The sequence below is a fragment of the Vibrio sp. Hep-1b-8 genome (assembly GCF_006124995.1).
Taxonomy (GTDB): domain Bacteria; phylum Pseudomonadota; class Gammaproteobacteria; order Enterobacterales; family Vibrionaceae; genus Vibrio.
Map to the genome: position 1 here is coordinate 1 of NZ_QEWN01000143.1, position 57,671 is coordinate 57,671.

Sequence of the window (57,671 nt, forward strand, 5' to 3'; positions counted from 1 at the left end):
CAAAAAAGCGAGCTCTAATGCTCGCTTTTTTGTTTTCGCTAATAGTAACGTTCACATCCATGATGAAGCTGAGGCTCATCAATCAAATCCTCAACATCAACTTCAAACTTTTGATGTGAGCTTCGATCTTCGATCACGACCGCATGCGTACTTTCATCCGTCTCGACCACGACTCCAACTCCCTGACGGCATTCAACTAGCATGCCCTTTTCTAGCTCCCTAATATCCATCTTTTTTCTCCTCTGCTACTCAGTAAGTACAGCAGGAAAAACAAAAGGATCAAAAAAGCCGACTCGAAAGTCGGCTTTATCATTATTCAAATTGGATTACTTGTTTACAAAGTCAACACCCGTTTGGATGTCGCCGTTAAGTGTTTCAAGCATGCCATCTAGTGCAGATTTCTCGAAGTCACTCAACTCACCGTAGCTTAGTACTTCTTCTACACCGTCTTTGCCTAGTTTCACTGGCTGTGCGAAGAATGGTGCGTGCTCGCCATCACCTTCAACGTATGCGTACTCAACAACTTCTTCACCTTGAAGTGCTTTAACAAGAGCAAGACCAAAACGACATGCCGCTTGACCCATAGATAGAGTCGCACTACCGCCACCCGCTTTAGCTTCAACAACTTCAGTACCCGCGTTTTGGATACGCTTAGTCAGAGCTTCAACTTCTTCAGCCGTAAACTCAACACCCTCAACTTGAGACAGTAGAGGAAGAATCGTAACACCTGAGTGACCACCGATAACGGGTACACGTACTTGGCCTGGATCTTTGTCTTTCAGCTCAGCAACAAACGTTTCTGAACGAATTACGTCAAGCGTAGTTACACCGAAAAGACGACGCTTGTCGTAAACACCAGCTTGCTTAAGAACTTCAGCTGCAATTGGCACAGTGGTATTTACAGGGTTAGTAATGATACCAACCATTGCTTTTGGACATACATCTGCGATGCGTTGAGCAAGAGACTTCACGATGCCCGCGTTTACGTTAAATAGATCCGCACGGTCCATACCAGGCTTACGTGCCACACCCGCAGAGATCAGTACAACGTCGGCACCTTCGAGTGCAGGCGTTGGATCTTCACCAGCATAACCTTTGATTGATACTGGTGTTGGGATGTGGCTTAGATCTGCTGCAACACCCGGAGTCACAGGCGCAATATCATACAGAGCGAGATCTGTACCAGCAGGAAGGCGGTTTTTAAGTAGAAGGGCTAGGGCTTGACCGATGCCACCAGCGGCACCAATAACAGCTACTTTCATCGTAGTTCTCCTTGAGAAGATTCTCTTATATATGTTTTGTAGGGCGATTTAAAATCAGCTGCGTTCAAGCTAAACCAATCACAACCTGATTACAATCAATTAACGTCAGCTTTGCGACCTTGCGCAATGCGACTAAAGCGTGCTACACACATTGCGGCTATTATGATCTGCTTTACCTTTGATGACAAAGATTTAAGAGGCATTGCTACGGAAAATAACCTTGAAGTTTACAGTGATATGCTAGACAGAAATTGGGCTTGAAGTTGGCACTATGTGCATAGCTATGCGAGAATATTCACTTGCTTTTTATATTCACCAACATAGAAAGAGAACCATGCGCCATTCAGAAAAACAAGATAACCTCGTTCGCGCTTTCAAAGCCCTGCTAAAAGAAGAACGTTTTGGCTCCCAAGGCGACATTGTGGAAGCTCTTAAAAACGAAGGGTTTGAGAATATCAACCAGTCAAAAGTATCACGCATGCTGACTAAGTTCGGTGCTGTACGTACTCGCAATGCAAAAATGGAAATGGTTTACTGCCTTCCAGCCGAGCTTGGTGTGCCTACAGTTTCAAGCTCTTTGCGTGAGCTGGTTTTAGATATCGACCACAACAATGCACTCGTTGTGATTCACACAGGCCCGGGGGCCGCTCAGTTAATTGCTCGCTTACTCGATTCACTGGGCAAATCAGAAGGCATTTTAGGTGTTGTCGCTGGGGACGATACCATCTTCATTACGCCAACGTTATCAATTAGTACAGAGCAACTCTTTGCCTCTGTGTGCGATCTGTTTGAATACACAGGCTAGTTTCATATAAAACAGCAAAATATAAATCGCGCCGCCAATTTAGCGGCGTGATTTAGATCACATCTTAAATAAATCATACTTTGGTTTAGGCCGGAGTATAACTCGATGATTTTAAAAGATTTTAATCTCGAAATATTCACTAAACACTGTTAGAACAACTAGACATATTGTCTATATTCTTTAACAATCGTGTAATTATGTGCCAATTTTTTGATATTATTCAGCCGCTTTTTCAACATACGGATTGGAAAAGGTGCCGTTTCCGTTTATAGGAAACTCCCACAGCAACTACAATTGCTTAGGGTTAATAATGAATAAAGGAAGGGAAATTCATGGCATTGAACAAACTTATTAAAGTTGGTGCGATTGCAGCTGCTGTTATGGGCGCTGGCGCAGTTAACGCTCAAGAGTTCATCACTATTGGTACTGGCTCTGTAACGGGTGTTTACTACCCAACTGGTGGTGCTATCTGTAAGCTAGTCAACAAAGGCCGTAAAGAACACAACATCCGTTGTTCTGTAGAATCAACTGGTGGTTCTATTTACAACGTAAACACTATGCGTGCTGGTGAACTAGACTTCGGTATCGTTCAGTCTGACTGGCAGTACCATGGCTACAACGGTACAAGTAAGTTTGCTGAGCAAGGCCCGTACAAAGAGCTACGTGCTGTATTCTCTCTACACACAGAACCATTCAACATCATCGCTCGTAGCGATGCTGGTATTGAAAATGTTACTGACCTTAAAGGTAAGCGTGTAAACATTGGTAACCCAGGCTCTGGTGACCGCGCAACTATGGGCGTGGTTATGGAAGCAATGGATTGGACTAACGAAGACTTCAAACTGGCTTCTGAACTTAAAGGTTCTGAGCGTTCCCAAGCTCTTTGTGACAACAAGATCGACGCGTTCGTATACGTAGTTGGTCACCCAAATGGATCTATCAAAGAAGCAACAACTTCATGTGATGCGAAACTCATTTCAGCAACTGGTGCGAAGATCGATGAAATCGTTGCAAACAACCCTTACTATGCATACAGCACAGTTCCTGCTGGCATGTACCGTGGTACAGACAAAGACGTAAACAGCTTTGGTGTTGCAGCAACTATGGTTACTTCAACAGCAGTTTCAGATGAAGTGGCTTACAACGTTGCAAAATCTGTATTCGAAAACTTCGACACGTTCAAACGTCTACACCCTGCGTTTGCTAACCTGAAGAAAGAAGACATGGTTCAAGCTGGTCTTTCTATCCCTCTACACCCAGGTGCAGAGAAGTACTACAAAGAGATCGGCCTACTTAAGTAAGCACTCTTTGATGGCCAAGGGGGCCCATGCCTCCTTGGTTAATACTCGAACTAGTCTCAGCACTAGACTCTATCTTTGAGTTTCACCATCTTGAAACTCTGCCCCGTTTTATACCTAAGAAACCAAACTACTGAGCAATATTTCATCTTTTCACTACAATGAAAGATGCTAAATAAAGGTTCTCATAATCATAAATATACGGACCATTTATAATAAGGATTAAGTACATGTCGAAGACAACAACTCCGTCTCAAGATGTGCAAGAAATGGTAGCTCAATCCGATACTGGTGCGCGTGCTCCTGCTGGACTGTCAGGTCGCATCCTATGGTTTGTGCCGCTATGTTGGTCACTGTTCCAACTTTGGTACGCATCCCCTCTGCCGTTCATTTTCGATTTTGGCGTACTCAACGATACTGAAGCACGATCTATCCATTTGATGTTCGCTGTTTTCCTTGCGTTTACAGCCTACCCAGCAATGAAGAATTCGCCGCGTGACCGCATTCCTGTCGTCGACTGGTTACTCGCGTTGGCTGGTAGTTTCTCAGCTGCCTACATCTATATTTTCTATACTGAGCTCGCTAACCGCTCAGGTGCGCCAACGACATTTGATATTGTCATCGCAGTGTCTGGTATGCTGCTACTGCTAGAAGCAACCCGTCGCGCGCTTGGTCCACCACTGATGGTAGTAGCAGCCGTATTCCTGCTCTACACCTTTGGCGGCCCTCACATGCCGGACGTTATTGCTCACAAAGGTGCTAGCCTTAACAAAGCAATGTCACACCTATGGTTAACGACGGAAGGTGTATTCGGTGTCGCACTGGGTGTTTCAACCTCATTCGTATTCCTGTTTGTACTGTTTGGCGCGATGCTAGAACGTGCAGGTGCCGGTGCATACTTTATTAAAGTGGCCTTCTCTCTGCTTGGTCATATGAAAGGCGGTCCGGCTAAAGCAGCAGTCGTCGCTTCAGGTCTGTCTGGTCTGGTATCTGGTTCATCCATTGCCAACGTAGTAACAACTGGTACTTTCACTATTCCTTTGATGAAGCGCGTGGGCTTCCCAGGCACTAAAGCAGGCGCTGTTGAAGTAGCGGCTTCAACCAACGGTCAGCTGACACCACCGATCATGGGTGCGGCTGCGTTTCTAATGGTTGAGTATGTGGGCATTTCGTATGTTGAAGTGATTAAAGCAGCCATTCTTCCTGCTCTGATCTCATACATTGCTCTAATTTACATTGTTCACCTTGAAGCTTGTAAAGCGGGCATGACTGGTCTGCCTCGTCGTCATACGACTAAATTTATTAATAGCCTACTTTCTTTTACTGGCACCATCTTAGGTCTTTGTGTGATCAGTGGGGCTGTCTATTACGGTGTTGGCTGGACTAAAGATGTATTTGGTGATGCCGCAACACCAATTGTCACTGTTGCACTTCTGATTGCTTATGTGGCTTTAGTGAAGATATCTGCAAGTTATGCGAAAGAAGGGGCGATCGAGATTGATGCTGAACTAACGGAAGTTCCAGATCCAGGGCCTACCATCAAATCAGGTTTGCACTACCTACTTCCTATCGTTGTATTAGTTTGGTGTTTAACCGTTGAGCGTTTCTCTCCGGGTCTATCGGCGTTTTGGGCGACGGTATTTATGATCTTTATCTTGATCACTCAACGTCCGCTAATCGCCGTATTATCGAAAGAGGGCGACGTGGCTGAGCAGACTAAAGTCGGTTTTATTGATCTTGCCGAAAGTCTGGTCTCAGGTGCACGTAACATGATCGGTATCGGTGTCGCGACAGCGGCAGCGGGTACCGTTGTTGGCGTCGTAACACTGACGGGGATCGGTCTGGTAATGACTGACTTTGTCGAGTTTATCTCTGGCGGCAATATCATCATGATGCTGGTGTTCACCGCAGTGATCAGCTTGATCTTAGGTATGGGTCTACCAACAACAGCAAACTACATTGTTGTTTCAACTCTGATGGCTCCCGTGATCGTGACGTTAGGCGCTCAAAGTGGCTTCATCATTCCACTGATTGCTGTCCATCTATTTGTGTTCTACTTCGGTATTCTGGCAGATGATACTCCACCAGTGGGCTTAGCGGCTTTCGCTGCTGCTGCAATAGCAAAGTCAGACCCGATTCGAACCGGTATCCAAGGTTTCACCTACGATATTCGTACAGCAATCTTACCATTTATGTTCATCTTCAATACCCAGCTATTATTGATGGGAATTGATAGTTGGTGGCATTTATTGCTTACGATCATATCGTCTGTGATAGCAATGCTGATATTCTCAGCGGCAACACAAGGCTGGTGGTTTACCAAGAACAAATGGTGGGAGACTGTGCTGCTGCTTTTCCTAACCTTTACTTTCTTCCGTCCGGGTTATTGGTGGGATCAGATTTACCCAGCTAAAGAACTTTACCCAGGTACTGAAATTTCTCAAATTACCGAGCAGTTGAATGTTGGCGAAAGTATTGAACTGATCGTATCGGGTGAAAACCTTGAGGGTGATTTCATTTCGAAAACGGTACGTCTTCCATTTGAAGATAATGCCACCACCGCCGATGAGAGAATCAGTTCGATGGGCTTGATGCTCAACAACACCGACAGCCGCATGGTTGTTGATATGGTTGAGTTTGGTAGCCCTGCTGAAGCGGCTGGGATCGATTTCGACTGGGAGATAACTTCGGTTGTCGTGGCCGCTGATCGACCAATGAAAGAGTGGGTGTTCGTACCTGCACTGATCCTCTTAATTGGTCTTGCATTAAACCAAAAACGACGAGCTCGAAAGGAACAGCTGAGCGCGTAACAATGAAGAGAATCAATAATGTATAAGCAAATTCTTGTTCCTGTCGATCTGAACGACAAAGGCTTTTCCGATAAAGCTGTCGAGCTTGCTATTTGGCACGCAAAACACTCAAATGCGGTGGTTCACCTTTTGAATGTATTGCCTGGTATTCACATGTCAATGGTGGCTAGCTACTTCCCTAAAGATGCTGCACTAAAAATGAAAGCCGACGTTGAAAATCAGCTCAAAAAGTTCGCGGTAGAGCACATCTCTGAAGATATCGTCTACAAAGTCCATGTTGCGGAAGGTAAGCCTTACTCAACCATTCTTGATTTCGCAGAGAAACTTGGTGCCGATCTTATCGTCATGCCAAGCCACAAACGCTCGAAGATCGACAAAGTCGTACTTGGCTCTGTCGCAAGTAAAGTGGTTCAAAACTCCCCGATCAATGTATTGGTAGTAAAACCACAAGGCTAACAACCTTGGCTATGTGTTTCAAAAGGGTGCCGTATTGGCACCCTTTTTTAATAGGTTTTTCCTATTAAATATATCGGAACAAGTCAATTTAATTAATGAGAATAGTTATCAATAATAGCTCCATCGACAACAACATCGAGCTATCAAGATGAAAAAGACACTAACATTCGCATCTCTTCACTTTACGATTGCATTTACAGTGGCATACCTGCTGACAGGTGATCTGATCATCGGTAGCCTGATCGCGATGATCGAGCCTTCAGTAAACACTGTCGCTTTCTATTTTCACGAGCAGATCTGGACAAAAAGCCAGTTACTGAAATCTTTTGCGCGCTCAGCAAAAATCAAGACAACCAGTTTTGCAGTTGTGCATTTTAGTGCCGCATTTGGTGTGGTGTATGTAATGACTGGGGATGCATTTGTTGGAGGTATCATGGCCTCAATAGAGCCAACCATTAATACCTTCGCTTACTACTTCCATGAGAAGGTGTGGCAGCGCAAACAGGAAGCTACCCTTAACTGGCATTGCAGTCACGCCTAAAGCGGATAGTGGGATACACACATCTCTTTACTCAGCCCAACGTGAAAGCGTTGGGTTTGGCCGTCTAGCGTCACCTCGAGCAAATAAAGATCCTCAAGTTTTGGAGCAACGCTATCGGCATAAATAGGGGCTTCAATTTGAAACAGTGCGCTCGCATGGTTATCACGCACGTCAATGGGCAGGTTATACGTCATGCCGTTAAACTTCACCGATGCGGATACTAAGCCAGGCAAATAGGTTTTGTAGTGCAGATCAACCAAAAACTCACAACCTCCTCCGTGATGCCAAATCTGTTCAGTGGTCACATGTTCCAAACGGACATTGCGAATGAACTGCAAATACGGTTCCTTCCAGATGCCAATGCGTTCATCAAATTTGTGTGTGTCAATGACCCCTAAATGGCAAAGATCATTGCTGCCTTCTTCATCGAGTAACCAATCGTCTTCGTCTTGAAGAAACAGAATTTCAAAACGGTTACGACCCATTTGCAGATAAGGACGAATATCTTTTTTGTAGACTGGCTGAGATTTATCACAATCGAAGACTGCAACACCATTGAGGCGCACTTCAGCGTGATAATCAACACCTGCTATGATCAAGTCTACCGATGGGAAGTTCAGCATTGTTTCATCAACTTCAATATCGTGCATCAAGTGCCATTCCTGCTCCGCAATGTCTTCTTCCGATAAGGTGTTAGGTAAAACCTGACTTAAAGGGGCTGGAAACGTGATGTCATCTTGTGGAATAGATAAATCAGTCAGTGGGGAAACTTGCCAAAGGCCTGCAAGGGAGAGTTTCATCGGTGCAAATATTGTCCTAGATCAAAGTTGCCTGATTATAATGCGAATCAACAGGCAAAAGATACTCAGCCTTTGAGACAAAACAAAAATACCAGCCTAGTGGCTGGTATTTAAATTCGGTGCGATGTCAGAGATTACTCTTCGTCGTCGTCATCTTCATCAGGGTAAAGTGCGTCTTCACCTTCATAGTAAGTCCCCCAACCATCGTAGATGATGTCGTACTTCTCAGCGAGATGAACCAGTTTTTCAACTTGCGCGTCTATAGCTTCAGCATTTAACGCTGATTCCATTGTCGCATCGCAGCATAGTAGCTTGTTGCCATCTTCGTCTTCTGTTTCTTCTGCTTCAAGCACTTCAAAACCCATTTTGAACGCTTCAACAACAGCTTTTTCTAGGGTGTTGAAGTCTTCAGCAAATAGGTGGTGCTCAATTTCATACAGAGCATCTGGATCACTGCCATCTTCTAGCAGGGCTTGGATGATTCCGCGAGTCTCTTCCTTTTGAATCTCAATTAATTCTTCGACAGATAGATATTCATCTTCGTGAGACATATTTCGTGCTCCAGATAGTGACAAAGTTGATCGTAATTAACAGCGACGAAATATCGCATGGATCCGAAAAAATTACTACCCGGAATATGGCAGGATCCAGATCTTTCTGCTGTCAGCACATCGGGTTCAAGTAAGATCGACCTCACAAGATTGCAAATTAACAATTTTTTATCACTTAGTTGATTCAGAATTATCTATCTGTCGACGACTAAACTCAGCATTAAGTCCTTTATGCGTTTTTATGACCCCTTGCTGCATATCCACACTCCTATCCAGTTTGCATAAAAACATAGCCAATCAGATCCCATTTACGGAAATGTGAATAGCTATGCTTTGCAGGTCAAATAATCCGCATTTATACCAACTGAGGATAACGCATAGCAACGCACTCTTTCTGCCTCCTACTCCAACCCTAACAACAAATTAAAACGCCAAAATTAAATGCAAACACAATATAAAAACCTAACAAATAAGTTTTACCAGGCATTTTAGACCAATTTCATAACTTGCATGTTTATAACAAACTTGTCATAAATACGCTCTGAAATTAAATGTAAGGATACAAAATGAGTAAGTTGTACGTAGGCTCAGAAGTTGGTCAATTAAGACGAGTACTGTTAAACCGTCCGGAACGAGCACTCACACACCTCACCCCATCAAACTGTCATGAACTACTATTTGATGACGTTCTCGCTGTAGAAGCAGCAGGGGAAGAGCATGATAAATTTGCCCAAACGCTAACCTCTCAGGGAGTAGAAGTTCTACTACTACACGACTTACTTGTAGAAACCCTAGCTGTAGAAGAAGCTAAGATCTGGTTACTTAACACTCAAATTTCTGATTTCCGTTACGGTCCGACTTTTGCCAAGGACTTACGCAACTATCTTTCAGATATGGACAACGATCACTTAGCAACAGTACTGCTAGGTGGCTTAGCTTATTCAGAGCTTCCTATCCAGTCAGCCTCTATGCTGCCGCGTATGCATCGTCCGCTGGACTTTGTGATCGAACCTCTGCCAAACCACCTATTTACTCGTGATACCTCATGCTGGGTTTACGGTGGCGTTTCTCTTAACCCAATGATGAAACCAGCACGCCAACGTGAAACTAACCATTTGCGCGCGATTTATCGCTGGCACCCTGTGTTCGCAGGTCAGGACTTCATTAAATACTTTGGCGATGAAGATCTTCACTACGACAACGCGAACATTGAAGGTGGTGACGTTCTGGTTATTGGTAAAGGTGCGGTTCTGATTGGTATGTCTGAGCGAACGACTGCACAGGGCGTTGAAAACCTCGCAGCGAACCTGTTTAAGCATGGTCAGGCAAAAGAAGTGATCGCGATTGAACTGCCTAAGCACCGCTCTTGTATGCACCTTGATACAGTCATGACGCATATGGATATCGATACCTTCTCAGTCTACCCAGAGATCATGCGTAAGGATCTCAATACTTGGCGCCTGACACCAAAAGATCACGGTGATATGAAGGTCGAAAAAGTGCCAAGCTTTATCCACGCTATTGAACAAGCTCTTGGGCTCGATTACCTGAAAATCATCACTACTGGTGGTGACAGTTACGAAGCGGAGCGTGAGCAGTGGAATGATGCCAACAACGTACTGACGGTCAAACCAGGGGTTGTGATCGGCTACGAACGCAATGTTTACACCAATGAGAAGTACGACAAAGCAGGCATCGAAGTTCTGACTATTCCGGGCAACGAGCTTGGTCGCGGACGTGGTGGTGCGCGTTGTATGAGTTGCCCTATCGAGCGTGACGGGATCTAGTTCCGAGTTCCGAGTTCCGAGTTCCGAGTTCCGAGTTCCGAGTTCCGAGTTCCGAGTTCCGAGTTCCGAGTTCCGAGTTCCGAAAATTTAAAGGGTTGACACAAAGTGTCAACCCTTTACTTTTACATTCAGGCAATTAACTCCTAAAAAAATATCACTGCCTTCAATTTTTGTCTCACTTACCACCGCTACCTCTAGAAGGACGAAGTCCGCTCTAGGTACTCGAAGCAATGCGTACTCGATTTCTACTCCGTACCACCCACTGTAATTGAATCCAATTTCAATGTTGGCTGGCCAACACCGACAGGTACGCTTTGACCAGCTTTACCACAGATACCTACACCTCGGTCGATACTTAGGTCATTACCGACCATAGAGACTTGTTGCATCGCTTCGATACCTGAGCCGATAAGTGTCGCGCCTTTTACTGGACGAGTAATCTTACCGTCTTCAATCAAGTAGGCTTCTGAAGCAGAGAAAACAAACTTACCAGACGTGATATCGACCTGACCACCGCCAAAGTTCGGTGCGTAAAGACCTTTCTTAACCGTTGAGATAATCTCTTCCGGAGTATGCTGACCCGGCAGCATGTAAGTGTTGGTCATACGCGGCATTGGTAGGTGAGCGTACGATTCACGACGGCCATTACCGGTAGGATTCACCCCCATCAGACGCGCGTTAAGCTTGTCCTGCATATAGCCTTTTAGTACGCCATTTTCAATCAGTGTGTTGTATTGACCATTCACGCCTTCATCATCAACATTCAAAGAGCCACGTAAGTCTTTTAATGTGCCATCATCAACGATCGTACAAAGGTTTGATGTCACCTTTTCACCAATCTTGCCACTAAAGACCGAAGATTCTTTACGGTTGAAGTCACCTTCTAAACCATGCCCTACCGCTTCATGGAGCAACACACCCGGCCAACCAGAGCCGAGCACAACTGGCATTGTTCCTGCTGGAGCTGCATCGGCTTCTAGATTAACGAGAGCCATGCGAATCGCTTCATCAGCATACTGATAAGCGACTTTTGCACCGTCAGTTTCAGTGAGGAAGAAGTCGTAGCCAAAACGACCACCACCGCCAGAGCTACCACGCTCGCGACGGTCACCTTTTTGGGCCAGAACGCTAATAGATAAACGTACAAGCGGACGAATATCCCCTGCATAAGTGCCATCGGTTGCCGCCACCAGCATCTGCTCATGAACACCGCTGAGGCTCACAGAAACCTCTTTGATTAACGGTTCCTTAGTTCGAATATAAGCATCCAGCTCTTTCAACAACTGCGTTTTCTGCTCTTTTTCCCAACTTTCCAGTGGGTTTACAGCCGCATAATAATCTTGATTATCACTGCACGTAAATGCTTGTACACGGCCGCTCTGTCCTTGCTGAGCAATTCCGCGAGCAGCGATTGCACTCTGCTTAAGACCTTCCAAGTGAATTTGGTCAGAGTACGCAAAACCTGTCTTTTCTCCAGTTACTGCACGAACGCCGACACCACGGTCAATATTGAACGAGCCATCTTTAATAATGCTATCTTCAAGAACAAGCGATTCATGCCAACTCGATTGAAAATAGATATCGGCATAATCAATTTGGCGAGTTGCTATGCTCGACAATGTATCAGCAATATCTTGTTCGCTGAGCCCGGCGGTCTTTAACAACGCGTCTTCTACGTGATTTATGGTCATACTTTGCTCTTAATGTTGTAACTGATTGCTGAATCGAGCATGCTGAGCTACTGGCATCGCTGCTCTTAATTCTTCTACTTGAGTTAGGTCGATATCGACCAATAAATTATCGGCTTGATCAGAAAGGCTACTCATAACCTCTCCCCAAGGTGAAATAACCATCGAGTGGCCCCAAGTTTCACGTCCACACGGGTGTGTTCCGACTTGATTTACTGCGACTAGCCAAGATTGGGTTTCAATAGCACGTGCTCGTAGCAATATTTCCCAGTGTGCTTTCCCTGTTACTGCAGTAAAAGCCGCAGGAACAAAAATAAGGTTAGCTCCAGATCTAGCCAGTTCGCTGTATAAGGTTGGAAAACGAACATCATAGCAGATAGTCAACCCTAGGTGGGCAAACGGTGCTTGATAGGAGACAATTCGTTCTCCCGGCGTGAAGGTTTCTGACTCGCGGTAACGCTTGTGTCCATCGGCGACATCTACATCAAACATGTGTAGTTTGTCATAATCAGCAACTCGTATTCCGTTTGGATCAAACAGTAATGAGGTTGTTGTAACCCCCACATCACGCTTGATTGGCATGCTTCCAATCAACAGCCAAACGTTATTGTCACGCGCTAACTGAGCAAGGAAGTGCTGGATAGTTCCTTCCCCTAATGGCTCCGCATGTTGGTGGTAGTCACTACGGCTACCAAACACCAGAGCGTTTTCCGGAGTGACTATCAATTTAGCCCCTGCACGCGCCAACTCACCCACCTGTTGTTGAATATAGGCCATATTCTGCTGTGGGTTAGGCCCTGATGTCATTTGAATGAGTCCGACTCGTTCCATGAGCAAAAATCCTTACTTGATCGCTTCTCTTAGCGTTTCAGGGAGTTTAAATTCCCCTTTACTACGTGACAATTCTTTAACTATAGGGGCGTCTAACGGGCCTTTTACCTCATAGTTAACCTGAGTAAATACTTCGACCACAGGAGAGATAACTGTCGTAATCGCCAAGACATAAAGTGCTGTTTGCGGTGTGACCGCGAAGGCAGTTAACACCGGAATACCGGAGGTAATGTCAGGAGTGAAATTCACCTCAGCATCCACGGTTCTAGTATTGAGGTTAGCGAGGCCTTTAATCGTCATCTCACCCGCTACCGCATCCATCTTGATATCGTTTGTTAAGAACACACCGTTACGGATAGAACCACTGCCCGTGATGGAGTTAAATGCCATACCTTTGTCAAAAACATCACTAAAGTCGAGCTGCATTTTACGAATGATCGAATCAAGACTGAACAAGCCCAATAAACGCGCGGCACCACTGACATCGGAAATCGTGCCTTTACCCAGTTTGGTGTTAACTTCACCTTTGAGGGTATCAATTTTACCTGACCAAGGAGAACCATCCCACTCGACCTTAGCATTGAGCTCAAACGGTGCCTTTTGGATGCCTGAAGAGATACCAAATCGCTCCATAACATCACTGTTGTTTTCACCAGACATCGACACATCGAAACGAGTATGGCTTAGGGTATCGTTCAACTGCCACCATCCTTTCATGTCGACCTTATTGCTGCCGCTTTCGAAAGTCAGCTTCTTCCACTCCAACTTCTCGCCCTGTCGCTGCAAATCGAGGTGAGTCTTACCGACTTTATACCCTTGGAGCCAAAAATCATTGATGGCGAGAGTGATATTCGGTACTTGCTGGTGGAAGGTTCGATCAAAATGGCTGATCAACGGCGCTTGCTGAGCGTCACTGTCAAACATGGTTTTATCTTTGTACTCGGCAGAATCCAATTTAGGAACGTAAACATGCAGACGCTGGAGTGAAACCGATAAGTCATACGGCTCAAGATAAGATGCTTCACCTTTTGCCTCCTGACTATCTAAACTCATGTACCAACCAAGCCCTTTTCTCTTCGCCGAGAAATCGACATCGTTCCACTCAATACCCGCTAAAGTCAGCTCCTTGGCATCAATATCAATTCTAGCGGGTAGGGGAATTTGGGGCGTATTCATCTGTGCCAACACGGCTTCTGAAGGCCCTTGCTCACTCGCCAGTCGATCAATCCATTGGTCGAGATCTAGCTTGTTAAGCCTGATCTGAGCCTGATGTCCAGCAACCGGACTAATTTTGAAGCTACCTTTGCCTAAAACAAGATTCGTATCGGTCAACACAGGCGTGTCTGGTCGAATATCAATTTCGGCTTGATATTTAAAGTTTGGCAATTGTACACGAGCCGTAATGCTTTCTTGGTTACCCGACGCTTGTAGTCGTCCTTTGCCTGCCATTCCGCTTGCTTTCGCTAAAGGCGCGGGAAAATGACTGGTAATCGATTTTAGATCGGCTTCAGTATCTATCTGATAAGTGAAACCAATGTCATTAAGCTGAATGTCGATATCCATCTGCCAAGGCGCATGACCTTCCAGAGGATCAAGCCAGCGGTTGCCAAGATAAGGAGTCAGAGGTTCTACATCCCAGTCACCAACCACATTAATCGCTACACCATACCCTTGAGCAATGTTCTCCCCACGAAAATCAATTGAAACGGGCTGAGTGAGTATATCGGCGGATAAACCAGCAGCACTGACAACATCGTTGTCAAATTCTACCCTTCCCGAAACCGCTTCTAATGTCATCGGTGGTGATTCAATGGTGACGTAATTTTCGGCAAGCTCGGCGTATCCCCAAGCTCTTGCTTCCTTATCGGCACTAAACGGGATATTAAGCTGGAAACTGGATTCCACTTTGCCATCAACCTGAATCGCTGTTAACGCTGCGCCAACTGAATCCACTAGCGGAGATGCCGTCATATAATCTCTGACCGCATTCCCTTGTGCGATAGCCTGTGCTTCGATCTCTATATGCCCACCTTCGGCTAATTCTGGAATACGACCAGTAATGCGTTTGGCCGTCACATCCATCAGGGTTGCACTTCGTGAATCTAGGTACATTGCGTCGTTTTGAAACAACAGATCAAGCTGAAGATCGGTAATTGGTGGCCACGCCGTATCAAAACTGAATTTTGCTTGTTTGAGTCCTACCCAAGCCTGAAACATACCGTCATTATTTTTATACGGGAAGTCAGCAAGCTCCCCATACCATAGCAACTTCGCCGCATTGACTTTACCACCTTGGATGGCGGTGCTGAGATAGTCTGTAAGTTCATATCCCAATGCTAATGTAGGCAAATAACGCCAGGTTTCACCCGCATTGAAAAGATTGGCCTCAGCATAGAAGGAAAGAAACGGGCTTTTGTTATCTGGAAAATCAAGACGAAACGCGCCAAGAACTTGTAAATCAGGCGTCGCCGCAGTGACTTTATCTGCCCATAGACGCCACCCCGTGTCGTCTTTTTGCCATACAATATCAACCTGTCCTTGCTTGATATTTAACGGGGCTTGAAACACTTCACCATAAGGTAAAACATCGTCGATTAAGTTAACGCTCGCCTTAGCTTGAGTTGGGGTACCAGAAATCGATGCCGACAGATGGTGAATACCCGGCAGCAACTCCCATTGTGACATGGTGCCTTGAGATAGCTGTGCCGAATACTTCAGCGAATCTATTGATTCCCCCATAGACACTCGCACATCTTCAATTAAACCACCCAAAGATAACTTCTGAAGTAACTCTGTGGTGGTTTTAGAGTCCGGCGCGAGTTTAACTAATGGGGTAATAGCCGAAATATCCAGTTGAGATACGTTCAATCGCCACTGATCAGGTTGCCAGTCAAAGGCTGCATCAAGCACAGGCCACTGCTTGTCATCTGTACTCAGATTGAGTGAGTGAGCATTAACTTGCCAACCATCTGACTTAGGTTCTAACTCAAGAACTCCAGATTCAATCCACAGCTCATGCCGTTGCCCTTCCTTCCAACTTAATTCAGAAGATTCCAGTTCAACATAGGCATTGAGTGGTTGGCTTCGTTCCAACGTTAACCAGCTACTAAAACTCAGTTGGCCTTTTTCAATACCCGTTTCAGTCTTAAGATACTTTGTTAACCAAGGCGTCACTAAGACGTTTTGAGCAGATACATAGAACTCACCACTCACATCAATCAGCGAGCCAAAATCAACAAAATCGGCTCTAACTTGCGCAGAATTGAGTTCACTATTAGCCAAACTGATTTCGCCATCCGCTAAGTGCTGACGGCCACTGTTTTGCCATTTCAGTTTAGCGATCGCTAGCGTGCGAGGCGTTCCATCAATACCGAGAAAATCAATTTTCGATTGAGTTAGAGAGAAACTGTCGAGCTGGCGTAGAAGGAGTTTGTCTAGCTGCTCCAATACCCCTTTCTGCTCGCCTTGAGGCTTCAATTCCGGCGATTGCTCAGTATTCGCCCACTCAACCGATGTGATATCAAGATTAAGTTGATAGATTTTGAGCTCAGCAACGACTGGCTCTCTCTGAATCAGTGACTGGAATAGATCCAGTTCAACTTCAACAGTATCTGCTGAAAAATGAATACCACTGCTCTCAGGCGTATTGGCCTTGACCCCTTTCAGGGATATCGAAGGGTGCGAGTTTCGCCAAAAACCATGTAAATCAGACACTTCGAAATCAAGTCCTGAGCCCTGATTGATCCAAGCCTGAATTTGCGGTTGGAAATGGTTGAGTTGAGGTAAGGTTATACGCAGCACTGTAACGGTAATCGCTAAAAACACTAATACCGTTACAGTGAACCAAAGCAATATTCTAAGCAGGCGAGTGGTAGTTGAGCTCACAAACAACCTTTACATCATTACGACATCGAATTGTTCTTGAATGTACAAAGGTTCTGCCTGAATTTTTACTTCTTTACCAATAAAGACTTCAAGCTCTGCCAATGCGTGAGACTCATCACCATGTAAGGTATCTGCAACGGCTGGGGATGCGTAGACAACAAACTTATCCGCATCGTAAGCACGATTGACGCGAGTAATTTCACGTAGGATCTCATAACATACAGACTCAACAGTTTTAACGCTGCCACGACCTTCACACGTAGGGCACGAAGAACACAAGATGTGCTCAATGCTTTCGCGAGTACGCTTACGGGTCATTTCAACCAATCCAAGCTGAGTAAAACCATTGATATTGGTTTTGACACGATCTTTGTTTAGCGCGGCTTCCAAAGATGTAAGAACACGGTTGCGATGCTCATCTGACGCCATATCGATGAAATCGATAATAATAATCCCGCCAAGATTACGTAATCTAAGTTGACGCGCAATCGCCTGAGTCGCTTCGATATTGGTGTTGAAAATCGTCTCTTCGAGATTGCGTCGCCCAACGAACGCACCCGTGTTGATATCCACCGTTGTCATGGCTTCAGTTTGATCAATGATCAGATAACCACCTGATTTTAAATCCACTTTACGCTCAAGAGAGCGTTGAATTTCATTCTCGGTGTCATACATATCAAAGATGGGTTTGTCGCCTTCGTACAGCTCTAGCTTTTCGGTTAATTCAGGGACATATTCCGAAGTGAACTCTTTGAGATTCTCGAATTCTATACGGGAGTCGACCAAGATTTTGTTAAGCTCAGTGCCGACAAAATCACGTAAGATACGTTGAGAAAGACCAAGTTCGCCATAGAGCGTCGAACGTGTTTTGTACTTACTGCGACGTTCCATGACTTTTGACCATAGACGCTTCAGGAAAGCTGCATCTTGGGAGAGCTCTTTTTCATCCGCACCTTCAGCCGCCGTACGAATGATAAAACCGCCGTTTTCATCACAGTAGTGACCGACCACTTTTTTCAGTCGATTGCGTTCTTCTTCACTCTCAATTCGCTGCGATACTCCAACATGGCTCGCCCCAGGCATAAAGACTAGGTAACGCGACGGCAGAGTAATGTCGGTCGTTAGGCGAGCACCTTTTGTCCCGAGAGGATCTTTTACCACTTGAACGACAATGTCCTGACCTTGGCGTACCAATTCAGAAATATCACGAACCTGAAACTGCTGCTTCTCATTTTCAGCAACGCACTCAGTATGTGGTACGATATCCGAAGCATGAAGAAAGGCCGCTTTCTCTAAGCCGATATCAACAAATGCAGCCTGCATGCCCGGTAGGACTCGGCTCACTTTGCCTTTATAGATGTTTCCGACAATTCCGCGTTTTGCTTCACGTTCAACATGGATTTCTTGTAGGGTTCCCCCTTCAATCATGGCCACTCGAGTTTCACTCGGGGTCACGTTGATAAGCAACTCTGCACTCATGAGCGCACCTCAAAATAAATTATAAAAATTTTTGCAAGAGCTGGTCGGTTTCATAAAGAGGCAGGCCCACCACCGCGTAGTAACTTCCTTCTATACGCGTTACAAATCGCCCACCAATTCCTTGAATACCATAACTACCAGCTTTATCGCACGGTTCACCCGTTTGCCAATATTGTTCTATTTCTTGTTCTGACAGGGTTTTAAACCATACGTCTGTAGAGACCACTACAGTTTCTTGAATCTCTTGTGTTGCGACAGTCACCGCTGTCATCACCTGATGCGCTCGTCCAGAAAGCATCAATAACATTTGTTTAGCATGCGCCAAGTCATGCGGCTTTTCCAATACCATATCGTCACAAACAACGATGGTATCAGAGCCAATCACCACTGATTCTGGTTCAAGCTTAGCCGCAGCCATAGCCTTATCTTTAGACAGCCGCGCGACGTATTGCTGTGCACTTTCTCCTGTCTTAAGACACTCTTCTACGTCGGTAACAACAACAGAAAATGAGTAGCCTAACTGTGCAAGCAGCTCTTTGCGTCTCGGCGAGCCTGAGGCCAAAATCAGTGATGTATTCATTTATTATCGTATATGCCAATGGCGTCTAACGCGACGCATTAAGAGGAACATCCATGGCCAGAGTATGCAGTTAATCAAACCACTCCAAAGAGAAACGGGATTAAACGTTACATCCTGAATCAAATACTCACCACAGAAGATCAGTACATCTAAGACCATCGACATAATGCCAATTAAAATGGCTTGCTGCCAAAGAGCCATGTTGCGAATCACAAGGAAGTTCAACGCCACCAGATAGACCACGATAGAGATCATCATACCGCGAATTCCTAGCGTTGAGCCGAGCAACAAGTCCCATAGAAGACCCAAAATCAGAGCACTGCCGACATTCACTCTATGAGGCAGAGCCAAAACCCAATAGCAAGCTACTAACAGCAACCAAGATGGGCGTAGTAGGTCAAGCATACCAGGCCAAGGAATGGTCTGGAGCGTCAATGCGATTAAGAAAGAGCAAGCAATGACAAGCTTACCTTTTAGAACACTATTCGCCATTGGTATTACTCCTCCAAATTCTCAGGCAGTACTTGTTGGATCTTCTCCTGACGAGAATCATTCGGCCATATCAATAGCAAGTAACGTAAGCGTTCAAAGTCGACCACAGGCTCCGCTTCAATCACAGCAAATTCACGAGCAGTATCTCGCTCAACCTCGGCAACATGTGCCACAGGGAAGCCTTCTGGATAAATGCCACCTAAACCCGATGTCACTAATAGATCACCCTCTTCAATATCTAAACTGATTGGGATGTGATCGAGATTGATACGATCTGACTTACCATTGCCCGAGGCGATAACTCGAATATCATTGCGAATCACTTGCACAGGAATGGCGCTAAGGCTATCAGTCAACAGCAACACTCGGCTGTTGTGAGCCGACACGAAGGTGACTTGACCTACGATGCCTTTTTCATTAGCGACTGGTTGTCCGACATAAACACCGTCAATCTGACCTTTATCTATCACCACTTGATGACGATATGGCGAGGTATCAACCGCCATGACTTCGGTCACCACTTTGCGTTCATCTCGAATAAATGATGAACCCAGTAGCTTTCGTAATCGCTGGTTTTCTTCACGATACTGATCAAGCAGCAGTAGATCGTTTTTAAGGCGTAACACCTCGCGCTTAAGCGTACGAGTGCTTTCCATATAATCTTGACGGATGTTAAAACGCTCATAAGCGCCATCAAACATTACGCGAGGAACATCCGCTAAATATTGGATTGGGGCTACTACACTATTGAGCAGATAACGTACGTGGGCAAATGCGCCTAAACGACTATCAGCCAGCATTAGGCTGGCTGATAGAATGACGGCAAAAAACAGACGTAGCTGAAGTGAAGGTCCCCGGCCAAAAATAGGCTTCATAGAATATGAGATCCTTATCTTGCCAATCTTGGCGTAACGCCAAGATCAATCAATTATTCTTCGCTAAACAGATCGCCGCCGTGCATATCGATCATTTCAAGAGCTTTACCACCACCACGCGCAACACACGTTAGTGGATCTTCTGCGATAACAACAGGGATACCTGTTTCTTCAGTCAGAAGACGATCAAGATCTTTAAGTAACGCACCACCGCCCGTTAGTACCATACCGTTTTCTGAGATATCAGAAGCAAGCTCTGGTGGACATTGCTCAAGTGCAACCATTACTGCAGAAACAATACCTGTTAGTGGCTCTTGAAGTGCTTCAAGAATCTCATTGGAGTTTAGGCTAAAGCTACGCGGCACACCCTCTGCTAGGTTACGACCACGAACTTCGATCTCTTCAACCTCATCACCTGGATAAGCAGAACCGATTTCATGTTTGATCTTCTCTGCGGTTGCTTCACCAATCAAGCTACCGTAGTTACGACGCACATAGTTGATGATCGCTTCATCGAAACGGTCACCACCAATACGCACTGACGAAGAGTAAACCACGCCATTTAGTGAGATAACCGCAACTTCCGTCGTACCACCACCGATATCGACCACCATTGAACCCGTTGGCTCAGAAACGCGTAGACCTGCACCAATCGCTGCTGCCATAGGTTCGTCAATTAGATAAACTTCTCGAGCACCTGCACCTAGCGCAGATTCACGGATTGCACGACGCTCTACTTGAGTTGAGCCACAAGGGACACAAACAAGTACACGTGGGCTTGGTTTTAGTACGCTATTGTCATGCACTTGTTTAATAAAGTGCTGAAGCATTTTTTCTGTCACGTAGAAATCAGCGATAACGCCATCTTTCATTGGACGGATTGCAGAGATGTTACCTGGAGTACGGCCTAGCATCTGCTTTGCGGCGTGTCCGACAGCAGCGACACTTTTGCCCGCACGGTTGCGGTCTTGACGAATTGCAACGACAGAAGGCTCGTCTAGGACGATGCCCTGTCCTTTAACGTAGATAAGAGTGTTGGCAGTACCTAAATCGATAGATAGGTCATTTGAAAATATGCCACGAAGTTTTTTGAACATATTCTTCGCTCGTCCTGAAAGAATTATAAGATAGAAAATTGCACTAAATGTACCAATGCCTTGCCGCTACAGCAAGGCATTGAAGTGTAAACATGGGCTGAAACACGCAATTTCTAACAGATTCCTAACGATGGGCAAAAAAAACACAGAAATTACTGCCCAGTTAAGCCCGGTTCACCTCTGAAGATCACCCGATCATTTCCTCGATAAATTCCGAACGTCACTACCGAAGAAGGATCCTCCTCACCATTTATTTCTGCCCGATTGGCATCTTGCCAACGAAAACGCAACCAAGGTAGCTGATTGCTGGCATTGTCCAGCTCTAACCATACCTGCGTCTGCTGGCGAACATCTGAGGCATGAGTGGCAGTTATGGTTCGAGATTGGCCACCGGCTATTTGACCACCATCACCTAAGGTAACCTCAAAAGCGGTTTGATTAGGCTCAACCCAGATATTGCGATTCTCGTCTGCATCGTTACTGCCATCCACCTCTGTGGAGCTATCTTCGGTGTTGGTAATAAAGCGACTGCCATCCCAGAACTCCACGCGCAGTGGAATTGGCAGTTCAGAGCTAACCGTTCCACCAACACTATCCAGCTCTATTCGTCCAAAACGAATATCCGGTTGCAGTGTCAGCACGCGAGGATCATCTTCACCTTCTGCTGGTGTTGGATAATCGACAGGATCTCTATTTGATACTCCGGTGTCAGTTATCGAGATATTTGATGCAGTGCCAGTTGCACCATTAAATGGACCATCTTGGTAGCCATCTGCCGCTGGCGCCTTTTCCCAGCACAGTTCACTTTCGCAATCAGTCGAAGGTGCAGCATCGTCCAATGTGAAAGTACCAATACTACGTTGTGATGTGAGTGCCCACTGTTTGCTCGGTGTGGGCGAGTTAAATCGCTCGGTAAAATCTGGCTCGAACAGAACAAAGCCCGCCGTTAAATCAGAATCAAAGCTAGCATAGTTTTGCACTGCCTGTTCCTGAGCGTTTAACGCTTCGACATCAAAGGACACACCGTTAAACGGCTGATTCATATAGGCGAAAGACTGGTTGCCTGGGTAATCCCAACTAGGGGTATTGACGACATTGAAGAACTTAGGATAAAAACGACCGATTTCCAGCTGATCAGCATCAAGATCCATCGTTAGGTAAGTTGCCCCTGTCGTAAACTGGACAGTACCAACCTCATTCCAATTGTGAGTCAGTTGTCTCGTTAGGTTACTACTATCGAAAGCGGGAATTGTACTGGGTGTGACTATACCGCTGACTGCCGATGCCGTCGGGTAGATGGCACGATAAGTCACATTAAGTGGACCATTATCCAAGCCATAATTGCCTGTCTGAGGGTAGTCGCATTGCTCAGACGCACTGCCTCTAGCGTCAACATGCACAATGGGAACATAGCTCACAGTAAAATCATCACCAGACGCCATAAAACCGGGACTGCCTGTTGTGGTTGCTGGGTTGAGGTTTGAGCTATTATTCACCTCAGCCACATTACACATTGCGATTTTCCATGGTCGCGAGTAGACATCAAACTGGCCTTGTAATGCACCGCCTTCTACGGGGCAACGGCCATCATCACAGACAAAGCTGTTATCGGTCATCGTCACTCGAATATGACCAGACTCTTTAAAGGTAAAATCAGCGTTACGATTCGAGTCTGTTAGTTGGGCACTAAAAGTGAAATCATTCGTATCAACCGAGGCGGAAGAGGGTCTTTGGTAGGAAAAACTCGCCGTAGGGCTTCCGGTATAACCTAATGTGATCAACTGGCCACTATTACTACACGCTTTTACATCGACACTCGCCTGATTGTTCTGACCCGCAATCACATACTGATCTGCGACCTCAAATTTATACGGCACATACTTGATCTGATCCGTATCTTCAAACGTCTGCCCCTCTGTCGTGAGGCTCGCTTTCAGATCATAGTCTCCGACAGTGGAGGTTGGTAAGGTGGTTACTCGATATTGAGCAATACCATTTGCTTCAGCAATAAAATTAATGCTCAGGTTATTGCCATTTTCCTGAATTAAAGACGGTTGATAACCTGAAAGATAATTGCCATCGCTATCCAAAACATGGACCTCAACAATCTGGTCATCCCCAATCTCGCAGGTTAGATGATAGTTGTAGGGTTTGATGACGATTTGTGAGACCTCCACTGCAGGTTCACTGCAGCTCATTGGATAAATTTTGTTATTGGCTCCACTGATAGCAATACTATGCGCTGTTATGCCCCCTCGAATCTCGTTATTGCTACCATTGATAATAAAACCACTAGAGTCGATTGTTGCATCTGGATCGATATAGAAAAAAGCGTTCAGCTGATAATTGCCATTTTCACCAAATGACGGAATTTTTACCGCTGAATCTTTACCATGACCAATTAGGAGCAGATTGTAACTATCTCCACCCTGATTAATTTTAACGCCCGGCTTTTCAAAATAGATTTTTTTGTAATGAACTACGCTCTCAGCAATTACTTCAAGCTGCGCATCTTCTTCTGCAAACTTAAGCTCATTAAACCAGTACTCGCCTCCGCTCAAAACAAGCTTAGCGTTTTCTTTAATAATAATATCTTTGTAATAACCACTCGATAATGAACACTCATCGTTAGTTTCACAGGTAAGGTCATTATTGCCTGCTGAATAGTCCCCCGTAGGGACGGGTAGGGTCTTATATGTTTTGGATGAATCATACGTACAAACCGCAACTGATCCATTTGGATATTCACATAAATCATTAAGCTGGGTAACCGATAAGAAAGAGAATTGTGGATCATTACTGGTTGGGTAGATCCGAGTTCCAACAAATGGAGTAACCAGTAGTGAACCACTCGGAGCGGGAGTCGACGAATAGAAATTACTTTGTAAGCCTTCCGGTACGTAATCACATATATCAATTTCTACTGGTGGAGGGTTCACTCCTTCAGCACACTCAACATCACTCACACCATCAGAAGGAACCGGGGTGTGGCTACCATTCTCAAGGGTTTCTTTTTTGGTTTCGATAAACCGCCAGCCATTACCGTCATTACGATAATAAGTGAGTTCGCTTTGCTTATCTGAACTGTCATAATCACTAACAATCCTTATCTGATAAGTTTCACCAGTAACAAGATCTTGCTCATTGAATATGTACCTGTTGGAGGCCTCTTCGTCCTGCGTGTACCATATTGTGTAGCCATGGCTTCCTTGCTTAAGGAAAAAGCTCTGTTTATCATTAGAAGCAACCACAGTAGAAGATACTGTAAAGTCTTTATTTCCCTGATATTTACATGCAGCGTAAGAGATACCAGAAAACAACATCAGCATAATACTTGCAAGTAACAGTTGAACTACTCTCATCATCACTCCCTAACCCATACCTGCTGGCTACGCTGCATTTGATTTATCCCTGTTCCACAATTTGCTACTGAGGTCACCACATACATTTGAGTTCCATCCGCAAGTTGTCCACCTCTTGCCTGACAACTTACCTCAACACTCTGGCAACTGACCGTGGTTTGAAGATTTATCGCCGTCCCATCTATCGCTGCACATTGATTGGCCACTGAATCTGCGCCTGCAATATCATAAATCTCTTTTAGCGCCCACTCGTTGCCAGAGTGCGCTAACAGCGCTGCCTGCATCCCTATCACATCCTTCGAGTGACTATCACTATTTGACCAGCTAATACGGCTAAGGCTTGTTGCCAGAAACCCCATCACAACAAGCACAAAAATAATCACTATATATAAACTGCCTTGCTGTTTTTTACGGAACATTTAGCACCTGTATCTGCTGCTGAAAGTTACTCGCTTCGTCTCCCTGCGCATTGTTAAACGTGATATCAACATCAACAATGCCATTGGTCTGAACGGTTGCAGGAATGTAATCGAGCGTTCCATCTACGTCGGTGTCTGATAAGGGTAAATCATTATTACCATTCACCGCTCTGCGCAGTTGACCACCAGCCAAACAGTAATCGACGCGACCATTAGGATTATAGATGTAATGACGATTCGACACTGAATTGCCAACTAAAGAAGACGCGGCATCTGGAATTAAAAAGGTATCGTTGCTGCTAGTGACATTGTTCAGTGGAAACACATTGTTCGTCGGATTTGCTTCGGTAGGATTAATGACTAGAGTCAGTTGGCCCAGATCGTCCGCAGTGACGCCTTGCTGACCGATAACAAACTGAATATCGTCCCCTGAAACCGCATAATAACCCGAGTCCAGAATCGGAAAAAAAGAGATACAACTAGTGGACTGTGCGATTACGCTGTTGCTACTAAGCATATTAGGCACCGCATGGCGAATCTCGCGCGACATTTTCTCCAATATAAATTTCGCCTGAGTTTGCAATCGCTGACGTTCGACCGTATCCGAATAGCCTCTCGCACCCAGCTCAACAAAGCCAGCAATACCCAGCACCAGAATCGCGCCAACAATTAGGGTGATCACCATTTCAATTAACGTGAAACCTTTGGCTTTCATCAATAGTTACCTCGATAAGCATCCAAGGTCACTGGAGTCTGGTCGGCGGCAGAAATCACTAGATTAATTCTCTTTAAACTGGTTCCATCTGCATAAGTCACCTCAATATCCAAACGGAAATTACGGTAGCTGGAATCTCCTAGTAACAAATCTAAATCACGACATCCGTTGGCAGGTTGTTTCTGCCAACAACCAATAAAGTCATCGACATCGTTATATAACTGTGGACGAATGGCGTCAGCATCAACGCCCGCATCTTCCTCTGCACCAAAGTCGTCCTCTGCGGTACAACTGACAACCGGCTGGCCAACAATGACTTCATCACAGCGAGCAAAGCCACCGCTCAAATCGCTGTTTTCATCGAAACCACGCGCCAAAATTGAGGACATAACACTTTGTCCCAACGCCGCCGCTCTAGTTTGGTAGTAAGGGGCTGCTGAACGCGTTATTTGTGGCACGAGAAAACTGGTGATAGTCACCATAGCCAGCCCCATCACCACAATCACAATGATGCTCTCGATTAAGGTAAAGCCAAGTTTACGCTTCATTAGCACCCCCGTGGCGAAACGTAACCAATGGCATTTATTTCCACCCCTGCACAAGTGCCATCTGTAGAACGCATTTCAATCAGGACAGGAGCAACAACATCACTCGGGCTCCCCAACAGATCAAAATTGACTAGATCGCCAACATTAGAGCTAAAAGTAACGTCTTCAATCACCACCCAATCACTGCGACTTTGATTTTGAGCTGCACAGGCAGCTTGAGAGCCAATACAGTCGTTCAATAAGCGTAAGGAAAAGTTGCTATTGCCAACCACAGCATCAATATCGATATTCGATTGCATGCGGTTAACCTGAACCTGACGAATAACCGAAATTACCTGCTCTTGAGCAACAAAGGGAGAGAAGCCAGAGGTACCGGAGTAGCGGCTAACGGCATATAGGGAGACAATCGCAATCAACAGGATAACGACAATTAACTCGACTAATGTAAAACCAGCGAACTTCGACTTAACCATGCCTAGTACCGTGAAAGTGTCAGTTATTTTGAGTATATCAGTTGGCGTGATACTAAAAGCAGCAAATGGCCGATAAGAAAGAGAGTGTAAAGGAAAGGCCAGCGGAGCTGGCCTTTCAAATTAATTAGTTAGCTGCCACTCCACAGAATCCGGCACCTCCTACTAAAGCTACCGTCGCTGGAGTATCAGCATTGGTAGCTGCTACATAACGAACACATTGCTCAGTAAACCCTGTTAAGCCAAGTTCAATCCAGTCATTAGCTTGATTTGTTACGTCATCCTGAGCTGAATCTAAAACAACAAACTCAGCTGACAAGTCCAAGGTTTGCACAATGCCGCCTAGGTTGGCAGCCGCATTGTTAACCGCCGTTGGATAGCCAAAATCATGTGCTATTCCACCAATCACCGTACCAGGATTCGCATCATCAACCCATGGCGAGTATTGGTTACGTTCAATACCATTGATCGCGGCACGACCGTATGAGATGCCCATAGAACCCGCGATTGCTCCTCGCAGACCTTCTAGTGATGCTTGTCGTGCATCGCCTTGTAAGTTCAAAAAACGTGGTGCCGCAGTGACGGCAAGAATACCCAAAATAACAATGACTACCACAAGTTCAATAAGGGTGAAACCGCCTTGTCTTTTCATCGTTCTATCTCTCTATTTTATAGCGCATTACTGCAGAGTTACGGTCACACGACCCGTTTCAATTTCATAAACAAACTGATTTTCGCTATTACCCTCTTGCTGAATATAGGTGCAAGTTGAAGCCCCGTCATCAGCCTGAGCTGAATACTTAATATTTGAATCGGCCTCAGCTTGAGCAGTTGTGCCCACTCTTGGCGGATTCTGAAGTAGGTTAGACATGAGTTCGATACAAATATCATTGGTCAGTCCGGCAGGAAAACTATTGTCACCGTTGTTGATGGCATACGGATAGCCATCTCTAAAATCCCCACCAGATTGGTCAGAACTTGTAAGCCAAAAATCAACACCGTCATAGTTCACTGTATTACGTGTTGTACCATCAATGGTCACCGAGGGTCTCGCCTCTGCTTCCCACTGAGCTCTAGCCGATAACACGCCCGTCGCATATCCGCCAGCAACACCTTCAACACTGGCTTTTTTTGCTTCATCAGTCACGTCTAAAAAGCGCGGTAACGCCGCCACGGCAAGTAAACCTACCACGACAATGACCACGACCAACTCAACCAATGAAAAACCAGACTGTTTGTTAGCCATAAATTAATAACCTACTATTTAGTACACCGTATTATACGGAATTTTCTTACTTCTGCTAGAAGCCAAACTTCAATTATGAGACTCAGCTAAGAATCCAACTTTAGCAGAAAACTTGTTACCGATCAGATTGATAGTGAACACTCTACCTTGCTGATAAAAATAGCTACAACTGTAGCTGGTGCCTATTGAATCATCGACTATCTTCCATGGCTCTTTACCTAGGATTTCTTTCTCTGGGTATAGAACCTCAAACCAAAAAATACAGCTATTCTGTCGGTCACTATCAAGCGGTTCAATCCACCCACTATTAGTGTAGTTCAACACCCTACCATCAACCTCTAACGGCGTATTTCTCTTTGCCAATAACCACTGCTGCTTAAAGTAACTCGCTCGTTCAATCACTCTTTGCGTCGCCAGCAAAAAAGCAGAATCGTTGGCCTTAACTTCTACATTCTGCCACGCGAGTAGTAAGCTGAGAGTCAGAACCATCACCACCAGCAACCAAGTGATTAATCTTGAGCGCTGAAGGAACAGTGCCGCATTAACCCTTAATAGCATCAAGCATGCCCCACATCGGCAGGAAGATACCCAGCGCAAGCACTAACACCATACTGGCGACAATCACCAACAATATCGGCTCGATGCGTGCTGTTAGTGTTTTTAGGTCATAGTCCACTTCTCTGTCATAGAAGTCAGCTACTTCTAGTAGTAGTTCGTCTATTCGCCCCGTCTCCTCGCCGACAGAAATCATCTGAATAACCAATGGTGTAAAGATGCCGCTATTAATTGCTGTCGATGATATAGGGCTGCCCGCTTCAATGGAGGATTTCATCTCAAGAAGTCGGTTTTCTAGAAATCGATTTCCTAACGCTTCCGCAGATAAAGCCAATGATTGATTAAGCGGTACCCCCGCCTTAAGCATCAAGGCAAAGGTTCTTGAAAATCGTGACAGTTGAGCTCGATTGATCAACTCTCCGACCACAGGCATTCTCAAGCGAAACTTATCCCACTGCTCACGACCATTGGCAGTCCCGATCCAAGCTTTCAGGGCAAATAAGGCACCTATCATGATAGCGACCAGAACCAACCAATAGTTAACAAAGAATTCTGACGTTGAAATGAGGATTCGTGTTGGCAGTGGCAGATCGACACCGAAGCGAGCGAACATACTGGTAAACTGAGGGATCACTTTAACGTTGAGAATAAACATCGCGACCACAATAAAACTGATCACAAACGTCGGGTAACGCATCGCTGTTTTAATACGCTTACGTGTTTCAACTTCCTGCTCATAGTAGTTCGCCAGTTGCAACAAGGCCTGATCAAGACGACCTGTGTTCTCCCCGACATGGACCATAGAGACAAACAGTGAGCTAAACACTTTAGGATACATCTGCATTGAATTCGACAAGCTGTGACCGTTGGTTAGCTCTTGAGTGACCGCTTCAAGCGCTTGCTGAAGTTGCTTGTTGGCGCTATTTTGACTCAACCCTTTCATCGAGCGCAGCAAGGGAACTCCGGCTTTAGTTAAGCTGTATAGCTGACGACAGAAAATGACCAGCACTTCCAAAGGGATCGTTGGAGTGAGTAACGATTTGACATCAATATTGAACGCAGCCTGACCACCGCCAGCCTGAATACGGGTCGGAATGATTCCCTTATTCAACAACTGTTCGGCAACCGCATCCTGAGTCGGTGCTTCTATCGTTCCAGACGTCGCTGAACCATCTGAGTGTCTGCCTTGATATCGAAAATGTGGCATAGTGATTCCTAGATGTAGATCGCCTGTGCAGAACCTGAAGAGTCACCTTCTCCCAAGGTCTTCACTTCACTCAAACTGACAATGCCTTGCAAAGCTAACTCCATGGCAGAAGCAAGCAACGGTTTGTAGTTGGGTGCGTTACGCGCCACGCGTGAAAAGCCTACGGCATCATTTGCGCGCAGCATATCCATCATATCTTGCTCAAGCTCAAGCATTTCAAATACACCAATACGCCCTCTGTAACCCGTTAGGTTACAGTTTTGGCAACCACGGCCTTTAACAAAATGACTTTCAACCTGATTAGGGAAGCGTTGAGCGATCCATTGCTTGTCTGCCGCATCAAGCTCATCTTCCGTTTTACAATCAGGGCATACTTTTCGCACCAATCGCTGAGCGACGACCGCACGAACAGCACTCGCAACAAGATAGCCTGGCGCCCCCATGTCCATCATTCGTAGCGCACTATCGACCGCATCATTGGTATGCAATGTACTTAGCACTAAATGCCCAGTAAGTGCTGCACGAAGGCCAATTTCGACCGTTTCCTGATCACGCATCTCACCGACCAAGATGATATCAGGGTCTTGACGTAGAAATGTTCTCAACACAGTAGAGAAATCGAGGTCTATCTTAGGATTAACCTGAACCTGATTGACTCGCGGTAATCTGTATTCAACGGGATCTTCAGCAGTAATGATTTTTTTGCCTGGCTCATTGAGTTCATTGAGTGCACCATACAGAGTCGTTGTTTTTCCCGAACCAGTTGGGCCAGTCACTAATATCATGCCGTGAGGTCGACGCAATTGACGCCTTAACCTGACGAGTAGATCATCGGGCAAACCTGACTCTTCTAGTTTTCTCACGCCAGAAGACTGATTGAGGAGACGCATAACCACCGACTCACCGTATTGCACTGGCATAGTAGACATACGAATGTCCACCGATTGCCCTTTGGCTCGGATATTAAAGCGTCCATCCTGCGGCAAACGCTTTTCAGAAATATCTAAGTTAGCCATTAGTTTTAGACGCAGCACTAACGCCGAGGCAATGTTGACCTCATTGAGCAATGTTTCATGCAAGACACCATCGATACGCTGGCGTAGACGCAGAACATTCGAATCTGGTTCAATGTGGATGTCCGATGCTCCCACTTGGATGGCATCTTCAAACAGTGAATTGATCAACTTAACCACTGTCACTTCGTCACTGTCTTCACCTTCAATATTAAAATCGAAGGCTTCGGTTACCTGATGCTCCGCCTGTAACTGCTCTGCAAACGAAGCAATTTCTTTAGTTCGGCGATAGTAGCGGTCAAACCCGTCCACCAGTTGTTTTTCTGGTGCGATAACAAACTCGATCGCGTATTGCGATAATTGACCGAGTAGCGCCTCCTGAGCAAACAGGTCGGCAGGATCGCTCATTGCGACTCGCAAGGTATCCATTTGACGACCAATGACCAATGCCCGTAAACGGCGAGCGTGCACTTCAGGCAGAAGTTGGACCGCATCGATATCGACATTGGCTCGACTGAGATCGATCAAGGGAATATCAAGTTGCTGAGACAAAAATGTCAGCATCTGATGCTCACTTAAGAATCCTAACTCGATTAATGTCGCACCTAACTTTCGACCCGTTGATTGCTGTGCATTTAGCGCCTGCTCAACTTGTTGTTCAGTGATAATGCCCTCTTCGACTAGCAAATCACCCAAGCGCTTTCTTAATTTAATTTTCACTGCTGGATTCCTCTAAACTGCTAATCAGAGTTAGTCGGTCTCGGATAAATTGCTGCGACTGGCTAGAGAGTCCAAGCTTAGTCAACGCTTGATGGTAGGCGCTTTTTGCCGATGCTAAATCAAAAGCTCGCTCTTGTTGAATAGCCAGTCCTAACCACCAGCGAGCACTATCAGGCTCGATGGCAACTAACTGCTGGTAACTTTGCAGAGCCATCTCATCTTGCTTTTCTTTTTGCGCTAAAGCAGCACGTAAAGCTAAGTACTCCACTGAGACAGATTTTGGTAGGGCACTGAGTACCGTTAAAGCCACGCCGTTCTGCTGCTCTTTCATCAGCATTCTTGCCAAAGCTAAGCGTAAATCAACATCCTCTGGGTTGAGGGCGATACCTTTTTGCAAAATTTCAGCGGCTTTTCTTACTTCTCCTTTGCCATAGTAAAGCGCAGATAAGCGTTTTCTGACTGAGGCATCGGCCGGTGTATAACGCAATGCATCACTATAATGATTGAGTGCTTCTGATAGATTGTTGCCATCCAGTGCTTTTTTTGCACGCTGTTGTGCTTTATCCGACAACTGCTGTGGCGTTAAATCGACTTGCTCAATGACCACTTCGCCCAATTGAGCCTGTTTAACTTGAGATGCTTGGTTGCTTGTCATTTTATTTTGAGCTAGCAAAACAGTCGAAGCTTGCTGTGGATGTGGCGTTTTTTTGCTCACCTTTTGTGTTTCTATAGCTGGCTGTGACGGCTTATCTTGGCGATCCGTCCGATACAGGGCAGAGTGATTGGGCGTCACTTTCTGAGTGGGTGAAGCAACCTCAATTTGCTCGCTCGCAAATTCGATGGTATCAAGTCGATCGCTCATCGGTGCATGCTGAGATATTGCCCAGCCACCAACCGCTAAACTCAGCGCAAAACTTCCTACCACCCAAGGTAAAACAGGACGTTGTTTCACTGGGGCGATATCAGCTTTGGTAAGTGTCACTTTCGATGGTGACTCTTTAGCTAACTTGGCAAGCGCGTTATTAATTGCACTCATGATTTAACTCCACCCCCACAATAGCGGGCTCTTAAATTTAGGTTTACAACTGTCATAAGTGTCATGAATGGCAGCAAATAGTTGTCGATTAGTGACAATTGCTAGCTGTTGACTGCAAGCCAACAGCAGTGCTTTATGGCAGATTTGATTAATCAATCTTGGATAACCTTTGCTTGCTCGCCAGATAGCCTTCTTATGATTGAGAGAAAATAGAGAAGTTTGACCACCAACTTTGCTTAGTCGGTTGTCAATGTAAGCCACGGTCTCGTCAAGAGTCAGTCCGCGTAACTGGGCACTAAAAGTAATCCGCTGGCGAAACTGACGTAAATGATGCTGTGACAGACGTTCATCCAATTCAGGCTGACCAAATATTACTGTTTGCAACAGCTTACACCGTTCAGTTTCTAGATTGCCGAACAACCTCAGCACTTCCAAAGCATCATCACTAAGAGCTTGTGCTTCATCAATCAACACAACAACCTGCTTGCCTTGCGCCGTCAGCTCAATCAGACGCCCCTGAATATCATCAACAATCGATGCTGACTCACTATTATCGATACCCAGTTCACTGGCGACCGCCTTTCGCAACTGCTCTCCATCCAAAGCGGGATTAGGTACAAATACCAATTGGATATGGGGTTCAAACAGCTTTGCCATGACTCGACATATCATGGTTTTACCTGTGCCCACTTCCCCTGTCACTTTGATTAGCCCTTCCCCCATGGCCAGTGCCGCCATGACTGTCTGAATCGCCTCATAATGAGGCTCTAACCCCAAAAACAAGTCTGTGTCTGGAGTGAGGTGAAACGGCAAGTGCTCAAAACCAAAGTGTTCGAGGTACATATATACTACTGCCCGTCAGGGAACCACTCTTGCAGCAAATCCCTAGAACGTTCCAGCTCTTTTTGCCAAGTGTTGATACCAACGACTGATGGCTTCAAAAGAATCACCAATTCGGTTTTTTGCGTCAGTTGAGTCGTATTGCGGAACAGATGCCCTAATGCGGGTACATCACCTAAAAATGGCACTTTTGACACTTGCTCAACCGTGTTCGACTTCATTAAGCCACCAATCACTACGACATCGCCATCTTGAGCACGAATCACCGAATCCGATTCTCGAATCGAGCTTGTTGCTAATGGCAAGGTTAGTCGTCTCGAACCGTAATCAATTTCTTTCTGCTCTTGAGTCACATCAATAACAGCAGGATGAACGTGCAATAACACATTACCTTGGTCATCAATCTGCGGAGTGACATCTAACGAAATACCGGAGAAGAAAGGAGTTAGCTCTATGTCTGTTGTGGTATTCGATGTCGAACTGTTCGAATCCGTATTTGCTGAGAAATCAGTGACAAAATAACTGTCCGTGCCTACTTTGATAACCGCTTTCTGGTTGTTGGAGGCCGTCACCCGAGGGCTTGAAAGAACATTCAGATCACCTTGCGTTGCCATAAAGCTCAATACGGCTTCAAAGCTACCGCTCGAAATAACCAAATTAGACTGACCGCCTAACAAGGTGCCTATCGTATCTAAGCCGGGCAAAGGAAAAGGCAAACCATTCGAGTCTTTGACCGTAGAGCCCTGACCTAAAGTGTAATTCGTCCCGTTTGATGTAAAGGCTTTCGACCAGTTTATTCCTTGTTGATAGCCATCACTCAAGGTCACTTCCAAAATCTTTGCTTCCAAAATAACTTGTCGGTGCATACGTTGCTGGGAGACCATTAAGAAGTTGCGAATTTCTCTAATCTCATCAGGATAAGCTCTGACGGTAATCACACTCGCCTGAGGGCTCACCACAACACCTTGTCCATTACCAGAACCAATAAGTTGTGAAACCGCACTTTCTAATTGAGGCCAAAAATCACTTTCGTTAGTCGTTTCAATCTCCGTCCCACCTCGAGTCGAGTTAGTCGAGTTACTGCTAGATGAGTTCGAGTTTGAATTAGAATTGGATGAGTTGTTCGACGAACTGTTATCGGCATTCGTAATCGTACCGGTTGAAATCGAGGTAAGTGAACGACCAGAACGCTTGAACTGTAAGTAATCAACCGGAATAGTCACCGTTCGTAACCCCGCAGGATAAACCTGAATTACGTTACCTGACTTAGTCACTTCGTAGCCATACATGTCTTGAACTACCGATAGCACCTCATCAAGAGAAACATCACTCAGATTAACTGTGATAGAACCTGTCACCTTGGGGTGGATAGCGGCGCTAAATTCCGTTCCTTTAACCAAGCTGGTAAAAAAAGCTTTTGCTTCGACGCCATTAGCCTTGATTCGAAAGCGTTTTATGGTCTTGCTTTCTGTTATGTCGTCATTGGCAAGTTCCGGCATCAAGTCAGCCTCAACAGAAGGTGGCAGAGTTTCAAGGCTGCGGCTATTTTGCTCATTGATCGCTTGATTGAGAGTGCTTTTCGCTTCTATCGGATCGCGATGTCCCATGGAGCAACCAGCCAATATAGATGTAATCGTAATTGCGATAGCGAGTTTACGCATATGTTTCCACTGACCTTACTGTTTAATTTCCATAGAAAAGAGTTCTAATTTCCATTGCTGTTCACCGCGAGACAAAATGACAGCATCTGACTGAACTTGATTAATTCGGTAGCCATTAATTTTCTCCCCCATCCCTCTTACCTGACCAGCAAGAGTCGCTAAACAATCTTGCTCACCAGAACAGACGATAGCTTGAAGCTCCGGTAGGGGTGGTCGCACCTTTTGCTTCGGTTTCTCACCCGCAGGCCGTTGAGCTTCCCAACCCAGAGGTGCCGTCGGATCTTGTGCTGACCAAACAGTCGTTGAAATAAGCATGAATACTGCAAACAGCCACTTTCTATCCACCAATAAACTCCTGTCTGGAACCTAGGGTATACACTTCAAGCACTAAACGGGCTTCAGGATACGCTTCAACCGTGTATCGAAAGCTTCGCCAGTAGTATTTCATCGGTAAGTTCTCTAGCGTATCTAAATACTCAACGATGGCAAAATAGTTCCCCGTCACTTCGAGTCTGACTGGATGTAAGTAGTAACTGGACAGGATTTCTGATTGTTCATTACTTACTATTGGCTCAGCTTGCATTGATTCGAGCGCGACCAGCTTTAAACCTTTTGTCTCTGATAAGACATCTTCTAGCAGTAGCGCCATCTCGCTCGGTGAAATCAGATTCTCAACGATCTCTGCAAGTTGCTCAGATAAACTCTGGCTTTCAGACATCAAACGCTTGAACTCCAGATTGAGTTCTTGGTCTGGATCCTTTTTAAGTTTAGCCGTCATTAATAATATGTCGGCCTCTAAACGTTGTGCATCGAGCTTAGTGGCAGTGATCTGTTTCATCACCGCTTGATTGTTTTTTAAGATCGGCTCAACCAATACAACATATATTCCTAGTCCAAACGCCACGACGCCACATAGAGCGACCAGCCATTTCTCCCGCTGACTTAACTGAGCAAACTTGTCTTGCCACTGTTGCCAATACTGCTGCATTATTCGCGCTCCTGAGTCGTCTTTAGTTCAAACGTGATAATGCCTTGTTCATTGCGACCTATTTTGAGTTTTTCAAACGTCCTTCCTACGAGGTCTAACTCAGATTTGAATTGATTGACCCAATTAGGGATCGCTTGCGGATTTCTGGCTAAACCAACCAAATCAAGCGTGACGGCATCAATGGAGATCTCACTCAACGAGATATCGTTGCGACCTAAAGCCGCCAAAGAACGCATCACACCGGAATAACCAACTTGCTGAGTTTCATCAAACTCGCTGACCGCTTTGAGAGAGTTTCGTTTCGCTTCTATTTCTAGCTTTAACCTTGCTACCGCAGCAACTTTGGCAGGGGTCGGTTTATGCTGACTAAGGCGTTGGTTCAACACCGCGGTTTGTTTTTCAAACTCTGCGACTTGTGACCGGTATAATTGCAGTTCTTGAGTTAACTGAATTTTCTGGTACACCAATGCGGCACTGCTGAGCAAAAGAAAGGCACTTAACACTCCCCAGATGAGCACAATATTGCGTAGGGTGAAATAGTCTTGCTTCGTTTTGAACTCTTCAGGGAACAGGTTGATCTGTGCATTTTGTAAATTTTGAACAATTCCAACCAGAATTTCTCCGGATTGCTGTCCCAACTCCGACAGCTGCGAGACTTTTACACTAAGCGTGTCGTTTAAAGCGTCAACGATTTGCTGCTGCTCTTCATCATCACAACAGATGTACATTTGGTGCAGAGAAACAGTGCGTAACTGTGACGAAAGGTAATCAATCGAACGTTGCAACTCTAGTGCGATACCATCTAGCTGTAAGATGCTACTTGCAACGCCCGTCAATGGTGAGGCAATGCCTCGTATTGTACGTTGGAATGCACATTGCGACTCCACAAATGCACTGACTCTGAACTGACTTTGCCTGCTGCGTTGAAGTAATAAGAAGTTTTTATTCTCACTCGCATGCCCCCAGACTTCGTCCTCAACCATAATTCTCGACAACTCTATGTTGAGTGATTTGAGACCGTGATATAAGTTGACTACTGCACTGCGCGAAAATACATAGACTTGCAGTTTATTGCTGTTAGGCAGAGCCACAGCGTCTGCCACAATATCGGTCACTCGTTCGCTAACAAGATCTTTGAGTAAGAATGGCAAAGCCCCAGCAAGTTCGTTTTCTGGAACACTTGGCTTTTCTATCTGGTAGGTTTGGTACAGGTTGGAGTCGAGCACGACATCAAGCACAACCTCAGACACATTCGCATCTCGCAAAGCATCCAATAATGTTTCATGCCACGTAGAGCCCTGATAAGGAACCGACAATGCTAACTCTACACCAGGCAATGATGAAAAATAGAGTGCACTCGGCTGAACAACAACGCTCAGACGCTTTGCCGTTTCTTTACTGCGCTTAAATTTGCTAATCAGTGATTGAATGTTCATTCTGCTCTATGTTCTTCTCCAGCGATTGCGCCGACCAGCTTGTACTTTGTTCGAAGATGGACTGACATTCATGCTGCTAGCTGCAAGTGGCAGCATCTGTTTCTCAGCACATAAGTAGCGACCCTGTATACCGTGCACGCCCAAATCTAAAATCGTTTTATGTTCTTGCTTATTATCGACACCAACGGCGATTACCTGAGTTTTAAGTCCATCACACGCCCCCATTAGACTGCGGACAAACAACTGGTTTTCATGCCGTTGATCGATCTTTTTAATTAAACTTCGATGGAGCTTCAAGTAACTGACAGGTAGCTCTTTAAGGTAATGGGTACTGACGATTGAACGGCCAGCTTGCCCTACTGCCACTTGGCACCCTAAACCGGCAATCATCTTGCTCACTGGACGCATGTAATCCAGATGCTTAACCAAACGAGCTTCAGCAAATTCAAATATTAGCCTCGCTCTTTGCTCCGACGGCAATTGCAGGAGTTCATCTCTGAACCACTTGAAGTAACCTCGGTCGGCAAATGGAACAACATGCAAATTGATGGCGTAAGTTGCTGAATCGTTTGACTGAGCGAGGTAGCGCCTAATTGTCGTGATTGTCGCCGTATCAAGTCGAGCTTCGTAGCCCACTGATTCTATCGCTGAATTAAATCGCGACGCCTTAATCACTCCCTTATCTGGGTCATTAATGCGTGCAAACAGCTCATAATGGTCAACTTTCTTATCTTGCTGCTGGTTCAGGAGATAGCAAGGCTGGGAGAATATGTACAGGTTCTCAGGCTTTAGCACCACATCAAACAAAGTTCGCCAACGGACACTGCCTCGTTCTTCGTCTGCTTCAATGTGTTTTTGAAAACGACTCCAAGTATTGATGCCTTGCAATTGTGCACTTTTTAACGCTGTTTCAGCTTCATCAATAATTCGCCCTTGGCTCTCTGCCTCACGGTACATACTGACACCAATATGCACCCAATTATCGGTTTCAAGAGGAGAAGGAGGATCAAGTTTGGCTAACTGTTTTAAACAATGGCCAGCCATATTTGACACTTCTTTAGTCGACAAATTAGGCGCAAAAATAGCAAAATCCGAACTGTAATAACGAGAGAGGATCACATCTGGATATCTCTGTATCACATTATTCAGTCCTTCACCCACTTCAATGAGAAAGTCGTTCGCCACCTGCTTACTTTGCTCAACTTGAATCACTTCCCAGTCATCTACCCGAATGATCAACACGCCACCATGGGATCCATGTTCAGACAAAGCCGCTTCCAATTTGCTATCGAATAGCACTCGATTGGCCGCCCCCGTTAACTGATCCAAGAAGGTCTGCGAGCGGATAAAGGTATCAAAACGACTTCGCTCCTGACGCGCATCTTGAAGTTCTTCTATAAGTCGATCGAGTGCTTCACTAGCAGTATAAGGCCACTCTTTGACATCGCCTTGCGCATACTCCTCCACTCGACCCGCTAATATCATTCGGCCACGCTCTTCAAGCAGTTCAGAGCCATGCAGTTGATCCTTAAGCCACTTAAGACCACGATGCAGACAGAAGACGATCAGTGCAACAGCTAAGGTAATCGACCACAGTGCTTGCATTGAGTATCCATAACCAATATACGGTGGGACCGCTTTAAAACGAATGCTATAGCCGTCATTGCGATCCAAGGTGTATTGAGTCTGATATAGCAGAGAAGCGTCTATTTTAGAGGTTGTGTCTTTGAATCGATAAATCACACCGTAAGACGAGTGCAACTCCATCTCGACAATGTTCGAGGCTTGAAGCATTTTTGGCATCCATCGCTGGAGAGAATAGGCCGCATCTGGGTCTTCCATCTCTTTATCGACAACTTCAACAATGCCTTTCAATGAGTGCTCTAGATACTCTTGACCCAGTTGTTTAAACGACAGTGTCCCACCAAGAAATAGAATAAACATCGCACTCGTGACAATGACAGTCACAAAGGCAACAAGTCGAGTACTCAATTTTAAGGTAGGCGTGTACCTCATAGATAAAGAATTCCTTTTCTCAACGTATGATTCAAATTTTCAGGATGCTAATAGATAAACAGTCACTTAGCTAGCATTCCTTACCCAGCAACTAGGGGGATTTCGTATGTGATATTATTTACTATATAAAAAAGCCGCGACTTGCGCGGCTTTTTTTCAATAACAAGCACTTAGAATGGGATGTCGTCATCAAAATCCATTGGTGGCTCATTGTATTGAGGCTGAGCTTGTTGTGGCTGTGATTGTTGCTGATATGCAGGCTGTTGTTGCATTGCAGGTTGCTGTGGTTGTCCCCAACCACTTTGTTGTGGCTGTGATTGACCCATACCTTGCGCAGGAGCACCACCTTGAGCACGACCGCCAAGCATTTGCATTACGCCATTGTAGCCCTGAACAACGATTTCAGTTGTGTAACGGTCTTGACCATTTTGATCTTGCCATTTACGCGTCTGAAGTTGACCTTCAACATAAACTTGAGAACCTTTACGAAGATACTCACCCGCCACTTCCGCAAGTTTGCCAAATAACGAAACACGGTGCCATTCCGTTTTCTCACGCTGTTCGCCAGTCGCTTTATCGCGCCACGATTCAGACGTTGCGATAGTGATATTTGCTACTGCACCGCCGCTAGGCATGTAACGTATTTCTGGGTCTGACCCCAGATTACCTACTAAAATAACTTTGTTAACTCCACGGCTAGCCATGTTTCGCTCCGTCTAAATTGGTAATGATAGATAAATAGCGCAATAGGATAACACGCTTTACGCTCGGGACAAATTCCTCGACTGACAATGTATCGTCGTAGCTCTAAGTCAAACAACTCTAAGTCTTTTTTTAGACCCCTCTTCAGCTCCCCTTCTCCTGAGTAATTCATGAATTACTTTTTGTCATGAATTTTAACGCAAACTGCACACCTCGATTCGCACTGATGGTTTCGTTGCAGCACTCTATGTGTGCACTAATGCAAATACACAGGATTTAAAAAATGAACAAAAAAATATACACCAGAACCATTCACTTTTTATCTGAAGACGTCACTGCCACTAATCCATTTATTGATAAGCTTGAGCAACAGTTAGAATTGACCATACCTCGAATGCAACCTAATGATCTGCTTATCGCACTTCAACGGCACAAACACCGAATTTTATTAATTGATCACTACGCTTATACTAGGCTCAAAAGCCAGATTCGCGATCTTCCACTAGCCGATAAGTCATTTGAAACGATCATTTTCAATGTGACACATCCGCTTTCAACCGATGAAGTTCTTGCTTTTGGTCACCTTAAAGGCCTCTTCTATCAACAGGATTCTATTGAGCACATCGCCAAACGCTGCAAAGATATCATCAATGGCGAGAATTGCTTGCCAAGCAAAGTATCTGCACAACTGCTCTATTACTATCGCAGTGTCGTCGACAGTCAGACCGCACCCGCAACGGTTGATCTCACGATTCGTGAACTGCAAATTTTACGCTGCCTGATCTCTGGAGCGTCTAACATACAAATTGCTGAAGATATGTTTATTAGTGAATTTACCGTAAAGTCTCATCTGCAAAAGATCTTCAAAAAATTGTGTGTGAAAAATCGTGCTCAGGCTGCATCGTGGGCTAGACAACATATGAATCCCAACTACTGAGTCACATAGTTAAAACGAATTCAATACGAATACTGGCGTATTCATTATCTATTTAGTTAAAGCATGGTATTGTTGCGCCAGTCAGGAATTCAGTAAAAAAAATTGAAAGGTTTAATCATGATCAAAAAGTGCCTTTTTCCGGCCGCCGGTTACGGTACACGCTTTCTACCAGCGACGAAATCAATGCCAAAAGAAATGATGCCAGTGGTCAATAAACCACTGATTGAATATGGCGTCGAAGAAGCGATTCAAGCAGGTATGAACGGGATGTGCATCGTCACTGGACGTGGCAAACACTCCATCATGGATCACTTTGATAAAAACTATGAGCTAGAGCATCAGATCAGCGGTACCAATAAAGAAGATTTATTGATCGATATCCGTGACATTATTGAGACCGCCAACTTTACTTACATTCGTCAACGTGAGATGAAAGGCCTTGGCCATGCCATCCTTACTGGTAAAGAGCTGGTTGGTGACGAACCCTTTGCCGTCGTACTCGCCGATGACCTGTGTGTCAATGAACAAGAAGGTGTTCTCGCGCAAATGGTCGCCCTATTCAAGCAGTTCCGCTGTTCTATCGTTGCCGTTCAGGAAGTGCCAGAAAGCGAAACTCACAAGTATGGTGTGATTTCCGGTGAAATGATCAAAGACGACATCTTCAGAGTTGATGACATGGTTGAAAAACCTGAGCCAGGAACAGCGCCAAGTAATTTAGCCATCATTGGCCGTTATATTCTTACGCCAGATATTTTTGAGCTGATTGAAAATACCGAACCAGGCAAAGGTGGCGAGATTCAAATCACCGATGCGTTGCTTAAACAGGCAAAAGCAGGTTGTGTTCTGGCTTACAAATTCAAAGGTCAACGATTCGATTGCGGAAGCGTTGAGGGTTACATCGAAGCAACAAATTACTGTTTTGAGAATCTTTATCTGAAAGACACAAAAAAATCTGAGCTTGGTAAGCAACACACCACCAAAGAAGACGTATAACCCGCCTGTTACAAAGATTAAGGCAGCTATCGGTAGCTGCCTTTTTGTTACTGTTTTTTTATCCAGTATTTTTCTTTGCACATTTCTCACTCTATGTAATACTTAGCCGACTTTGTTTTTGCATAGAGTAAGCAAGATGGATCAGATTGAAATCCGTGGTGCCCGCACCCATAACCTAAAAAACATTAACCTAACGATTCCACGTGACAAGTTGATTGTGATTACTGGTCTATCTGGTTCCGGTAAGTCATCTTTAGCTTTCGATACACTCTATGCCGAAGGTCAACGTCGATATGTCGAGTCACTCTCTGCATACGCTCGTCAGTTCTTATCCCTAATGGAAAAGCCCGATGTCGACCACATCGAAGGGCTATCACCTGCGATATCGATTGAGCAAAAATCAACGTCACATAACCCTCGCTCTACCGTAGGTACGATTACGGAAGTCTATGATTACCTCAGACTCCTTTACGCGCGAGTAGGTGAACCTCGCTGCCCAGAGCATAAAACGCCTCTAACGGCACAGACCGTCTCTCAGATGGTGGACAAGGTTTTAGAACTTCCTACTGGCTCAAAAATGATGCTACTCGCTCCTATCGTCAAAGAGCGCAAAGGCGAACACGTCAAGACGCTGGAGAATTTGGCGGCACAAGGTTTTATCAGAGCTCGTATCGATGGAGAAACCTGTGATCTTTCCGATCCTCCGACCCTTGAGCTGCATAAAAAACACACCATTGAAGTCGTCGTAGACCGCTTTAAAGTCCGTGATGATCTTCAGCAACGACTGGCTGAATCGTTCGAAACTACCCTTGAACTCTCTGGCGGCATTGCCGTGGTTACTTCAATGGATGGAGACGGTGAGGAAATTGTCTTTTCAGCTAACTTTGCCTGCCCACATTGTGGCTATAGCATGCAAGAGCTTGAACCACGCTTGTTCTCATTCAATAACCCAGCTGGTGCGTGTGGTACCTGTGATGGTTTAGGTGTACAGCAATATTTCGACCCAGCTCGAGTCATTGTTGATGATTCACTAAGTTTGGCTCAGGGCGCTATTCGTGGTTGGGATCAGAAAAACTACTATTACTTCCAGATGCTTTCATCACTTGCAGATCACTATGGGTTCGATCTGCACGCACCATTTAATTCTCTGCCGAAAAAGACCCGGGACATTATTTTAACTGGCTCAGGTCGAACTGAAGTCGAATTTAAGTACATCAATGATCGTGGTGATATTCGCGTGAAACGTCATCCGTTTGAGGGCATTCTCAATACCCTTGAACGTCGCTATCGTGATACTGAATCGAATGCAGTCCGTGAAGATCTGGCGAAATACATTTCGACAAAAACATGTTCAAGTTGTGATGGCAGCCGCCTAAGACTGGAAGCTCGCAATGTCTTTATTGGTGATACCACCCTTCCTGAAATCGTTGAGTTAAGTATCGCTGAAGCATTGGAGTTCTTCGCAGGTCTAACCCTGTCTGGACAAAGAGCACAAATTGCCGATAAGGTAATGAAAGAGATTAACGACCGTCTGCAGTTCCTTGTGAATGTCGGACTGAATTACCTCAACTTATCCCGCAGTGCGGAAACGCTTTCTGGGGGAGAAGCACAGCGTATTCGACTCGCTAGCCAAATTGGCGCTGGGCTTGTGGGTGTCATGTATGTTCTTGATGAACCTTCAATTGGTCTACATCAGCGAGATAATGAACGCCTGCTTAAAACGCTCACACATCTGCGTGACCTAGGAAATACCGTATTAGTTGTCGAGCATGACGAAGATGCTATCCGCATGGCTGACCACGTCATAGACATAGGTCCAGGGGCTGGCGTTCATGGTGGTAACGTCGTGGCAGAAGGTACCATGGAGCAAATTATTGCCAACCCAGACTCTTTAACAGGTCAATACCTTAGTGGCGCAAAACAGATTGCGCTACCTCAAACTCGTACCCCAAGAGACCCAAAAAAAGTTGTCGAGTTGATTGGTGCATCGGGTAACAATCTGAAAGACGTTTCTCTAGAAATTCCGGTGGGTCTATTTAGCTGTATCACTGGGGTTTCGGGGTCAGGTAAATCTACCCTGATTAACGACACCTTCTTTAAAATTGCTCATACGCAACTCAATGGAGCTACGACTGCAACCCCTGCTCCCTACAAAAAAATAAAAGGGTTAGAGCATTTTGATAAGGTGATTGATATTGACCAAAGCCCTATCGGACGAACTCCTCGTTCAAATCCAGCGACTTACACTGGGATTTTTACGCCAATACGTGAGCTATTCGCTGGTACTCAGGAATCACGTGCTCGTGGTTATAAACCAGGACGCTTCAGCTTTAACGTGCGAGGAGGTCGCTGCGAAGCCTGTCAGGGAGATGGGGTAATTAAAGTTGAAATGCACTTCCTTCCAGATGTCTATGTTCCATGTGATGTGTGCAAAGGGAAACGTTATAACCGAGAAACCTTAGAAGTCCGCTATAAAGGAAAAACCATTGATGAAGCGCTAGAGATGACGGTTGAGGATGCTCGCCAGTTCTTCGACCCTGTTCCTGTTATCGCCCGTAAGCTCCAAACCTTGATGGATGTGGGACTCTCCTACATCCGTTTAGGGCAAGCTGCCACGACTTTATCTGGTGGCGAAGCTCAGCGAGTCAAACTGGCGCGTGAACTCTCGAAGCGAGATACCGGGAAAACGCTCTACATTCTCGATGAGCCAACGACAGGCCTTCATTTCCATGATATTCAGCAACTGCTGAATGTATTGCACCGTTTACGTGACCATGGCAATACTGTGGTTGTCATCGAACACAACCTAGATGTCATCAAGACCGCCGACTGGATTGTCGACCTCGGTCCTGAAGGTGGTCAAGGGGGGGGTGAAATTATCGCTACAGGGACACCAGAAGATGTGGCACTTGTCGAAGGCTCTCATACTGCTAGATTCCTAAAACCTATGTTAAAATAACCACTAATTGTGAGATTGATAGACCAGTGACCTTGCATCACTGGTCTATTATTTGAGGTGTTATGATTTATGGCGACGGTACACGTAACAGGGACAGAACTTGAGATCAAGGCACCTAAACTCCCATTAATCAAGCCTTTCCTAGTATCACTAGGATTTGTATTTCTCGTAGCTATGCATTTTTTTATGCCGAATCCTGGTGGTTCAGGCCTCGCCTTGTCCTTCAACGCAACAACTTGGCTGGCAATCAGTGTTTCACTCGCTATCGGTTTATACCAATTAGGCACTACGGGATACCTAAGATACAACAAGCTCACTATTGGATTATTTATTTGCTGTGTAATGATGACTGTGCCCATCTTTTATACAGGGTCTAAGCCCGCTCTTGTCGCCATTAGGTTAGCGGGGCTTTGGGCTGGTTTCTTACTCTTTTTTGTCCTGCAACAGTTTCGATTCAGTAATAAGCAGAAACAACGTTTACTCTGGTTTATTACGATTGCTGTTTTTATTGAATCCCTATTCGGTTGGGCTCAATTTTTTCTGCTACAACCGGGCAATATTTTCGGCTATGACACTGAAATAAATCGTCCATATGGGATTTTTCAGCAACCCAATGTAATGGCGAGCTTCCTTGCTACAGGCTTAGCTCTTTCTGGCTATTTACTCACTCGCCAGCCAACCAAATACCAACGCCACATTAGCGAAGTAACGTTACTCTATCTCATGCCGCTACTTTGCGTGCCACTGCTTATCGTGCTCGGTTCACGAACAGGATGGCTAGCCGCGCTTTTATCAACGCTGCTGGTTCTTCCTTATGTTTATCGTTTTGCAACTAAAAAGCGATTTATAGGTTGGACTGTATCCATTTTATTGGGGGTAGGTCTAGGATTTAGTTGTTTGACGATCCCATCAGAACAAGAGCCAATTGCTCTTGAAAAAATGCATCTGCAAAGCCCAAGACAATATACCTTTCCACAAGCTTTGGACATGCTGATTGAAAAGCCATTTACTGGCTATGGCTACGGTCGATTCGAGCCTGAGTATCTTGTTTACACCGCCCGCCAGCATCAACTCAATCTCAGCTATAAACCTGGGTTAGCTTCAATGGTTCACCCACATAACGAACTCTTGTATTGGGGGGTGGAGGGGGGCTTATTGCCGCTACTTGCGATTCTTCTTGCTGCTCTCTTCGTTCTGGCACGCCTATATCAGGCAAAGAAAGGGACTCGTTTAGCTATGTTTGCCCTATTCGTGCCCATCGTGTTGCACAGCCAGCTGGAATACCCTTTTTATCACTCGGCGATTCACTGGATCGCATTCATCATTCTGCTCTACTGGGTTGATCAACGCGCATGTCATTATCGACAAGCTTCGTTGAGTATCATCTCCCAAAGCACGCTGCGTGTTTTAAGTTTAGTCATGCCCATCGTGTCTGGGTTTTACTTAACCACAACTCTTCATACCAATTATGTCCTTACAGGTTTTGAGCGTTCTCAACCAAAGAACCCTGATATTCTTAATCAGGTGTCTAACCCAGTGGTGTGGCAAGACAGGTATAACTGGGACATCTACAGCACGTTTCTCAATATTGGTTTGATAACGCAGCAAGATGAACTCATTCAAGCTTATGTTGACTGGTCACTAAAAATCATTCGAGATAAACCTAGACCTGCTTTTTACAACAACCTGATCTTGGCATATTTGGGCTTAGGGGAAGCGATCAAAGCAGAGCAAATTCGTAGCGAAGCTCAGTTTTTGTTCCCTGACATAAATTTCTCCGAAGTTCACTATATTCCACCAGACATAGACGCACTAAAAGCAGACCGAACAAACCAGCCGCAATAAAAAAGGCGACCCGAGGTCGCCTTAAATACAGATGGCTGCTACTGAGTAAGAGCCTCTTCAAGTGCTCGTAAACACAGAGCTACATTCTCAGCACGAGCCCCATAGCCCATCAAACCAATGCGCCACGCTTTACCAGCCAAAGCACCCAGACCTGCACCAATCTCTAAATTGTAGGTGTCTAGAAGGTGGGTACGAACTTTTGCTTCATCAATGCCTTGAGGAACATAGATTGCGTTGAGCTGAGGAAGGCGAGAGCTTTCCTCGACGACAAATTCAAAACCAAGTTTTTCCAAACCTTGTTTCAACTTTTCGTGCATAGCACGGTGACGAGCCCATGCTGATTCCAACCCTTCATTTTTCAGGATCAGCAATGCTTCATGAAGTGCATATAAGCTATTTACTGGCGCTGTATGAGGGTAACTGCGTTTACCTTCTCCGCTCCAATAGCCCAACACTAAGCTTTGATCAAGGAACCAACTTTGCACTGGCGTCGTGCGTGACTGAATCTTCTCAATAGCAGCCGGTGAAAAAGTCACGGGAGACAATCCAGGTACACATGAGAGACACTTCTGACTTCCCGAATACACGGCATCAAGCTGCCATTCATCCACTTTAAGTGGCACGCCACCAAGGGAAGTCACGGCATCAACAATAGTTAGCACGCCATATTGCTTAGCGAGCTTACCTAAAGCTTCTGCATCACTGCATGCTCCTGTGGAAGTTTCAGCATGAACAAACGCTAGCACCTTAGCATCAGGGTTTGCTTTCAATGCCTGCTCGACTTTATCGATAGAAACAGGCGCCCCCCATTCATCATCGACAACTTCGGCTACACCACCAGCACGAATAACGTTTTCACGCATACGTTCGCCAAACACACCATTTCGACAAACAATCACTTTCTCGCCAGCTTCGATTAAGTTGACAAAACAGGCTTCCATTCCCGCACTGCCCGGAGCAGAAACGGCAATGGTAAACTCATTTTCCGTCTGAAACGCATATTTAAGTAGTGATTTAAGCTCGTCCATCATCGCGACAAACAATGGATCTAAATGCCCAACAGTTGGACGACTCAAGGCTTGTAAAACTTGTGGTGAGATATCTGAAGGGCCTGGCCCCATCAGAATACGGTGTGGGGGAGTAAAACTTTGAATCGTCATTGGCAGCTCCTTTTGAATAACTTTTTCATTCTATTTATTTTGCTTAACCACATTAATGCATATTTTCCCCACCAGCAATTAGCCCAAAGTCTTGAGGTCAAACCAGTGTCACAAGTTTGTTAAATTATAAATGCCATAAAGTTACAGATAGTCATTGACATAACTCACAGAAACACGTTCAATGCAGATTATGTGGTGGATATTTATGCCACATAGCAAATTATTTTGCAGAAGAGGAGCACTGCCCAGGTAGATGTGTTGTGGAGCCACAACTCCAAAACAACGCTTTGAGGGGGAGCAGTGCCGAGATGGATTCAAATTGTCGGTTTGAATCTATCGGTTGTTAGGGTTGAATCCCTGCAACTGTCATCAGCCCTGTCTGATGATGAGCTTCTGAGGTAAATCATTCAAATATAGACCTCTCTTTCGCTCGAATCTCTTCATCAAAGCAAAACATTGGATGTTGGTATAGCTACCAAAATTTTTTATTTCAGGAAGCCTTGGGAGAAATGCTGTGAGCAGTTTTAATGTAGCTAAATTTGGTGGGACAAGTGTCGCTAACTTTGAGGCGATGAGCCGCTGTGCTGCAATTATCGAAAACAATCCAAACACCAAACTCGTTGTAAGCAGCGCATGTTCTGGTGTGACTAACCTATTAGTTGAACTTGCCAACGGCGTTCAAGACCAAACTCGACGCAATCAAGTTCTTGTTGAACTCGCTGAAATTCACGACGCCATTCTAAGCCAGCTAGAAGATGCAACTCAGACTGCGACTGAGGTTTATTCAATCCTCGATACGATTACTAGCTTGGCTGAAGCGGCATCGATTCAACCTAGCCACAAACTTACCGACCACCTCATGGCTTGTGGTGAGCTGATGTCAACACATCTGCTCACTCAACTGATGAAAGAGCGCGGCATCAATGCGGTTCGTTTTGATATTCGTGATGTTCTTCGTACAGACAACCATTTTGGAAAAGCAGAACCGGTATTGGAACAAATCAGCGCCTTAGCGAAACAGTTACTCGTTCCGCTATGCCAAGATTTTGTTGTGATCACACAAGGCTTTATCGGTTCCGATGACGAAGGTAACACCACGACATTAGGCCGAGGTGGCAGTGACTACAGTGCAGCATTGATTGCCGAGGCCGTAGAGGCGTCAGGACTGGAAATCTGGACAGACGTTCCAGGAATTTACACCACTGATCCACGAATCGCGCCAAAAGCATCGCCAATCCCAGAGATCAGCTTTAGTGAAGCTTCAGAGATGGCGAACTTTGGTGCCAAGATCCTGCACCCATCAACACTGGTACCCGCTTTGCGCCACGATATCCCTGTTTTCGTCGGTTCATCGAAAGAGCCAGAGAAGGGCGGCACTTGGATACGTCATCAAGTCGAAAGCTCACCACTATTCCGTGCATTGGCTTTGCGCAACAACCAAACCATGGTCACGCTGCGCAGTGCCCAAATGTTCCACGCGTACGGCTTTTTGGCGAAAGTATTCGAAATACTGGCGAAGCATAAGGTATCCGTCGATCTCATCACGACATCAGAGATCAGTGTTTCTCTAACTCTTGATCAAACGGGAACATCGGGTGGCGCACCACAATTACCCGAATCAGCGCGTGTTGAACTGGCAGAGCTTTGTAGTGTAGAGGTTGAGCATAATCTTAGTGTCGTCGCTCTGATCGGTAATAACATGAGTGAAAGTAAAGGTTACGCGAAGCAGGTATTTGGTACTTTAGAGGACTTGAACTTACGAATGATTTGTTACGGCGCAAGCCCGCACAATTTATGTTTCTTGGTCAATGAATCCGTATCACGTCTCGCTATTCAAAAACTGCATGCGGAGTTGTTTGAAAAGTAGCGAGAAAATCTTGAAGGGTTGGCACACTATACCAACCCTTCAAGCTCAAAGGCTTAGCTTATTCGCCCGCGACTTTCATCGATTCAAGCAAGATTGACCCAGTCTGGATTTGGGAGCGAGTTTCAACATCATTGCCCACCGCAACAATCTGGTTAAACATCTCTTTCAAGTTGCTCGCAATGGTGATTTCAGACACAGGATATTGAATCTCACCGTTTTCAACCCAGAAGCCCGCAGCACCACGAGAGTAATCGCCAGTGACAACATTCACGCCTTGACCCATTACTTCGGTGACCAATAACCCCGTGCCTAGCTCTTTCAGCATTTGCTCGAAGTTCTGACCTGTCGATTTTACAAACCAGTTATGGATGCCACCAGCATGGCCTGTCGGCGTCATGTTCATCTTACGTGCTGCGTAACTAGTAAGAAGATATGTTGCAAGTACACCATCGGTAATGATTTCAAGATCTTGAGTGAAAACCCCTTCACTATCGAATGGCGTCGAGGCAAGACCTCGAAGAACGTGAGGGCGCTCCGAGACACTAAACCACTCAGGAAGAATCTGTTTGCCAAGATGATCAAGTAAGAATGACGATTTACGGTAAAGATTGCCTCCACTGATCGCCATCACGAGATGCCCTAACAATCCAGTGGCAACGTCAGCAGCGAACATAACTGGGTATTTACCTGTTTTCATTTTTTGCGCATCAAGACGGCTGACCGTTTTCTCAGCCGCTTTCTGGCCAACCACTTCTGGCGTCCATAAATCATCTTTATGGCGGGCGACGGTATAGCTGTAATCACGTTCCATTTCGCCATTACGCCCCTTTCCAATCACGCAACAGCTCGTACTGTGTCGGCTAGATGCATAACTCGCCAATAGGCCGTGGCTGTTACCATAAACTTTCAAGCCGTAGTGGCTGTCATAGCTTGCACCATCACTCTGTTTAATCTTATCGCTGTAAGACAAAGCCTGTCGCTCAGCAGCAATCGCGATTTGCGCAGCAACATCAGGATCAGGCGTATCAGGGTGGAACAGGTCAAGATCTGGGATTTCTTTAACCATCAATTCTTTAGGCGCAGGCGCTGCATACGGATCTTCCGATGTGTACTGAGCAATATCAAGCGCAGCAAGTACGGTCTGTTGAATCGCCTTTTCGCTCAAGTCAGATGTTGACGCACTGCCTTTGCGTTGATTGCGATATACCGTAATACCTAGAGCACCATCGCTATTAAACTCAACGTTCTCCACTTCGCACATACGAGTCGATACACTTAAGCCCGTCGTCTTGCTTATGGCCACTTCTGCAGCATCAGATTTCTCTGCTGCCATTTCCAGCGCTTTTGCCACTGCTGCTTCTAACTCAACTCTTTGTTGAGCAACTTGCTGTCTTACGTCCATATTTACTTAATTTCTCAAAATCAATTGCCATTAGAATAACAAGAATTTCGCTTTCTCCCCACGATTCTTGTTAAAATAGAGAAATAGATGTTCAAATAAGGCAGAAAGATGGCACGTAAGAATCAAAAAGCGCCATGGGAAGAGGAAGAAGAGATCATTTGGGTTAGTAAAACCGAAATGAAACGCGATATGGACGAGCTTCAAAAATTGGGTGAAGAACTCGTTAGCCTGAAACCTTCGGTGCTTGAAAAATTTCCACTCAGTGAAGACCTTGCAGACGCAATCAAAGACGCGCAACGTTTCAAAAATGAAGCTCGTCGTCGTCAGCTTCAGTACATTGGTAGACTGATGCGTTTAGAAGATCCAGAGCCGCTGCAAGCTGCACTGGATAAAGTACGAAACAAACACTCTCAAGCAACCGCAGAGTTACACAAACTTGAGCTGTTGCGCGACCGTATCATCGAGAAAGGGGATGCTGCTATCAATGATGCAGTAGAACTATATCCCGATGCAGATCGTCAGCGTCTTCGTCAGCTAGCGCGTCAGGCAGCAAAGGAAAAATCAGCGAATAAACCACCAAAGGCATCTCGCGAAATTTTTCAAATGTTAAAAGCATTAAATGAAGCGGCAAGCTAATTAGCCTCTGCAATTAAACGCACTCTAAAGGCCGATGTCATCCATCGGCCTTTTTATTAGAGCTATTCCCCTGCTCTAACAAAATCACTCAACGATACATTTTGATGCTGTGACGACAACTCCGTTATCTTGCCCGTCACTTCCACTTTTCCATTAGCAACATAGATAAAATCACTACCAATTGCTCTGGCATCACTAATATGATGAGTCACCATCAATACGGTAATTTGTCGCTCTCTTGCCAAGGTTTTAACCAGTCCCAGCATTTCCTCACGTAGAATCGGATCGAGAGCTGAGAAAGGTTCATCAAGTAACCAGATGGGATGAGGCTGGACGAAGCTACGAGCCAACGCAACTCGCTGACGTTGACCACCGGAGAGTTGCTCCGGTAGACGCTCAAGGTACTCCTCAACGCCAACCTGCTTAGCCGCTTGTTCCACCTGTTTATTCTGCTCGGCAGTCAATTTCAAGCTAGGGTGTAAGCCCAATGCAATATTCTGCCTTACTGTTAAATGAGCAAATAAGTTGTGTTCTTGAAACAACATAGCAAAAGGACGTTGATGAGGTTCTTGCCCCACAAGATTGACACCGTTTACTTCAATCCGCCCACTACTAGGCTCAATAAAACCCGCAACTAAGGCCAACAGTGTCGATTTACCAGCACCGCTAGGCCCCATCAAAGCCACAACAGAACCTTGTGCGATACTCACATCAAAATGAAACAACTCATCATGGTAGTAATAATCGACTTTAGTCAGCGCTAACATAATTTACCTTTGAATTCGCTTTAAGCAGTTTCTCAATCACAGCAAAACAACCGACACTGAGCATTAATAACGTTAAAGAGACTACCGCTGCAGCGTCCATTTGATAGCTACCAAGGAGTTGGAAAAGATACAGTGGTAGTGTGCGAAATTCTTGGCTACCGAACAAGGCAATCGCGCTTAGATCACCGATGGCAAACATAAAGCTAATTGCAAATGCATGGGCGAGCGGCTTCTTGAGCGCTTTCCATTCGACAACCCGAAAACGTTGCCACCCTTTCATTCCTAGACTGGCACAAACATATTGGTATTGCTGTTCTATATGCAGCATCGGCTGAGCTAATGTTTTTATCACATAAGGCAGCCCCATCAAGGCATTTACAGCTACGACAACAAAGAACGCAAGGCTAAACACATCGGTAAAACTGCCCAGTAATAGAAACACACCTGTTGAAATCACTAGCCCAGGAGTGACAAGAATAATCGTCCCGATCAACTCTATATGATCCGCGCTCTTTTCCCGTTTATTGAGCCTAAACCTACGGCTAGTAATCAATATCGAGACACCCGCTATCACCGCGACAAAGCTAGCCAGCGTTGCAACTTTTACCGATGCCCATAACGCCAACCAAAAACGGCCATCGCTAAATATCTCTAGCGCCTGCTGATTGAGACCACTCAACACCACCATCAGTAACGGAGGCAAAACAAGTAACATCGCAGCACATATCCACCCCCAGTCCCAACACTTAGATGCCCGAGTGTCTTTACATAGATAGACATATCTAGACTGGCTACCTGGCGTCACCGCCATAGGTTTAGCTAAGCGTTGAATAGCCAAAGCCATAACACCACACAACATCATCTGCCAAATCGCCAGCAGAGCACCGGCCTGTAAGTCAAAATCAAATTTAATCGCTTGATAAATGGCAAGCTCAATAGTGGTTGATTTTGGGCCTCCCCCTAATGCCATTACTGTTGCAAAACTCGTAAAGCAAAGCATAAAGACCAAACCACTGACATGTGGGAGCTGTTGTCGAATACGGGGCCATTCAACCCAACGAAATTTGTCCCAGTGCCCCATCCCGAGGTGAGCACAAAGCTTATGCTGTTGCTGAGGAATCGAATCTAAAGCTTGTAATAACAGACGGGTGGCGTAAGGAAGATTAAAGAACACATGGGCAAGCAAAATACCATTCAACCCATAAATCGAAAATGGGAGTTTACTGTCTAAACTGGTAAATAACTGAGCCACTAAACCACTATTGCCATAAATAGCCAGTAGCCCAAAAACACCAACCAGCACAGGTAAAACGAGCGTGGTCGCAAACAGCTTGAGTAATAACGCTTTGCCTAGGAACTGTCGACGCGATAGCGCGTGCGCCACAGGAATCGCCAAACCTACACTGATCACAGTCGAAAGGAATGACTGGTAGAAGCTGAACTTGGTAACATGACGATAGTAAGGATCGCTCCAAACATGACTCACATCGAGAGTTGGCGCATTGACTAGCAATGCACCTAAGGCAGAAATAACAAAGGCCGCGATAAATATCGCGACCCAAATGCCTATTTTGGGAATGTTACGCAAAAGACAACCTTAGAAAGTCAATGCGCTTTGCCACTCACGAATCCATGACTTGCGATTATCCGCCACTTCATCAGCACTAAAACCGAGAGCTTTGCTTGGTACTGTCAGAGTCTCAAAACCTTTCGGTAATGCAACTCCCGTTACTGGATACATCCAGTTACCCGTTGGCATCGCCGATTGGAAACCGTCACTGAGGATAAAATTCATAAACTCATCAGCAAGCTGTTCGTTTTTTGAACCCTTAACTTTGGCTGCCACTTCCACTTGAGTGTAATGACCTTCAGCGAAGTCTGCTGCCGCAAATTTCGCGTCGTTCTCAGCAATCAAATGATAAGCAGGTGAAGTGGTGTACGAAAGAACCAAATCAGATTCACCCTCAAGGAACATCGAGTACGCTTCTGACCAGCCTTTGGTTACGGTAACGGTTTTTTTCGCTAACTTTTGCCATGCCTGAGAAACGTCATCACCGTAGACGGACTTCATCCATAACATTAAACCTTGTCCCGGCGTTGAAGTACGTGGGTCTTGGTAGATAACTTTAAGATCTTCACGAGATTCAACCAACTCTTTCAAGCTCTTAGGTGGATTCGCCAATCTTTCCTTGTTGTAAACAAAAGCAAAATAGCCAAAGTCATAAGGAACAAAGGTCTTGTCATCCCAGCCATTCGGCAGAGTCACAGCACTGGTATCGACATTATGTTGGCTAAGCAAACCCGTTTTCTTCGCTTCTGCCATTAAGTTGTTGTCTAGCCCCAAAACGATGTCCGCTTTGCTGTTTTCCCCTTCTAGACGTAAGCGATTTAGTATCGATACACCATCATCTAACGCGACAAAATTAACGTCACAGCCACACTGTGCTTCGAATGCTTTTTCTACCGTAGGGCCTGGACCCCAATCCGCGGCGAAGGAATCGTAAGTGTAAACAGTCAAGGTTTTGTCTGCCGCAAGAGCAGAAAAGGACGTTAGGCTAACAACAGCCAGAGTACTGATTGAAATGGTATTTAGAGTGGTTTTCACTGCTCGCTCTCTCCTTGTATGAGCGGCACAGGCTTGAGGGACAATGTGGTTAAGGATGTCCAGACTCAATTCCTACGCCAGCATTATCTGGTTCAGGTACACGGGTCCCGAGCAAAGCTCGATCTCAGCTGAGTCCAATATAAATGGCCTCTATCGCTCCCCGATGAGTAACGGACAAATTGTAATAGTTATGTGACTCAATAGCTAGAGTTGATGAGAGGAACTCTTAACTACGTTGGTCATATCCCCAACGCGGTACTAAGCCCTGTTCAATGCCAAGATGATCTAAAATACGTGCGACCATAAAATCGACAAGATCTTCTATCGACTTGGGTTGATGATAAAAACCTGGAGCCGCAGGCATAATCGTGACACCCATCTGCGACAATTTGAGCATGTTTTCCAAATGAAGAGTCGAAAACGGAGTCTCCCTCACCACCAAAAGAAGCTGTCCACGCTCCTTCATCACCACATCCGCTGCTCGCTCGATAAGATTATCCGACATCCCATGTGCAATCGCGGCTACACTACCGGCTGAGCAAGGACACACAACCATCTGTTTTGGTGCCGCAGATCCCGAAGCAACAGGAGAAAACCAGTCATCCTTGCCGCAGACAACCAGTTTTTCTGGGGCACATTTAAAATGGTCAACCAACGCTTGCTGTGTGGCTTCAGGGTGAGCGGGCAATTTCAGATCATGCTCGGTAGCGAGAACCACACGAGCGGCAGACGAAATCAGCAGATAAACTTGATAGTCCGCAGCAAGTAAGCACTCTAACAGCCGCAATCCGTAAGGCGCACCGGATGCTCCAGTAAAAGCTAAAGTGATGGCTTTATGTTGTTTGTTCATTCTTTATAACTACGTTATTGAGCCAGTTTATCCACCAGCTTAGTGTGAATACCTTCAAAGCCACCATTACTCATCACAAGAATGTGATCACCCGCTTTCGCACTCGTCACGATCTTCTCCACAAGTTCATCAATCTGTGCGCTCACTTGGGCAGGTTGGTGGCACTGATTGGCTACATCTTCCACCGACCAATCAATGTTGTCAGGCTGGTAAAGAAACACTTCGTCAGCGGTTGCCAATGATGCCGCTAAGGTTTCCTTATGAACACCACGTTTCATCGTTGCGCTGCGCGGTTCCAATACCGCAATAATTTTCTCTTTGCCGACCTTGTTACGTAATCCACCTAGGGTAAGTTCAATTGCGGTAGGATGATGAGCAAAATCGTCGTAGACGGTCACACCGTTCACTTCACCTTTCAGTTCCAGACGACGCTTAGTATTAATAAATTTAGCCAATGACTCACAGGCCAAATCTGGTGTCACTCCGACATGGCGCGCCGCTGCAATCGCCATCAAGGCATTATCGACGTTGTGGTCACCAACCAAGTCCCATCGAACAATACCCACTTCTTCGCCTTGGAAGAACACCTTAAACTGAGAACCATCTACAATCAGCTTCTCAGCCTGCCAATCGCCCTCTTCACCGCTAAATTCAGTCTCACTCCAGCAACCGCGTTCTAATACATCGGCAAGATCAGCATCTTGCTTAGGCGCGAGAATACGACCATTTCCAGGAACGGTACGAACAAGGTGATGGAATTGTCGCTTAATCGCTTCTAAATCATCAAAGATATCCGCATGATCGAACTCAAGATTGTTCATCACTAAAGTGCGTGGGTGGTAATGTACAAACTTAGAACGCTTGTCAAAAAAAGCACTGTCGTATTCATCTGCTTCGACGACAAAAAAGACACTTTCGCCTAAACGTGCTGAAACACCGAAGTTTCCTAGTACGCCACCAACAAGAAATCCTGGCTGATAGCCACAGTCTTCTAAGATCCAAGCAAGCATGCTCGAAGTCGTTGTCTTGCCATGTGTACCCGACACCGCTAGCACCCAACGGTCATGGAGTAGAAACTCTTGCAACCATTGCGGTCCAGAAGTGTAACGAATTTGGCTGTTTAGCACGTACTCAACGCACGGATTACCTCGACTCATTGCATTACCGATAACAACCAGATCCGGTGCTGGGTCAAGCTGAGATGGGTCAAAGCCTTCTATGATTTCAATACCTTGCGATTCCAGCAACGTACTCATCGGTGGATAAACATTCGCGTCACTACCTGTCACTTTGTGTCCAAGCTGACGAGCGAGTATCGCTGCGCCACCCATGAAGGTGCCACATATTCCCAAGATATGAATGTGCATAACTGACTTTGTCCTAGGCAAAAATTATCTGTTCATTATGGCGACAAAGCACTGAAAAGCGAACTACTTTGATCACCAATAATGATGTTAACCCATTCAGTTGATTACTCTT

General features: G+C 45.5%; 49 protein-coding genes and 2 riboswitches. Of the genes, 12 read left to right on the forward strand and 37 right to left on the reverse strand.

Annotation, left to right across the window (positions count from 1 at the left end; all coding sequences use genetic code 11):
- Nucleotides 1-38: 38 nt before the first annotated feature.
- Nucleotides 39-230, reverse strand: coding sequence for a hypothetical protein (locus tag DA100_RS20375; protein WP_138971929.1), 192 nt, complete (start codon nt 228-230; stop codon nt 39-41).
- Nucleotides 231-326: 96 nt separating this feature from the next.
- Complete coding sequence (mdh, locus tag DA100_RS20380; RefSeq protein WP_138973808.1) at nt 327-1,262, reverse strand: malate dehydrogenase; 936 nt, start codon at nt 1,260-1,262, stop codon at nt 327-329.
- 334 nt (nt 1,263-1,596) lie between these two features.
- Between mdh and argR the strand changes: the two genes are divergently transcribed.
- From argR to DA100_RS20405, 5 genes are all read left to right on the forward strand, one after another.
- On the forward strand, nt 1,597-2,067 hold the full coding sequence (argR, locus tag DA100_RS20385; RefSeq protein WP_138973809.1) for a transcriptional regulator ArgR: 471 nt from the start codon (nt 1,597-1,599) through the stop codon (nt 2,065-2,067).
- Between the two features lie 332 nt (nt 2,068-2,399).
- Nucleotides 2,400-3,368, forward strand: a complete 969-nt coding sequence (locus tag DA100_RS20390) for a TAXI family TRAP transporter solute-binding subunit (RefSeq protein WP_138973810.1) — start codon at nt 2,400-2,402, stop codon at nt 3,366-3,368.
- A gap of 227 nt (nt 3,369-3,595) precedes the next feature.
- Nucleotides 3,596-6,175 (forward strand): TRAP transporter permease, encoded by a 2,580-nt coding sequence (locus DA100_RS20395; RefSeq protein WP_138973811.1) that lies wholly within the window; start codon nt 3,596-3,598, stop codon nt 6,173-6,175.
- A gap of 18 nt (nt 6,176-6,193) precedes the next feature.
- Complete coding sequence (locus DA100_RS20400) at nt 6,194-6,631, forward strand: universal stress protein (protein ID WP_138973812.1); 438 nt, start codon at nt 6,194-6,196, stop codon at nt 6,629-6,631.
- A gap of 148 nt (nt 6,632-6,779) precedes the next feature.
- Complete coding sequence (locus DA100_RS20405) at nt 6,780-7,172, forward strand: DUF2061 domain-containing protein (RefSeq protein WP_138973813.1); 393 nt, start codon at nt 6,780-6,782, stop codon at nt 7,170-7,172.
- Here the strand turns inward: DA100_RS20405 and DA100_RS20410 are convergent.
- Together DA100_RS20410 and rraB are read right to left on the reverse strand one after the other, a co-directional pair.
- The gene (locus DA100_RS20410; protein WP_138973814.1) at nt 7,169-7,972 is read right to left on the reverse strand and encodes a hypothetical protein; all 804 of its coding nucleotides are present in this window, start codon (nt 7,970-7,972) and stop codon (nt 7,169-7,171) included. The genes DA100_RS20405 and DA100_RS20410 overlap by 4 nt on opposite strands.
- Nucleotides 7,973-8,106: 134 nt before the next feature.
- Entirely contained in the window at nt 8,107-8,523 is a 417-nt protein-coding gene (rraB, locus tag DA100_RS20415; RefSeq protein ID WP_138973815.1) for a ribonuclease E inhibitor RraB, read from the reverse strand.
- A 566-nt stretch (nt 8,524-9,089) separates the two neighbouring features.
- On the opposite strand from rraB, the gene arcA reads away from it, so the two are divergent.
- The gene (gene arcA, locus DA100_RS20420) at nt 9,090-10,310 is read left to right on the forward strand and encodes an arginine deiminase (RefSeq protein WP_138973816.1); all 1,221 of its coding nucleotides are present in this window, start codon (nt 9,090-9,092) and stop codon (nt 10,308-10,310) included.
- A 245-nt stretch (nt 10,311-10,555) separates the two neighbouring features.
- Here arcA and tldD read toward each other — a convergent pair whose 3' ends face one another.
- The 26 genes from tldD to DA100_RS20550 form a co-directional block, all read right to left on the reverse strand.
- Complete coding sequence (tldD, locus tag DA100_RS20425) at nt 10,556-12,001, reverse strand: metalloprotease TldD (protein ID WP_138973817.1); 1,446 nt, start codon at nt 11,999-12,001, stop codon at nt 10,556-10,558.
- A 9-nt stretch (nt 12,002-12,010) separates the two neighbouring features.
- On the reverse strand, nt 12,011-12,829 hold the full coding sequence (locus DA100_RS20430; protein WP_138973818.1) for a carbon-nitrogen hydrolase family protein: 819 nt from the start codon (nt 12,827-12,829) through the stop codon (nt 12,011-12,013).
- A gap of 12 nt (nt 12,830-12,841) precedes the next feature.
- Nucleotides 12,842-16,714, reverse strand: a complete 3,873-nt coding sequence (locus tag DA100_RS20435; protein WP_138973819.1) for a YhdP family protein — start codon at nt 16,712-16,714, stop codon at nt 12,842-12,844.
- A gap of 9 nt (nt 16,715-16,723) precedes the next feature.
- Nucleotides 16,724-18,193, reverse strand: coding sequence for a ribonuclease G (rng, locus tag DA100_RS20440; RefSeq protein WP_138973820.1), 1,470 nt, complete (start codon nt 18,191-18,193; stop codon nt 16,724-16,726).
- Nucleotides 18,194-18,212: 19 nt separating this feature from the next.
- Entirely contained in the window at nt 18,213-18,773 is a 561-nt protein-coding gene (locus DA100_RS20445; RefSeq protein ID WP_138973821.1) for a Maf family protein, read from the reverse strand.
- Between the two features lie 3 nt (nt 18,774-18,776).
- Nucleotides 18,777-19,265: a rod shape-determining protein MreD gene (gene mreD, locus DA100_RS20450; RefSeq protein ID WP_138973822.1), complete on the reverse strand. Its 489-nt coding sequence runs from the start codon at nt 19,263-19,265 to the stop codon at nt 18,777-18,779.
- 5 nt (nt 19,266-19,270) lie between these two features.
- The gene (mreC, locus tag DA100_RS20455) at nt 19,271-20,140 is read right to left on the reverse strand and encodes a rod shape-determining protein MreC (RefSeq protein ID WP_138973823.1); all 870 of its coding nucleotides are present in this window, start codon (nt 20,138-20,140) and stop codon (nt 19,271-19,273) included.
- A gap of 53 nt (nt 20,141-20,193) precedes the next feature.
- The gene (locus DA100_RS20460; protein WP_004747218.1) at nt 20,194-21,237 is read right to left on the reverse strand and encodes a rod shape-determining protein; all 1,044 of its coding nucleotides are present in this window, start codon (nt 21,235-21,237) and stop codon (nt 20,194-20,196) included.
- A gap of 152 nt (nt 21,238-21,389) precedes the next feature.
- On the reverse strand, nt 21,390-24,602 hold the full coding sequence (locus tag DA100_RS20465) for a DUF6701 domain-containing protein (RefSeq protein WP_240800980.1): 3,213 nt from the start codon (nt 24,600-24,602) through the stop codon (nt 21,390-21,392).
- A complete protein-coding gene (locus tag DA100_RS20470; RefSeq protein WP_138973825.1) occupies nt 24,602-25,018 on the reverse strand; it encodes an MSHA biogenesis protein MshP in 417 nt (138 codons plus the stop codon). The genes DA100_RS20465 and DA100_RS20470 overlap by 1 nt, the downstream gene beginning before the upstream one ends.
- Nucleotides 25,008-25,733, reverse strand: a complete 726-nt coding sequence (locus DA100_RS20475) for a prepilin-type N-terminal cleavage/methylation domain-containing protein (protein WP_138973826.1) — start codon at nt 25,731-25,733, stop codon at nt 25,008-25,010. The genes DA100_RS20470 and DA100_RS20475 overlap by 11 nt, the downstream gene beginning before the upstream one ends.
- The gene (locus DA100_RS20480) at nt 25,733-26,281 is read right to left on the reverse strand and encodes a prepilin-type N-terminal cleavage/methylation domain-containing protein (protein WP_138973827.1); all 549 of its coding nucleotides are present in this window, start codon (nt 26,279-26,281) and stop codon (nt 25,733-25,735) included. The genes DA100_RS20475 and DA100_RS20480 overlap by 1 nt, the downstream gene beginning before the upstream one ends.
- Entirely contained in the window at nt 26,281-26,754 is a 474-nt protein-coding gene (locus tag DA100_RS20485; RefSeq protein WP_138973828.1) for a type II secretion system protein, read from the reverse strand. The genes DA100_RS20480 and DA100_RS20485 overlap by 1 nt, the downstream gene beginning before the upstream one ends.
- Nucleotides 26,755-26,878: 124 nt before the next feature.
- Complete coding sequence (locus DA100_RS20490) at nt 26,879-27,403, reverse strand: type II secretion system protein (protein ID WP_138973829.1); 525 nt, start codon at nt 27,401-27,403, stop codon at nt 26,879-26,881.
- 27 nt (nt 27,404-27,430) lie between these two features.
- Nucleotides 27,431-27,997: a prepilin-type N-terminal cleavage/methylation domain-containing protein gene (locus tag DA100_RS20495; protein WP_138973830.1), complete on the reverse strand. Its 567-nt coding sequence runs from the start codon at nt 27,995-27,997 to the stop codon at nt 27,431-27,433.
- Between the two features lie 69 nt (nt 27,998-28,066).
- Nucleotides 28,067-28,555, reverse strand: a complete 489-nt coding sequence (locus tag DA100_RS20500; protein WP_138973831.1) for an MSHA biogenesis protein MshF — start codon at nt 28,553-28,555, stop codon at nt 28,067-28,069.
- Nucleotides 28,539-29,759 carry a type II secretion system F family protein gene (locus tag DA100_RS20505; protein WP_138973832.1) on the reverse strand — a complete coding sequence of 407 codons (1,221 nt, stop codon included), beginning with the start codon at nt 29,757-29,759 and terminating at the stop codon, nt 28,539-28,541. Before DA100_RS20505 ends, DA100_RS20500 begins: the two co-directional genes overlap by 17 nt.
- An 8-nt stretch (nt 29,760-29,767) precedes the next feature.
- The gene (locus DA100_RS20510; protein WP_138973833.1) at nt 29,768-31,492 is read right to left on the reverse strand and encodes a GspE/PulE family protein; all 1,725 of its coding nucleotides are present in this window, start codon (nt 31,490-31,492) and stop codon (nt 29,768-29,770) included.
- The gene (locus DA100_RS20515; RefSeq protein WP_138973834.1) at nt 31,482-32,528 is read right to left on the reverse strand and encodes a tetratricopeptide repeat protein; all 1,047 of its coding nucleotides are present in this window, start codon (nt 32,526-32,528) and stop codon (nt 31,482-31,484) included. Before DA100_RS20515 ends, DA100_RS20510 begins: the two co-directional genes overlap by 11 nt.
- A gap of 3 nt (nt 32,529-32,531) precedes the next feature.
- On the reverse strand, nt 32,532-33,371 hold the full coding sequence (locus DA100_RS20520) for an AAA family ATPase (protein ID WP_138973835.1): 840 nt from the start codon (nt 33,369-33,371) through the stop codon (nt 32,532-32,534).
- A 5-nt stretch (nt 33,372-33,376) separates the two neighbouring features.
- Nucleotides 33,377-35,029 carry a pilus (MSHA type) biogenesis protein MshL gene (gene mshL, locus DA100_RS20525; RefSeq protein ID WP_138973836.1) on the reverse strand — a complete coding sequence of 551 codons (1,653 nt, stop codon included), beginning with the start codon at nt 35,027-35,029 and terminating at the stop codon, nt 33,377-33,379.
- 15 nt (nt 35,030-35,044) lie between these two features.
- The gene (locus DA100_RS20530) at nt 35,045-35,374 is read right to left on the reverse strand and encodes an MSHA biogenesis protein MshK (protein ID WP_138973837.1); all 330 of its coding nucleotides are present in this window, start codon (nt 35,372-35,374) and stop codon (nt 35,045-35,047) included.
- Complete coding sequence (gene gspM / locus DA100_RS20535; RefSeq protein WP_138973838.1) at nt 35,367-36,017, reverse strand: type II secretion system protein GspM; 651 nt, start codon at nt 36,015-36,017, stop codon at nt 35,367-35,369. The genes DA100_RS20530 and gspM overlap by 8 nt, the downstream gene beginning before the upstream one ends.
- Nucleotides 36,017-37,453, reverse strand: coding sequence for an MSHA biogenesis protein MshI (locus tag DA100_RS20540; protein ID WP_138973839.1), 1,437 nt, complete (start codon nt 37,451-37,453; stop codon nt 36,017-36,019). The genes gspM and DA100_RS20540 overlap by 1 nt, the downstream gene beginning before the upstream one ends.
- 6 nt (nt 37,454-37,459) lie before the next feature.
- Nucleotides 37,460-39,469, reverse strand: coding sequence for an RNase E specificity factor CsrD (csrD, locus tag DA100_RS20545; RefSeq protein WP_138973840.1), 2,010 nt, complete (start codon nt 39,467-39,469; stop codon nt 37,460-37,462).
- A 170-nt stretch (nt 39,470-39,639) separates the two neighbouring features.
- Nucleotides 39,640-40,173: a single-stranded DNA-binding protein gene (locus tag DA100_RS20550; RefSeq protein WP_138973841.1), complete on the reverse strand. Its 534-nt coding sequence runs from the start codon at nt 40,171-40,173 to the stop codon at nt 39,640-39,642.
- A gap of 281 nt (nt 40,174-40,454) precedes the next feature.
- Here DA100_RS20550 and DA100_RS20555 point away from each other — a divergent pair, with 281 nt between their 5' ends.
- The 4 genes from DA100_RS20555 (at nt 40,455) to DA100_RS20570 (ending at nt 46,905) form a co-directional block, all read left to right on the forward strand.
- Nucleotides 40,455-41,108 (forward strand): response regulator transcription factor, encoded by a 654-nt coding sequence (locus tag DA100_RS20555; RefSeq protein ID WP_138973842.1) that lies wholly within the window; start codon nt 40,455-40,457, stop codon nt 41,106-41,108.
- A gap of 117 nt (nt 41,109-41,225) precedes the next feature.
- Nucleotides 41,226-42,101: a UTP--glucose-1-phosphate uridylyltransferase GalU gene (gene galU / locus DA100_RS20560; protein ID WP_138973843.1), complete on the forward strand. Its 876-nt coding sequence runs from the start codon at nt 41,226-41,228 to the stop codon at nt 42,099-42,101.
- A 136-nt stretch (nt 42,102-42,237) separates the two neighbouring features.
- Nucleotides 42,238-45,060 (forward strand): excinuclease ABC subunit UvrA, encoded by a 2,823-nt coding sequence (gene uvrA, locus DA100_RS20565; RefSeq protein WP_138973844.1) that lies wholly within the window; start codon nt 42,238-42,240, stop codon nt 45,058-45,060.
- A gap of 69 nt (nt 45,061-45,129) precedes the next feature.
- Complete coding sequence (locus DA100_RS20570) at nt 45,130-46,905, forward strand: PglL family O-oligosaccharyltransferase (protein ID WP_138973845.1); 1,776 nt, start codon at nt 45,130-45,132, stop codon at nt 46,903-46,905.
- A gap of 38 nt (nt 46,906-46,943) precedes the next feature.
- Here DA100_RS20570 and DA100_RS20575 read toward each other — a convergent pair whose 3' ends face one another.
- Nucleotides 46,944-48,065 carry an alanine--glyoxylate aminotransferase family protein gene (locus DA100_RS20575; RefSeq protein ID WP_138973846.1) on the reverse strand — a complete coding sequence of 374 codons (1,122 nt, stop codon included), beginning with the start codon at nt 48,063-48,065 and terminating at the stop codon, nt 46,944-46,946.
- A gap of 223 nt (nt 48,066-48,288) precedes the next feature.
- Nucleotides 48,289-48,466: riboswitch (Lysine riboswitch) on the forward strand.
- A gap of 113 nt (nt 48,467-48,579) precedes the next feature.
- Between DA100_RS20575 and lysC the strand changes: the two genes are divergently transcribed.
- Entirely contained in the window at nt 48,580-49,932 is a 1,353-nt protein-coding gene (gene lysC, locus DA100_RS20580; RefSeq protein ID WP_138973847.1) for a lysine-sensitive aspartokinase 3, read from the forward strand.
- Nucleotides 49,933-49,990: 58 nt separating this feature from the next.
- Here lysC and pmbA read toward each other — a convergent pair whose 3' ends face one another.
- Nucleotides 49,991-51,334 (reverse strand): metalloprotease PmbA, encoded by a 1,344-nt coding sequence (gene pmbA, locus DA100_RS20585; RefSeq protein WP_138973848.1) that lies wholly within the window; start codon nt 51,332-51,334, stop codon nt 49,991-49,993.
- A 108-nt stretch (nt 51,335-51,442) separates the two neighbouring features.
- On the opposite strand from pmbA, the gene yjgA reads away from it, so the two are divergent.
- Nucleotides 51,443-51,970 (forward strand): ribosome biogenesis factor YjgA, encoded by a 528-nt coding sequence (gene yjgA / locus DA100_RS20590; protein ID WP_138973849.1) that lies wholly within the window; start codon nt 51,443-51,445, stop codon nt 51,968-51,970.
- A gap of 62 nt (nt 51,971-52,032) precedes the next feature.
- Here yjgA and thiQ read toward each other — a convergent pair whose 3' ends face one another.
- From thiQ to mpl, 5 genes are all read right to left on the reverse strand, one after another.
- Nucleotides 52,033-52,737 (reverse strand): thiamine ABC transporter ATP-binding protein, encoded by a 705-nt coding sequence (gene thiQ, locus DA100_RS20595; protein WP_138973850.1) that lies wholly within the window; start codon nt 52,735-52,737, stop codon nt 52,033-52,035.
- Nucleotides 52,721-54,325: a thiamine/thiamine pyrophosphate ABC transporter permease ThiP gene (thiP, locus tag DA100_RS20600; RefSeq protein ID WP_138973851.1), complete on the reverse strand. Its 1,605-nt coding sequence runs from the start codon at nt 54,323-54,325 to the stop codon at nt 52,721-52,723. Before thiP ends, thiQ begins: the two co-directional genes overlap by 17 nt.
- Before the next feature lie 9 nt (nt 54,326-54,334).
- Nucleotides 54,335-55,342 carry a thiamine ABC transporter substrate binding subunit gene (gene thiB / locus DA100_RS20605; protein ID WP_138973852.1) on the reverse strand — a complete coding sequence of 336 codons (1,008 nt, stop codon included), beginning with the start codon at nt 55,340-55,342 and terminating at the stop codon, nt 54,335-54,337.
- 52 nt (nt 55,343-55,394) lie between these two features.
- Nucleotides 55,395-55,515: riboswitch (TPP riboswitch) on the reverse strand.
- A 53-nt stretch (nt 55,516-55,568) separates the two neighbouring features.
- Nucleotides 55,569-56,192 carry a flavin prenyltransferase UbiX gene (locus DA100_RS20610; protein ID WP_138973853.1) on the reverse strand — a complete coding sequence of 208 codons (624 nt, stop codon included), beginning with the start codon at nt 56,190-56,192 and terminating at the stop codon, nt 55,569-55,571.
- 14 nt (nt 56,193-56,206) lie between these two features.
- Complete coding sequence (gene mpl, locus DA100_RS20615) at nt 56,207-57,559, reverse strand: UDP-N-acetylmuramate:L-alanyl-gamma-D-glutamyl-meso-diaminopimelate ligase (RefSeq protein WP_138973854.1); 1,353 nt, start codon at nt 57,557-57,559, stop codon at nt 56,207-56,209.
- Nucleotides 57,560-57,671 lie beyond the last annotated feature (112 nt).

Excerpts from the sequence above, each read along its gene's own strand:
- DA100_RS20375 (WP_138971929.1), bottom strand. The coding sequence starts at position 230 with ATGGATATTAGGGAGCTAGAAAAGGGCATGCTAGTTGAATGCCGTCAG.
- mdh (WP_138973808.1), bottom strand. The coding sequence starts at position 1,262 with ATGAAAGTAGCTGTTATTGGTGCCGCTGGTGGCATCGGTCAAGCCCTA.
- argR (WP_138973809.1), top strand. The coding sequence starts at position 1,597 with ATGCGCCATTCAGAAAAACAAGATAACCTCGTTCGCGCTTTCAAAGCC.
- DA100_RS20390 (WP_138973810.1), top strand. The coding sequence starts at position 2,400 with ATGGCATTGAACAAACTTATTAAAGTTGGTGCGATTGCAGCTGCTGTT.
- DA100_RS20395 (WP_138973811.1), top strand. The coding sequence starts at position 3,596 with ATGTCGAAGACAACAACTCCGTCTCAAGATGTGCAAGAAATGGTAGCT.
- DA100_RS20400 (WP_138973812.1), top strand. The coding sequence starts at position 6,194 with ATGTATAAGCAAATTCTTGTTCCTGTCGATCTGAACGACAAAGGCTTT.
- DA100_RS20405 (WP_138973813.1), top strand. The coding sequence starts at position 6,780 with ATGAAAAAGACACTAACATTCGCATCTCTTCACTTTACGATTGCATTT.
- DA100_RS20410 (WP_138973814.1), bottom strand. The coding sequence starts at position 7,972 with ATGAAACTCTCCCTTGCAGGCCTTTGGCAAGTTTCCCCACTGACTGAT.
- rraB (WP_138973815.1), bottom strand. The coding sequence starts at position 8,523 with ATGTCTCACGAAGATGAATATCTATCTGTCGAAGAATTAATTGAGATT.
- arcA (WP_138973816.1), top strand. The coding sequence starts at position 9,090 with ATGAGTAAGTTGTACGTAGGCTCAGAAGTTGGTCAATTAAGACGAGTA.
- tldD (WP_138973817.1), bottom strand. The coding sequence starts at position 12,001 with ATGACCATAAATCACGTAGAAGACGCGTTGTTAAAGACCGCCGGGCTC.
- DA100_RS20430 (WP_138973818.1), bottom strand. The coding sequence starts at position 12,829 with ATGGAACGAGTCGGACTCATTCAAATGACATCAGGGCCTAACCCACAG.
- rng (WP_138973820.1), bottom strand. The coding sequence starts at position 18,193 with ATGAGTGCAGAGTTGCTTATCAACGTGACCCCGAGTGAAACTCGAGTG.
- DA100_RS20445 (WP_138973821.1), bottom strand. The coding sequence starts at position 18,773 with ATGAATACATCACTGATTTTGGCCTCAGGCTCGCCGAGACGCAAAGAG.
- mreD (WP_138973822.1), bottom strand. The coding sequence starts at position 19,265 with ATGGCGAATAGTGTTCTAAAAGGTAAGCTTGTCATTGCTTGCTCTTTC.
- mreC (WP_138973823.1), bottom strand. The coding sequence starts at position 20,140 with ATGAAGCCTATTTTTGGCCGGGGACCTTCACTTCAGCTACGTCTGTTT.
- DA100_RS20460 (WP_004747218.1), bottom strand. The coding sequence starts at position 21,237 with ATGTTCAAAAAACTTCGTGGCATATTTTCAAATGACCTATCTATCGAT.
- DA100_RS20465 (WP_240800980.1), bottom strand. The coding sequence starts at position 24,602 with ATGATGAGAGTAGTTCAACTGTTACTTGCAAGTATTATGCTGATGTTG.
- DA100_RS20470 (WP_138973825.1), bottom strand. The coding sequence starts at position 25,018 with ATGTTCCGTAAAAAACAGCAAGGCAGTTTATATATAGTGATTATTTTT.
- DA100_RS20475 (WP_138973826.1), bottom strand. The coding sequence starts at position 25,733 with ATGAAAGCCAAAGGTTTCACGTTAATTGAAATGGTGATCACCCTAATT.
- DA100_RS20480 (WP_138973827.1), bottom strand. The coding sequence starts at position 26,281 with ATGAAGCGTAAACTTGGCTTTACCTTAATCGAGAGCATCATTGTGATT.
- DA100_RS20485 (WP_138973828.1), bottom strand. The coding sequence starts at position 26,754 with ATGGTTAAGTCGAAGTTCGCTGGTTTTACATTAGTCGAGTTAATTGTC.
- DA100_RS20490 (WP_138973829.1), bottom strand. The coding sequence starts at position 27,403 with ATGAAAAGACAAGGCGGTTTCACCCTTATTGAACTTGTGGTAGTCATT.
- DA100_RS20495 (WP_138973830.1), bottom strand. The coding sequence starts at position 27,997 with ATGGCTAACAAACAGTCTGGTTTTTCATTGGTTGAGTTGGTCGTGGTC.
- DA100_RS20500 (WP_138973831.1), bottom strand. The coding sequence starts at position 28,555 with ATGCTATTAAGGGTTAATGCGGCACTGTTCCTTCAGCGCTCAAGATTA.
- DA100_RS20505 (WP_138973832.1), bottom strand. The coding sequence starts at position 29,759 with ATGCCACATTTTCGATATCAAGGCAGACACTCAGATGGTTCAGCGACG.
- DA100_RS20515 (WP_138973834.1), bottom strand. The coding sequence starts at position 32,528 with ATGAGTGCAATTAATAACGCGCTTGCCAAGTTAGCTAAAGAGTCACCA.
- DA100_RS20520 (WP_138973835.1), bottom strand. The coding sequence starts at position 33,371 with ATGTACCTCGAACACTTTGGTTTTGAGCACTTGCCGTTTCACCTCACT.
- mshL (WP_138973836.1), bottom strand. The coding sequence starts at position 35,029 with ATGCGTAAACTCGCTATCGCAATTACGATTACATCTATATTGGCTGGT.
- gspM (WP_138973838.1), bottom strand. The coding sequence starts at position 36,017 with ATGCAGCAGTATTGGCAACAGTGGCAAGACAAGTTTGCTCAGTTAAGT.
- DA100_RS20540 (WP_138973839.1), bottom strand. The coding sequence starts at position 37,453 with ATGAACATTCAATCACTGATTAGCAAATTTAAGCGCAGTAAAGAAACG.
- csrD (WP_138973840.1), bottom strand. The coding sequence starts at position 39,469 with ATGAGGTACACGCCTACCTTAAAATTGAGTACTCGACTTGTTGCCTTT.
- DA100_RS20550 (WP_138973841.1), bottom strand. The coding sequence starts at position 40,173 with ATGGCTAGCCGTGGAGTTAACAAAGTTATTTTAGTAGGTAATCTGGGG.
- DA100_RS20555 (WP_138973842.1), top strand. The coding sequence starts at position 40,455 with ATGAACAAAAAAATATACACCAGAACCATTCACTTTTTATCTGAAGAC.
- galU (WP_138973843.1), top strand. The coding sequence starts at position 41,226 with ATGATCAAAAAGTGCCTTTTTCCGGCCGCCGGTTACGGTACACGCTTT.
- uvrA (WP_138973844.1), top strand. The coding sequence starts at position 42,238 with ATGGATCAGATTGAAATCCGTGGTGCCCGCACCCATAACCTAAAAAAC.
- DA100_RS20570 (WP_138973845.1), top strand. The coding sequence starts at position 45,130 with ATGGCGACGGTACACGTAACAGGGACAGAACTTGAGATCAAGGCACCT.
- DA100_RS20575 (WP_138973846.1), bottom strand. The coding sequence starts at position 48,065 with ATGACGATTCAAAGTTTTACTCCCCCACACCGTATTCTGATGGGGCCA.
- pmbA (WP_138973848.1), bottom strand. The coding sequence starts at position 51,334 with ATGGACGTAAGACAGCAAGTTGCTCAACAAAGAGTTGAGTTAGAAGCA.
- yjgA (WP_138973849.1), top strand. The coding sequence starts at position 51,443 with ATGGCACGTAAGAATCAAAAAGCGCCATGGGAAGAGGAAGAAGAGATC.
- thiQ (WP_138973850.1), bottom strand. The coding sequence starts at position 52,737 with ATGTTAGCGCTGACTAAAGTCGATTATTACTACCATGATGAGTTGTTT.
- DA100_RS20610 (WP_138973853.1), bottom strand. The coding sequence starts at position 56,192 with ATGAACAAACAACATAAAGCCATCACTTTAGCTTTTACTGGAGCATCC.
- mpl (WP_138973854.1), bottom strand. The coding sequence starts at position 57,559 with ATGCACATTCATATCTTGGGAATATGTGGCACCTTCATGGGTGGCGCA.